Here is a 57,671-nt window from a genome sequence, read left to right as displayed (position 1 = left end):
CCTTCCACGCTCTTGACATCAAGAGTAAACATAATTCCTGTATTTTCATTGTTAATGTTGCCCATAACAGTCTTAACAACTTCCTTTGCTATGACAAGCTTTTCGTCGTCAAGCACCATAAGTATAGTCTTGTTGAATGGTCTTTGTCCGTTAAGTATTTGTCTAAGTCCACCGAAAGCACTGATGTCTTTGTGCCAATCAGCTAGTGTTGAGGCCATACCTTGACTGTCAAGTATAGTACCTCCTGTGATTGATTTTTTGGAAAGTTCAAGTAATAATTCATCGAGCTTATCCATTTCATTTAAAATTACAACTAATAAATTCATAATATCCCTCCAAATTTTAATTATATCACTAACAATACTATAATTCAAGACTTTAAGTGCTATTTATCAACATTTGATCCAGTGATCCATAGTATTGAGTTTTTTGGTCTATTTAGCTTTTCATATGCTAATAGTGCTGCAGCGCTCGATGCCTCGACTATTTTTTCGTCAATCGCTTCTATATCTTTTTTTGCTCTTAATATGCTCTCGTCGTTAAAGCTGAAGAAGCCATCGACAAGTGAGTCAAGCATAGGAAAGACAAGCTTCGATGGTGCGCTGCATGCAAGACCATCGGCAATGGTTTTGCCTCCGAGACCTATGTCATTAACGGAAGCAGCCTCGCCATGAACAAAGCTATATAGCATACATGGGTACTCAACGGGCTCTACAAAGTATATACGGACGCTCTCTTTGAAAAAGCTTCGTAGGGCAAAGGCGATGCCACCAGGTGCGCCGCCCACGCCGCATGGCAAAAATACATGAAGGGGCTCGTCAATACTTATGTGCATGTCACTCGACATGACTTGTTCAGCCACTTCAAATATGGCCGCTGCATAGCCTAAGAAAAGCTTCTCACTCATTTCGTCGTCAACGAAGTAGCTCATTTTATTTTGCTCGGCGCTTAACCTGCCCATCTTGACTGCGTATGTGTAATCATGGTCATACTCGATGACTTCTGCGCCCGCTTCTCTAAGTAATTTCTTCTTCCAGTCCTTCGCGTCACGGCTCATATGAACCTTGGCTTTAAAGCCGAAGGCCTTAGCGCATAGGCCTATGGATAGACCTAAGTTGCCAGTTGAGCTCACTTCGATGGTATATGCCGCCATAATCTTTCTTATATCGTCAAGACTTAGCTCATCAAATTTATCTAGCATATTATTTTCCTTAAGAACGTCTTCGACCTTGACCATGACCTCGTTGAAGCCGCCTCTTGCCTTAACGCTATGAGCAACTTTTAGCTCTGAGTCAAGCTTTAGATAAAGCGTATCGCCGAGCTTTGACTTATATAAATCGCTTTTATAATAGCATGGCCCATCTATCTCTTCAAAGGCTTCCATGAAGAGAGGCGCAAAACGTTTGAAGCGCTTCTTTGCAAGAAAGGCGTCATACAAAGTAAAGCGCAAATCCATATTTTTATTTCTCTCTATGGGATAATATATCTCTTCTCTATTTTTAAGTTTATCAAGTATATCCACTTCTATCTCACTCCTTTTTTAGTCAAAAAAATAGACGACCTAAGCCGTCTATTACTATTAATTATTATCTACAATGTAATACTCTCTTGACCATTCTCTAACTGTCTTGTCTATGTCGATGGCATCGTAGTATCTGTCCTTACCCATGTAAGTGCCGTCAGCATACTTCATGCCCCAAGAGTTAGGGTCGTTTACTATATAATAAAGTCTTCCGTCAACCACTTTATATCCATTGACAATGATGAAGTGACCGCCGCCACCTGTGTAGTACTTGTTGAAGCGAGAATTGTTATCTGGATTGTAACGAAGTGTTGATGAATCGATACAGATGATGCAGATCTTGCCTTCTCTAAGCGGTGCCAATAAGCTATCTGGGTTCTTGTAGAACTTCATTTTGTGTTTAACACCAGAGTCATTTAAGAAGTCGCTTACGTCTGATGTAAACCACCAGCCACCATCATTAACACGAGTGTTTCTAGCAGTTTCAGCTGTGACAGCCTTGTCATATCCCTTTTGGAAATACAAGCTCATTACAGCGCAGCTTGGTCCGCAGTTATTATCAGCGTATTGACCTGTTTCTTTTTGGTCTATATACCAGTCGTAGTCCTTTTGATTAAGAACTTCTAATTCATTTTCGTCCTTTTCTGCAAAAACAAATTCGCCGTTTTCAGCCTTAAAGCTAAATACTTCTGCTAGATGTTCTAGTGGATAGAAAACTGTATCACTAACCTTTTTTACTCCCTCATCAAGTGCAATGACATCATCCTTATAATATATATGGAATTTAACGTCTTCCATCTTATCATAAGTTTCGCTGTCAAGTCTGACTGCTTCTATCGGCTTTTCTGTGCTATATAGCATGCCATCGTCAAGATAATAGAAGCCATCTTCGCTCTTCTTTGGCATAGGAACGCCGTCAACCATCTCATAAACATTACCCACTCTATGTGTAGTTGGATTAAGTAGCTCTAAGAATTGGTCGAAGATGACATATTCTTTGCCATCGATATCATAAGACGTTAATACGCCGTCTGTTCCTGCTGTTGTGTAATGATTATTTATAGTAAATTTAGCAGCATCCTTAGCTCCATCGCACGCAAATAAAAATAAGCTTGCTAGGACAAGTAATGCCACTGCGCTTAATATTTTCTTTTTCATAGTATCCTCCACTAGTCTGTTTCGTATTTTTTAGCTTGCTCTGCTAGATTTTGAAAGAACTGGCTCCTAGGAACTTCTCCCAAATTGATTTTTAGTCCCCTCTTCTTCATAGACTTAAGCTTATAAAGAAGAAGGTTTTCGTCAACCATCAGTCTTTGAGCGAGCTCCATATAGCTCATGCCTTCCTCTATAGTGTCCAAAACTTCGTCTTCGTCAATAAGTAGATGCGCCGCAAAGGTATTGGCCTGAGCTTCAATTATCGAAGACTCCTCCGACAAGCCAAAATCTGCCAGCTCCGCCTCACTTGCATAATCCTTGTGATAGAGGTAGTGACCTAGCTCATGTGCTAGCACTTGTGTAATCACGTTCTCATCCGCATGAGTATTGTAGATCACATAACTAACGCCGTCCAAAATCCTAAACATGCCTAGAAAAGCCGCACCTATGTTAATGGGTATGACTACTACGCCGAGGTTTTCAAGTATCTCGTAAGGATCATTAGTTCCTTGCTCTTCAATCAATGCAAGTGCATCATCTAAATATTTTTCGCTCACTAATTTTTACTTTCCTTATTATTAGTGCCTTGATATTTTGATTTGTAGTAAGCATCTGTGATAGCTTCAACTACAGCCTTTTTGTCTTCATCGCTAAGTGTTCCACCTGCGAATAGGCCTAGCATACCATTTACAAGCATATCATAGTTTTGGTCCTCAACTGGAACCTTGTAGTCGTCATCATCAACCAAAAGGTATGATGCGTCAACTCTAAATATGTTAGCCATTTGGTTATAAATTTTTCTACTACGAGGTCTCATACCATTTACTTCATATCTTGAAATAGTCTTAAGTGATAGACCTAGTTCTTCAGCAAGATCAGTTTGTGTCATGCCTTCCTTTTCTCTTAATCTTTTTAATTTCTCTGCGAAATCCATTTCTTCACCTTCCTATAATATTTTCTTTGTCATTCAAGTACCTTAATTATACACTATGGACATATATATGTCAAGAGATTTTTACAAGAGCTTCCTTAGCAAGTGCATCGGCCATCTCATTGTATTTGTCGCCAGTATGAGCTTCTACCTTATGGAAATGGACCTCGACTTTATCTTTTTTCTCATAAAAAAATTTTTTATATGCCTTAGTCGCGTCCTTATTAGTCTTCCAGTAGCCCATCGCCCAGCTGCGAATGCCTTCGTAATCGTAATAGATGTGGACCTCGTCGTAGCCCTCATCAATTGCGTAGTTAATAGCGAGCATAGACGCTTTTATCTCGCCGGCGACGTTACGAATCGCCAAATGATCCTTATCGTCATAAGCCACCCCAGCCTTATGAATTACCTCGCCGTCCTTTACGAAGATGGCTGCCGCCGAATATTTTTTTAAGATATTACTAAAGCTGCCATCGACATAAGCAAGAAGCTTGCCATCTAGCTCGTGACTTGTCTCGGGCTCGGCACCATCCATGTAATTTTCCGCCTCTTCCATAGTTTTAAATGATTTATAAATCGCGTTCTTAAAGCCGTGGACCTGCTCTTTCGCTTCGTCCCATGTCTCGAAGATGCCAGTTTTGCGGCCAGCCTTTACTGCGTAATACTTCTTCGCCATTATAATCTTTCTGCTAAGTACTTAGCAAAGTATGTGATGATTAAATTTGCTCCCGCTCTTTTGAATGATAGCATTGTCTCCATAATAATATCTTCTTTAACAAGGCCATTCGCAACGGCGTCATAAAGCATAGCGTACTCACCACTAACTGAGTAAGCAACTATAGGTAAATTAGTCTCTTCTGAAGCGAGCTTCATTATATCGCCGTATGCCATGGCTGGCTTAACTATAAGCATGTCGGCGCCTTCATCAACGTCTGAAAGTATCTCTCTAAGTGCTTCCTTTTTGTTTCTGTAATCCATTTGATATTGCTTTCTATCGCCAAAGCTTGGTGCGCTGCCAGCTGCGTCTCTGAATGGGCCGTAGTAGTTTGAAGCGAATTTCGATGCGTAGCTCATGATTGATACGTTTATGTAGCCTGCTTCGTCAAGTGCTTCTCTAATCTTTGCCACACGTCCGTCCATCATATCAGATGGAGCGACTATATCGACTCCTGCTTCTGCCATTGACACGGCAATTTTTTGTAAATAGGAAACGGTTTCGTCGTTATCGACATAGTCCCCGTGAAGTATGCCGCAGTGGCCGTGATCAGTGTACTCGCACATGCAGACGTCACCTATAACGATAAAGTCCTTATCTATCTCTTTGATCTTTCTAATCGCTCTTTGAACGACTCCGTCCTTTGCATAAGCGCCTGAGCCGCACGCGTCCTTATGATCAGGCACGCCAAATAAAATCACTGATAGTATGCCTAAGTCCTTTAACTCTTTAATTACTTCGTCAAGCCTATCGACAGTGTATTGCTTTTGTCCTTTTAGGCTCTTTATCTCTTCGACGCTATTTACCCCATCTTTCACGAAGAGTGGATAGATTAAATCTTCCTTTCTAAGTGATGTTTCAGCAAATACTTCTCTGATATTTGCGTTTAATCTAAGTCTTCTCATTCTATTCTTCATAATTAATCTCCTCTTTTACTAAATCTATCATACCTTCTGAGTCATGCACCTTGGCCTCTTTGTAGACTTTATAGCCTAATGCCTCTATGCTCTTTGTAGTGTATGGCCCTATTGAATATATCCTTGCCTTTGACATTAGCTCTGGATAATATTTATTAAAGCTAATGGCCTCCGATGACGAGAAGAAGAATATGTCGTAAACCCTATCTTCTAAATACATCTTCTCATAGGCTTCGTCGCTGTTTTTGTATATTTCAAAGGCGTCCACATCGTAATCATTAAGAGCCGCTCTTATATTGCCCTTTGCCTTGTCTGAGTGCGGGTAAAGCACTTTAGCGCCCTTCTCGAACTTCGATGTGATATTCTTAATCAATTCATCTGATGTATATTTTTCCGAAACGTAGTCCGCCTTAAAACCATAAGTCTCTATGTCTTTCATAGTCTTTTGACCGATTGAGGCTATCTTAATATTGGCAAATCTTCTAAAGTCTATACCAAGCTCAAGTGCTCTCTTAAAGAAAAATTCTACTGCGTTTCGGCTTGTTAATATTAAATACTTATAGTCCTCGATATTTTTTAGTGCCTCATCAAAGCCATGGTCATGGATGGGCGTGTACTTAATTGTCTCAAGCTCAAGGAACTCGGCCTTATTATCGATTAGAAAATCTTTAAAGTCTTGATTGAATTCTTTTTTTCTAAGCAAAATAAAAAATCTATCCTTAAGAGGCCTATCGCCGAAGAAGTCAATATCATCAGAATATTGAACTACGTCACCAATTACAAAAACCGATGGGTTTTTGATATCGTTAGTAATTTTGCATTCGTAAGCGTCCTTAAGTTTTGTAGTGAAGGACCTTTGATCTGATCTAGTCGCCTTATATATGAAGGCTGCCTTTGTATCTGGATCTTTTCCTGCCGCGATAAGTTTATTAGCTATAGTCTCGATATTGCTCATAGCCATTAGAAAAATCAGGGTCCCTTCCATATGAGCAAGGTTCTCCCAATCAAGCTCGGCTGGGCCATCCATAGTGTGTCCGGTAAATACGTGGAAGCTCCTTGACGTTTCTCTGTGAGTCGTTGGTATGCCAGCGTAGATAAGGCCGCCAATCGATGAGGAGATGCCAGGAACTATCTCTGATTTAATTCCATGCTCCTTTAAGTAAAGCGCTTCTTCAGAACCGCGGCCAAAGACAAGCGGATCGCCGCCCTTTAGCCTAACTGTGATCTTGCCCTCTTCGCTCGCGCACTTAAACAGCAGTTCATTGATTGCTTCTTGCTTCCAAGAGGACTTCATCCCCTCTTTGCCCACGTAAAAAATCTTCGCATCTGCCTTTTTTTCGTTAAGTAAATTGTAATTGATGAGCCTGTCATAAATTATATAGTCGGCCTTTTGTATCAGCCTCAAGCCTTTGACAGTAATTAGGCCCTCATCACCAGGGCCCGCTCCTACTAAATATACTTTAGACATCTATATCTCCTTTAATCACTTCAGTGTTTTTCTTTACATCAGCTAAGTAATTTTCTTTATCCGTATCAAAATCTATAAATCTATATCTCTTTAAGTCATCCGAGGCCATAAAGGCTTTGACGTGCGCCTTATCTCCCTCGCTTACTACATGAATGCCGAGTGGCTTGTTACACGAAGCGCCTGACTCATCTAAAAATGCTCGTTCTATGCCGACCTCGAAATCAGTTTTTTCATCTTGTATTGACTTAAGCATTTCCTTAAGCTCATGATTTTCTTTATTCACTTCAAGTGCTATGACCCCTTGACATGGCGATGGTAAAAACGCTTCTTCGTCCAAATCTATGATGCGTCCACGAAGCCCATCAGCTAAATCAAGTCTATCTATGGCCGCTCTTGATAATATTATGGCATCAAAGCCCTCTGTATCGAGCTTTGCTATCCTTGACTCGATATTGCCACGTATCTCGGCAATCTCATAATATTTTTCGTCCATAGCGAGTAAAAACTTTCTACGAAGCGAGCCAGTTGCGACTCTCATGCCATTTTCAAGCTCAGTCTTGCCCCTATGTTTTTCATTTAGAACGACTATATCATTTCGTCTCGCCCTCTCGCCAAAGAAGATGATTTCAAGGCCATCTTCAATCTCAGACGTCATGTCCTTTAAAGAGTGAACAGCGATATCGATCCTGCCGTCCTTAAGAGCCTCTTCAATCGCTCTAACGAAGACGCCTTTGCCGCCCATTTGACTGATCGATGTCTTCTTGTCGATGTCGCCAAGCGTGTTTATGCCGACCACTTCGTAATCAATATCATAAAATTCTTTAAGTTTACTAAAAACAAGTTCGACTTGCTTCAGCGCAAGCCTACTCGTCCTCGTTCCTACCTTTATCTTCAAAGTCTTCAAACTCCTTTATATAGCGTAAAATTTCTTCCTTAGTATAAGTCTTTATCTTTTTTATTTCATCCTGTTTATGGTAATGGATGTAGTACGATCTAAGTCTAAAAGCCAAATCCAAATATTCATCATCATAAGCTTCATATTTTTTTAAATCATCCATGATGGTCTTGTTTAAGTCAGGAAGCCTTCCTCCTGTAGATATGGAGATGTCGATGCCACCAATCTTTTTCATGTTTATGGAGATAAAATCCGATTCATCGCTTTTGTCACATCTATTAAATAAGATGCCAAGCTCTTTCGCATCAGCCTCGGCTCTTGCATTGACCTCTTCGTCATCACTTGCTATGTATAGTAAAAAAGCTCCTTCTATGTACTCTTTTTTGTATTTATCCTTAATTAGCTTTGTATTTTTGTCTTCGAAACCATCTACAAAGTCCTTAGCAACGACAGTTACTAAGGCACCTTCACTTATTAATGTATTAAACTTTCTTAAAGCGACAGACCCGCCACCAATAATGGTAACAGGTCTATCCTTTATATTAAGAGCTATGCTTAGCATAAGTCTTTAACTCCTCTATCATTTGATCATTGTTCTCAAAAAAGTCCACTCCCAATGCATTAGCAGCTCTAACGCATAGAGGTAGCTCTTGATTAGCGCGTTTGATGACATCCTCGTCTTTGAAGATCTCATACTTAGTGCCTTCTTTGATAAGTTTAGCATCCTTAATTACATAGATGTAGTCCGCCATTTCATAACAGAATTCCATATCGTGAGTAGATATAATTAAAGATGAGTCCTTGGAAATATTTCTAATAGTATTTTTTAATATACCTATAGAGACAGGGTCAAGACCGGCGGTTGGCTCATCCATAAGGATGTACTTTGCTCCTAAAGCTATGGCAGAGGCTATAGCTACCCTCTTTTTTTGTCCGTAGCTTAAGAAGTGAACCGGCATATCTTTTAGCTCGTAGGCATTGGCACTCTTTAAAGCTCTCTCAACCCTTTCCTTGACAGTGTCTTCATCATAACCAAGGTTTCTAAGCGTAAAAGCAGTGTCGTCAAAAACGTCCGAGTAAAAGATTTGATTGTCAGGATCTTGAAATACCATAGTCACATTCGTTCTGTACTTAATCAAGCTCTTCTTATCGTAGCGAAGTTCTTCGCCATCAGCAAGTATCTCGCCCTTGTCCTTCTTTAAAAGCCCCAAAATGTTTTTGAATAAAGTAGTTTTTCCTGCACCATTTTCTCCAATAACCATAGTTATAGCGCCGTTTTCAGTGCTTAAACTAATTCCATCCAAAACTTTTTTGCCGCTTTCATAAGTATATTCTAAATTCTTTACCTCTAACATTCTATCACCTTACTGGAAATTCTCCGTCATATAATTTAATATTGAGAGCATTAGTCATCTCTTCGTTTCTTTTTAGTATGCCTAGCATCATATTCTCTATAAATACTTTTACAGATTTAAGCGCTTGTTTATTGTTTATAAAGCCAAATTTAATCTCAAGAGCATTGATATTCACTTGTGCTTCCTCTATCATAATGAAGATAAAGCGGTAAATTAACATGAATAGCTCAATAAAAACATTTGGTAAGTGCATAAGCTTAAAAACTTTTATGATGTCGACCATGGGCGTTGTAACGCTCAAAAAGATTACAGATGATGTTGCAGCTAAGGCCCTCATAAAGACTTGCAAAAATAGTTTTTCCTGTCCCTTAATAATGCCAAAATATCCGCCAAATATAGGTACGTAGTAAGAGTAATTATTTTCCTTAGAAAAACCTATTACTAAAAATATCGTTCCTAATAAAATGAATATCACAGGCACTTTGATAAAAGACATAACATTTCTAAGCCTAAATTTTGCAAATGTAAGCTCAATAAAAATTATCGTTATAAATATAGCGAGATTCACATATATATTATCTAAACCTATTGCTAAAACAAGTAAGGCCATAGCAAATAAAAACTTGTACATAGCCTTGACATGCCTTAAGCCGTTCGTGTAGGCAAATTGATCAATGAGTAGCAATCTGTTTTAGCTCCTTTATTTGCTTTCTTTTTTGCCAGCAGCGCCTTTCCAGTTACCAATGATGTAGCCTATAGCTCCAGCACCGATAGCTGCTTGTAGTCCGAACAATAAGGACTCGATTTCTCCCGAAGGTGGTTCCCATAGTGATTCGAACCAAGGTTCATATCCTGGATTTAATGTTTCTATCTCTTCACTTGCCATACCGTCAGCTCCACCATATTCACCTTGAACAAAGACTAGCGGAATAACTACTATTAGTATTGCTAAAATAATTAGCATCCAATTAGTTTTCTTAGATTCTTTCATTTTTAAGTACCCCCTCACCTTTGTATCTAACCATAAGGTTAACAACTACAACAGTCAATAAGCCTTCAACTATAGCGATAGGGATTTGAGTAACAGCAAATATCGATAAGAACTTAGCTAGAGCTGCACCAAAGCCTATGCCTTCGTTATAAACTATAGCAAGTTGAGTCGCAGTGATAACGTAAGTGAATAAGTCACCAAGAGTTGCTGCTAAAAATACTGCCACGCTTCTGTTTTTGTTTTTCAATAGTTGATAGATGGCAAAAGCTAAAAATGGTCCAGCTATAGCCATAGAGAAAGTATTAGCACCTAAAGTAGTTAGGCCACCGTGAGCTAATAACAATGCTTGGAATAGTAAAACAATTAAACCTAAAACAGATGTTTGAAGCGGTCCAAATAGTATAGCACCTAGACCAGTACCTGTTGGGTGTGAACAACTACCTACTACTGAAGGGATCTTCATAGCAGATAATACGAAGATAAAGCCACCTGCAAGTGCAAGTAGAACCTTCTTTTCGTTTGAATCAGAGCCTTTAGCAATTTTTCTAATACCAAGTATGATAAATGGTAGTGATATTAGTCCCCAGATTATGCACCACTCTTTAGGAAGGTAACCTTCCATGATGTGCATTGCGTAAGCGTCTGCGGATAATAAAATTAGCGAAAGACCCATGAGAATGAAATTTTTCTTCCTCATAAATTATTCCTCCTTTTATTTTCCTACGCAAAGACTCCTTTTAAAAATCAGATTGATTTAGAAAAGAACCTCTCTTTGCCGAAGGTATTTCTTGATAGAGTAAGGTTTTCCGGCTAGCGCTTTAAGCCCTTGTAAACGCCTTCCCATTATTAAACGAATAACAGTGACATAAGTGTTTACTCAGTATGCGCCCACGGCAGCGGCGACTGCGTTTTTTTAAACTTCCCTTAAACAATATCAATATAATTATAACACTAGATAAATTAAATTGCAAGGCAATAAGAACATATAAAACAATTTATAAGTATAGAATATTGCCTTTTATAAAAAAAAGAAAGAGTGGCAACGCGCCACCCCTTCTTCGTACGAATCAATATTTACTTCTTTCTACTAACTGTTCCAGCGTAAGTAACTAAAGTATCTTTACTTCCGTCCGGATAAGTTATCACAGATGTTCTTGCAACTCTAAGTGTTCCAGCGTAAAACTCATCTTCATAATAGTATGTCGTATTGAAATAAGCTCCAAAAGGAACTGCTACAGATACTATTACATCCTTTGTTTCACCGCTTGGCATAGGTCCCATTACTTGATAACTAAGTCCTCTCTTTTGATTACTTATAGAGTTAACTAGGACATCATAGTTGGCACCGTCATGGTGATTCCTCATGCTTGACGCATTAGCTGGACTAATAGCTGCGCTTAGTAGAAGCAAAACAGTCATGACAATGGCTAGTGATTTCTTCATGCTTTCACCCCCCTTTGTATAGACAGTAATTACTATCTTTACTATAGTATATCAGATATATGGTATAGAAATAGTAACAAAAGAGTAACAAAGGAGTAACAAAAGAGTAACAATTAGTATGAGGCATAAAAAATCTGCCACCATATCAGTGACAGATAATAATCTATTGAACTTTTTCTTTTGCATGTTCCAAACCTTGTTTATACAGCATCAAAACGTGTTCGTCATCAAGTGAGTATATCAGCGCCTTGCCATCTCTCTCGTACTTAACTAGGCCAAGGTTTCTTAATATCCTTAGGTGGTGACTAACAAGTGGCTGTGTCATGTTTAGTGCGTATGAAAGGTCTGTAACGCACATCTCGCTTAGGCTTAGCGCGTGTATGATTTGTATTCTTGAAGGCTCGCTAAGCGCTTTCATGATGTCTGCAAGTTTCTCAACTATCTTATAATCGATGACATCGTTTTTTATCGCGTCTAAATCTTCTTGACTTAATACTTTATTTTCCATAATCTCCCTCCAAGTCTCTCGTTATGCTTACAAAGTCATCAAAGCTCAGCTCCTCTGCCCTTGCATTTTCACCTTTGCCAATGGCCTTTAGTGCAGCCACTGTATCCTTTTTATCTATACCCACTTCGCTGTTAAATAAAGCGTTCGCAAGTGTTTTTCTTCTCTTCATAAAAGCTGCTCTAATTATCTTTAAGAATAGCTCTTCGTTTGCTAAATCTTTTTTCTTCTTTTCTATATATAGTACTGCTGAATCAACTTTTGGCTTTGGGTAGAAGCAGTCCTTTGACACGTTAAATGCAATGCGCGCATCACCATAAGCTCTTGTGAATACTGAAATGCTGCCGTAGTCCTTTGATTTTTCATCGGCGACTATCCTTTGAGCGACTTCTTTTTGTACCATAACCGTGATTGAATCTATCTCGAGTTTTGACTCAAGTAAGAATGTTAATATGGGTGTCGTCACATAATACGGAAGATTGGCGCATACTTTGAACGGACCGCCTGTCAAAGCCTTGATCTCCTCTTCAGTGGCGTCTATAAAATCTTTGTAAATGACCTCGACATTCTCATGCGGGCCGAGTGTTTCCTTGTGTATCTCTCTAAGTGATTCATCAAGTTCAAAGGCTATGACTTTTTTCGCGTGTTTTGCGAGCTCTTCGGTCAAAGTGCCTATGCCGGGACCTATCTCCATAACGATAGTGTCCTTTGTGATGCCGCTTTCCTCAGCTATCTTTCTAATTATATTGCCGTCGATCAAAAAGTTTTGTCCAAGCGCTTTTTTAAATTTAAAGCCAAAGCTTTCTTGCAGCTCTTTGAGTCTTGCTATGCTATATAAACCTTTTTCAGTCAATTTTCTTCATAGCCTCCTCAAAATCTTCTCTCGAAATTTGATAATTGTTTAGTGCGTCGAGCATCTTTTTTGCGTTTGAATTAGATATTTTTAGTATGCTCGCAAGTTTTTCGCGTCTCTCCTTAGAGCCATCTGCGCCTAATAGACCTGTCTCATACAAATCTTTCGTTGTATATAATACAGTCCTCTCCTCTGTCGAGGCTCTTGCATTCATCAGCGCATCGATAATTGCCTCCTTCGAAGCATTTTCAACGCCTATATCATCTTTCTTAATCGCATCTGATTGCTTTAGATAAGCGTTTTTACAGCCCTTAACATTTTCATTTATGGTGCGTCTAATCATCTTGCCAGCGTAATCAGGGTCAGTAAATACAATTACTCCCCTCGTCTTAACAGCTTTTCTCAGCTCATCGAAGAGCGTCTTTTTTATTTTATAGCCATGTGTCGCGACGATGTCGGCATCTATAGCATTTTTTATCTGAGCGATGTCGTCCATTCCCTCGACAACTATGAGTTCTTTAATCATTTTTCACTCCAAAAAATTCAAATGCGTTCTTCTTTGTGGCTTCAAGCACTTCGTCTACGCTAATATTTTTAATCTCAGCAAGTTTTTCTGCGACCAAAATGACTTTTCTCGGGTCATTTCTCTTGCCTCTGAAAGGCACTGGCGTCATATATGGTGAGTCTGTCTCTATAAGCAAATCTTCTAGAGCGACCTCCCTTGCTACGTCTACTGTGTTTTTCGCGTTTTTAAAAGTTAGTGCTCCTCCTAAAGCTAGTTTGTATCCTAATTTTAAGAACTTTCTCGCCATCTCTATGGATCCTGTATAGCAGTGGATCAGAACTTTCATATCCTTAGCGTATTTCTCAAGTATTTCATAAGTCTCTTCCATAGCTTCACGCGTGTGAATAACGATGGGCACATCCATTTCTCTAGCTAAATCTATCTGGTCAATAAAGACTTTTCTTTGCACATCTCTTGGTGAAAAATCATAGTGATAGTCAAGACCAATCTCGCCTATCGCCATTACCTTATCCTTTTTTAATAGCTCTTTCAGTGCCTCGCGCGTCTCGGCTGTGTAATCCTTTGCCTCATGCGGATGCACACCTACAACTGCGTAGACGTGATCGTATTTTTTTGCAAGTTCATAGCTCGAGTAGCTCGTTTTAAGGTCTGAAGCTATATTGAAGAAATAGTTTCCGCCAGATAAAATATCGGCTATGACTTCGTCTCTATCCTCATCAAAGGCCTCATCATCAAGATGGGCGTGTGAATCAACGAATATCATTACGCGATCACTGAGCCTGATGGCATATCTTCAAGCGATGTCACTAGCGACAAGTCATCGCCGTTTTCACAAGCAAGTATCATACCTTGAGACTCAACGCCTCTAAGCTTTCTAGGCTTTAAATTGCATACAACGACAACCTTCTTGCCTATGATGTCCTCTGGCTTGTACCACTTTTTGATGCCGCTAACAATAGTTCTTGTCTCGTCACCTATTTTAATAGTGTTAATCAAAAGTTTATCAGCTTCAGGATGTTCTTTTGAATCAATTACTTCGCCTAATCTTAGATCAAGCTTAGCAAAATCATCAAATTCTATAGCTGGCTTAGTGTCAAGCTCCTCTGCCTTTGCCTTGCCATCTTTTTCTTCTCTTGACTTAATTAAATTTGCGTTTTCTGTAAGTAGTCTTTCTACTTCTTTTTCAACGTCAAGTCTTGGGAATAGTGTATCTATCTTCTTTACAGTGTATTTGTCTATTTTGCCAAATTCATCGCACTCTTCATATTTCATTTCTTCACTTAAGCCAAGCGCTTCTCTGATCTTCTTAGCAGTATCAGGGATGAATGGGCTTAGTAAAACAGATGAAATTCTTAATGCTTCAAGTAAATTATATATGATAGTTTCAAGTCTTTCCTTGTGTTCATCATCGTTAAGGGTCCAAGGGCATGTTTCGTCGATGTACTTATTGGACCTTCTGATTAGCTTAAAGACTTCGTCAATGGCTACCGATAGGTTAAGGTGTTCCATCTTTTCATCAAGAACAGCTTTTCTTGTTAAAGCCACATCAATTAAATCTTTATCGATTGAATCAGTAGATGTCTTTTTATTAACAGGGCCGCCAAAGTACTTTTCTGCCATGGCAATAGTTCTTGAAACCAAGTTACCAAGGTCATTTGCAAGGTCAGAGTTAACCCTTTCCATAAACTTTTTGCTTTGAAAGTTACCATCGCTACCGAAGTTAAACTCTCTTAAAACGTAGTACTTAAGAGCATCTCTGCCATATAGCTTAACTATTGGCTCAGGGTAGATGACATTGCCTTTACTCTTACTCATCTTGTCGCTTTCAAAAAGTATCCAGCCATGGCCAAAGACTTTCTTTGGTAATGGTAGAGCTAATGCCATTAACAAAGCTGGCCAAATAATTACGTGGAAACGCAAAATGTCCTTACCAACTAAGTGAATATCAGCTGGCCAAAGCTTTTCAAATTTTTCATCGTCTTGTAAATATCCTGCCGCGTCAATGTATGACGACAAAGCGTCTATCCATACGTAAACAACGTGTTTTGGATCGAATGGCACTTGAACGCCCCAGTCGAAGGATGTTCTTGAAACGCATAGGTCTTGAAGGCCGTCCTTAAAGAAGTTATTGATCATCTCAGTCTTTTTAGACTCAGGCTCAATAAATTCTGGATGCTCTTCGTAATATTTTAAAAGTCTGTCCTTATAATTACTTAATCTGAAGAAATACGCTTCTTCATGAGCAGGATGCACTTCTCTGCCGCAGTCAGGGCACTTGCCATCGACAAGTTGAGACTCAGTCCAGAACGACTCACATGGAGTGCAGTAAAGACCTTCATACTCGCCCTTGTAGATGTCGCCTTGCTCGTAAAGCCTTGTAAATATCTTCTTAACCATCTCATCGTGAGACTTATCCGAAGTTCTTATATACTTATCATATCTAATGTCAAGTAAGTCCCATAGCTTATATATTTCTTTGTTAATATTAGTAACGAATTCCAATGGAGTAACGCCAGCCTTTTCAGCGTTCTTTTGGATTTTCTCGCCGTGTTCGTCGGAGCCAGTAACAAAATATACATCCATGCCTTGAAGCTCTTTGTACCTCTTAAGCATGTCCGCAACTATAGTCGTATACGTGTTTCCTATGTGTAAGTAACCACTTGGATAATAAATTGGTGTACTTAAATAATATTTTTCCATCTTATCAACTCCTCTTCCCATAATTATAGCATAAAGAGACAAAAAAATCAAAGACCGTTTATATATAGTCTTTGATTAATTTTAAATAAAACGCCCTCCCACAAAAGAAGGAGAAAAAAGTTTGCGGGAGGGATAATATAATATAATCTTACTGCATCCATCGTATCACTTTGCAAATGAATTGTCAAGTCATTTAGTTAAAGTAATTGAATTTTTTGCAAAATAAATGGATGTCATTAACTGGCATCCATAAGCATGATTATTAAATTAATTAAGCGGCTTTATCGCGAGTATCTTGCCACGCTTGATGAACTCGTCAAGACCTTCGTGGCCCCACTTGTTTAGGTACTCCTCTGTCAAGTCCTCTTCTACTATAGTGTACGGCATAAAACCGACCTTCTCTAAAATCTTATTCAGAGCCTCTGAAGTGATCGAGCCTCCGACTCATGTCGCGTGAAAGATGGGATCGGCTAGTATATCATCAGGCAGCTTTTTTATCTGAATGATGTCACTTATCGAAACGCGTCCGCCCGGCTTAAGCACGCGAAATATCTCTCTGTAGACCTTTTCCTTGTCTTCAAGTAGATTGATTACGCAGTTTGATATAACAACGTCAAAGGTATTGTCAGGCAAATTGATCTCATCAATATCCGAGACTAAAAATTCTGCATTGTCAAAGCCTCTCTTGTCGCGAATGAAGTTTGCGCGCTCGACCATCTCAGGCAATCTATCAATGCCCAAAGCCTTGCCCGTGCCGTGCATCTCCCTCGCCGCTTTGAAGACATCGACCCCTTTTCCGCAGCCAAGGTCAAGTAGCCACTCGCCATCTTTTAGCTTAGCATTTTGAATGGGATTGCCACAGCCAAGACCCAAGTCGCCGCCAAGCTCTATGTCCTCGTCCGTGTAGCCGAGTGAATAGGCAACCGCCCTTTGCTTTTCCTCGTCCGAAACCTGATTGTCCTCGGCTATCCTTTTATAAAATTCATCAACAAATTCTTTTGTATTAATCTTAGTCATTTAATCACCATAGTTTATATACCCATGGCGTTTACGATTCAAAACTCATCATACTAAGCAAAATCGTTCCCACAAACAAGGCTCCTCCAAAGACGGCGTATAAAGGCATAGCGCTTAAGACTCCCAAAGATGCAAGTCCCGCGAAGCAATATGCGTATATGGCGAACCAAAATATTGTCAGTGCCGGGTCGTCTAATTTTATCTTTATTTCTTTTCTCCTCAAAACGATTTCCCTAATCAGCCTAATAAATATATATAGCCACAAAACTACAAAGGCGACGAAGGAAAACCATTCGTCTGTTACCTCATTTAGCTTAAGCGATATAAAGCTTAAAACGCCAACTGTTGCGACTGACATAAAACCTATGATTATGGCGGCAATCACGTTTTTGATTATGGATTTTTCATTGCGGCGCCAATATTTTTCTGAATAATAAATTATCGATGGTGTTTCAAACATATAGCCGAGGAAGTTCACCCAGATGACCGACATGAAGGTATGATGGTCGATGACTAGGTTAATGGGTCTTCCGTCCCATACCCAAAAGCCGCCTGATAGCCTTATCGCGGCTACATCTAGTAGGAGGTCCATCGACACAACGAAAAAGCCTGATAACAGCGCCGTCATTATTGGGCTGAGCTTAAATTTCTTGGCAAGTCTATAAGCACAGACGGCCACTGCGCCCCACATCAGTCCGCCGAAGAAGGGGAATTGATATGGCTCTATGCCTATCATTATGTAATAGAGGTTCGAGTAGTGATAGATGTCTGTTAGGCGCACCGCAAGCAGCTCAAGCGAAAAACCCGCTATAGCCGCTGATATAAACATGTATAGCTCGTTCCACGCCTTCTTCTTAATCACGTCAAACAAAAATATTGCCACGATTATGTAACAAATTATTTCAAACGCATTGATCCAATTCATAACTAACTCCTTTATTTGTTCTATAAATATATTATATCACAAATTTGCATATAAAAATGGGGAGCATTTCATGCATATAATTAATGCTTTTGCTCCCCATGAATATTTATAAATTGTTCTTATGAAGCCTCATGTGCTCTCTGCTCGTCAAAAAGTCGTTGTGGCCTTGGCTGTCTTCATTCAAAAAGTGATTGTGCTCATGCTCATGTGTAAAAACGTGTGTATGCATGTATCCATCGTGCGTATGCCTAATGGTATGCGTATGCAAGTGCGTGTGTTTAATTAAGCAAGTGTCAATAATTACAAAAATGGTTCCGGCTATCATAAAGATAAGCCCGATGAAGTATGAAGTGCTTAGCGCCTCTCCATTGACAAGGAAAGACAAAAACGTTCCGATAAATGGAGCGATGGCGTAATAGGCACTGGTTTTTGCCGCACCCAAATCTCTTTGACTGCGCACATACAAGAATATACTTAGTCCATAAGCAACATAGCCAAGCAAAAGTGCATAAGCAATGTAGCGAGTCTCAGGAAATTTCTCACCTATGATTATGGAGATGATTAAAGAAGCAACTCCCGAGCAAAGTCCTTTTATAGTAACGATTTCATAAGTAGATTTGCTTGAAATTTTTCGCGTGCAATTATTTTCAAAGCCCCAAGACATTGTTGCCAGTATGACAAATAAAGATCCATACGAGAATCTAAATGAGCCTTCGCCCTCGAACGATAGAATTATGCTCGATAAAGTAATAAGTGCGATGGCTATCCATAAATTTTTCGAAACATCCTCTTTAAAAATCGCTAGAGCGATGATAGTTGTCGCGACTATTTCAAAATTGCCTAGTAGTGACGCGTTCGCTGACGAGCCGATGGATATGCCGATCATCAAAAGTATTGGCGCAATAACATCTAAGACCACCATGAGTATAGTGTATGGCAAATCTTTTTTTGTCAGTCTCATGGACTTGTCCTCGTTTTTGTAGTGAAATAAATACATGATGCCAACGCCGATGCCTGCTCCGAGATAAAGGAAAGCCGCCATATACGTTGGAGGAACCTTGTTTAATAGCAGTTTTGAGAATGGCGTGTTAAGCGCATAAAAGCTCGCCGCGAGTATAGCGCAAATTATTGCAGTGATTTTATTTTTTTTATTCATATGAATCTACTCCTATCTGTTTTATACCTATATTATATCACAAAATTGCATATAAAAATGGGAGCATTTGCATCAAAATTTCAATGCATTTGCTCCCCATAAGTTTTTTCATTTTGTTTTATTTATTAAAATAGTTTATTTGCCCCGAACTAATTTTGCTGGAAAAATGTGATGATTACGCGAAATGGAGCTTTGAGGCAAGCTTGGCCGTAAGTTTAATCAAAGCTATGTTCGCTACGCTCCATACCTTTGTAAACTCTGGCATAAGGCATGCATGCCAATCGAACTTCGTTTCACTCGTTCTCTTGGTGCATGGACTTAACTGTACAAGCAAGTACTCGAGCATTGCCGAAAAGCAAACAAGTTCCAGTCGCTATTTGAAGAACCTCGTACTAAGTGTACGAGAACCTTGGTGCTCCGCATGGGCGCGAAATTTATTCTAATCTTTTCCATGACTTCTCTTTCATAAAAGCACTAATAATTTTAACATCTTCCCCTTCATAGTAATCTACAAGAAGCTTTTTAAACTCTTCTACTTCATTCTCTGGTATTACCAAGAAGCCTCCTGCGTGAGCGATTAAGTAGTGATTAGCAAAAATTATTGCGCTCCTTTTGTTGCCATCAAGAAATATTTGCTTCTTCATTGTATATAGACATAGTTTTATAGCTGTATCTATGGCTGGAGCATCTTCTGAAATGATGCTATTTATATCATCTTTAACATCTGCTTCCATAGGTATTGGTGGTAAATAGCTTGATCCGCCTATCTCAACTGGCAATGATCTCATGCGTCCGCCATCTATATAGAAGCCCTCGTTAACTAAGTTTGCTATCTGTGAAAGCAAATAGTAATCGCTTTTGCAAGTGATGACATCCTTATCAAGTATAAATTCCCAGGCGTGCTTTAAGTTCAAAATCTTTTGCACGTCACTTGCTTTAACGCCGCTTACCTTGCCATTGTCAATAATTTCTTCGGTTTGAGGAAATGTTGTTCCAACGCCTTCGAGAACTGCTTGATCATATATATTTGTCTTCATATTAGCTCGAGCAAAATCAATATTCATCAGAACATTGCTTGATAAACTAGCTTCTTCGTAGCCAAGGCTAGCGAGCTCCTTATCTAGCGCTCGTAATTCTTTTCTTATCTCGCGTGCTTCTCTTGCATTGCTAAGCAAAATATTATAAAGTTCGTCGCTATATACACCAACGTAGGATGATTTTTGTTTGCCAAGCTCTCTTTTTCTCACATAAAGATATTTTTTATCGCCACGAGTCTTTACTTCTGGCGTTCCGTCATAAGGAAGAAGCTTTAGCCTTGCGTTAAGGTCCGCTCGCCTCCTAATAAGCTCTTGAATGTCTTCATATTTTGGACTCATATTGCACCTCCTATCTCTTGTAATAATTATATCACTATTTTTATCAATAAGCAAGAAAAATGGGGAGCATTTCATGCATATTTTGTATGCATTTGCTCCCCATAAGTTTTTTCATTTTGTTTTATTAATTAAAATAGTTTATTTGCTCCGAACTAATTTTGCCGGAAAAATGTGATGATTACGCGAAATGGAGCTTTGAGGCAAGCGGAGCGTATTAGTTATACTCGAGCATTGCCGAACAAGCGAATGAGCGTAAGGGCGCATTTTAACGCAAAATTTATTCTTCGTCTTCGAAATCGCCTTTTTCTTGTATAAGCTCTCTCGCTGCAATTCCCGGTTTAGTCAATTGGAATGGATTAAAGATCTCGTCTATTTCTTTTTGATCAAGGATATTGTCTCTTAGTATGATTGAAGTAACTGATTCGCCTGTCTTAAGCGCTTCCTTAGCGATGGCTGCAGACTTCTTGTAGCCGATATGCGGTACAAGCGCTGTAACCATACCTACAGAGTTATCAAGTAGTGCCTTGCATCTTTCCTTGTCAGCAACGATGCCTTCAACGCAGTTCACTCTTAGTGTTTCGCAAGCGTTTCCAAGTGTTTCGATTGATTCAAAAAGCTTGTAGAACATAACTGGTTCGAACGCGTTTAGCTCAAGTTGACCAGCTTCAGCCGCCATAGTGATGCACATGTCATTACCTATGATTGAGAAAGCAACTTGGCTAGCCACTTCTGGTATAACTGGGTTAACCTTTCCTGGCATTATGGATGAGCCATTTTGTCTAGCTGGCAGAATGATTTCGCCAAAACCAGTTCTTGGTCCAGAGCTCATAAGTCTTAAGTCGTTACTCATCTTTGACAGTGTTATAGCGCAAGTCTTGATAGTTGCTGATAGGAATGCCACTCCGTCAAGGTTTTGAGTGCCGTCAATCATATCGTCCGCTTGTTTAAGTGATAGTCCTGTCACTCTCGCAAGAGTCTCAGTAATATTTACATAGTAGTTAACATCAACGTTTATTCCTGTGCCGATGGCAGTTGAGCCCATGTTAATAACCTTAAGCACGTCTCTCGCCTTTTTAATTCTTCTAACGTCACGGCGTAGAGCGCTTTGATATGCGTGGAATTCTTGTCCAAGTCTGATAGGTACTGCGTCTTGTAATTGTGTTCTACCCATCTTGATAACGTCGTCAAACTCAATCGATTTCTTTTCAAGAGCATTGATTAGGTCCATCAATTGGTCTATAGTCTTGTTAACAAGCTTAACAGCAGCTATCTTACCAGCTGTTGGATAAACGTCGTTAGTTGATTGACACATATTTACGTCGTCATTTGGGTGAACGTGGTCGTATGTACCTAAGTCGCCGCCCATAATCTCATTAGCAAGGTTCGCGATAACCTCGTTAGCGTTCATGTTAGCTGTAGTTCCCGCACCGCCTTGAATTGCATCGCAGATAAACTCATCGTGATACTTTCCTTCGATAATCATATCACAAGCCTTGGCAATGGCCTCTTCCTTTTCCTTAGACATAAGGCGTGATTGTTGGTTAGTGATAGCGCAAGCCTTTTTGATTTCAGCAAGAGCAACAATCATCTCAGGATGAATATGTCTGCCAGTTATATGAAAGTTTTCCTTACCTCTTAGACTTTGAACGCCATAATAAGCGTCTACTGGTACTTCCTTCTCACCAATAGAGTCCGCTTCTATTCTTTTTTTGATTTCTTCCATGACTTACCTCCCGATTTTTAATTACATCATCATTCTAACACATAATCGAAAAGCTTGCAAGTACTTAAGTCTAGGATGATGGCGTAGAGCTTTTAATGTAGTAAAGTATTTGCAAGCTAAGTGAATAGATAATTCATTGTGACTCAAATCACAGTCCTTATATGAGTAAATATGAAATAAATAATTTAATATTTTCAAAAAAATTAATATAATTTTCTTGCTAATGGTCTTGCCACGATTATGGTCTTGCCACGATAATAGTCTTGCCACGATAATAGTTTTACCACGATAATAGTTTTACCACGATAATGGCTCTGCCATGATAATAGTTTTGCTCACTTAATTGCCCAGCATACGATAAGTAAAATCACTTCATCAATCGCTCGTCATACGATAAGCAATTTTGCCTTATCAATCGCTCGTCATATCATAAGAAAAGCTCCTTGCACTAAGCAAAGAGCTTTGATATTTTTATTTCTTATTCATCGGAAAGGCTTTGATACAGCTTAATATATTCATCTGCAGTATTTTTCCAACTATTGTCAACCCTCATCGCATTTTTCAAAATCCTATTGAACTCATCCTCATCTTGATAATACAATTTTAACGCTCTATTAAGCGCCTCATACATTTCCTTCTGATCAATGTTTTCAAAGGCAAAGCCATTAGCGTGCTCCTTGTCATCGTTATAAGCAATGACTGTGTCCTTAAGTCCGCCAACCTTCCTTACTAAAGGCAGCGAGCCGTAGCGCATAGCAATCATCTGAGCTGATCCACAAGGCTCAAGCTCCGACGGCATCAGTAGTATGTCCGATGCTGCGTATAATCTTCTCGCTTCATTCTCATTATAATATATCCTTGCCGCCATCTTGTCTGGGTACTTTTCTTCGAGCTCTCTAAACTTTTCTTCGAAGCTCTTAAAGCCAGTTCCCATAATGATGAAGTTGCAGTCGAGCTTCACCATCTCTTCTATAGCGCCAATCACGAGCTTAATGCCCTTCGAGCGCTTCATACGGCTAATCATAATGACTAGAGGCTTTTCAGCATCTTTCTTAAGTCCATAATAATTTTGAACTTCTTCCTTATTATATCTCTTGATCTTAAAGCCATTAACATCGTAATTTTTAAATAAAGCATTGTCCGTCATCGGATTGTATTTTTCATTATCTATACCATTGACAATGCCGTGAAACTTGTAGCTATACTCCTTAAAAACTTCTTCGAGCCCTTCTCCGAAATGCGGATCCATTAACTCGTCTCTAAAGGACTTACTAATGGTAGTCACTATATCTGATGAGACAATACCTGCCTTAAGCATATTGATTGAGTCGATGAACTCATAATTTTGATCCTTTAGTACATCGAGGTCTGTATCGACTATGCCAGCGATGATATTTTGATTGAAAACGCCTTGGTACTTGAGGTTATGAACGGTGAAAACGGTTTTGATGCCTCTGTAATAGCTGTCGCTCTTCCTATATTGCTTTAGTAAAACCGGCACAAGACCTGTGTGCCAGTCGTTCGCGTGAATGATGTCTGGCTTAATCCTATACATTTGGATAAATTCCAAAACGGCCTTGCTAAAAAAGATGTAGCGCTTGGCGTCATCGAACTCGCCGTAGATCCTGTCTCTGTCGAAGTAGTCTTCATTCGCTATGAAGATGTATTTAACGCCATCCTCTTCGTATTTGAAGACGCTCGCGTATATAATGCCGTCGCCCATCATGACCCCGTAGGATGACATGAACTCGACCTTCTCTTGATATTCACTTTTAATCGGCTTGTGCAGTGGGATGAAGACGTAGACGTCGTTACCCTCTTTGGCGACCTCCTTTGGTAGGCACCTCATGGTCTCTGCAAGTCCCCTTGTTTTGACGAAGGGACTCACTTCTGCTGCTAAAAAAAATATTCTCATCTTTATTCCTTCTCTATATATTCATTTTGTCCGAATGGATTTGTTCTCTTACTTATATATCCATCTTCAACTAAACGATCAAGTATGTCCTTAAACTCTTCTGCGCTCATGGTGCCGACCGATCTTTCAAGTCTCGCTGCTTCACGAGTAATATTAAAATCGCTTATAGGCAAAGTATCTTTTATCTCGTCAAAGACCGCCAGCATCCTATCTTCTGTCTCGCCCTTTAGCTCCAAGAATGGATTTACCTTGTCTATGGCCTTGGTGTCGGCAAAACGAAATCTTGTGAATATGGTTCTACCGAAAGATGCTTCGGAGATGAAGGCATCGCCCGTAGTTAAGTAAGGGAGCCTCTTTGCGTCGTCTGAGCTAATGTCTGTCTCCTCTTTTATGGTCTTGATGTCTGACTCTCTAACCGTTCTTAAAATAAATTTCGTATTGAGCTGAGCCGTGATAGTGTCATCAAGTAGTGTAATTCTTTGTGTCGCCAAGATTAAGAAGACACCATACTTTCTTCCTTCTTGAGCAACTTCCTTAAGAATAGGTTTTGACGCGCTCTCAAAGGCCTTTGGAGCAAAATTGTGTGCTTCGTCTGTGATTATGATAAATGGTGGGAAGTAGTCCTCATCGTTTGTGCCAAGTAATTTCGCGTCCATATAGGCTCTTCTCTTATAATAAAATTTCTTTAGTATATATGATGAATAAACTTCTAATAATCTAGTCGATCCCTTTAATGAGATAAGCTTGCCACTTCTAAGCGCTGCCTCTAAAGCTTCTGAATCGCTGCTAAAAACATTATCTTGAACAAGTCTTCTAAATCTCCAGCTAATACCCTTTAGGCTCGATGCATTTAATTTTCTGCCATAAGTCTTTTGGTAGCCAAGTAATCTTCTTATCCTATCGGCCTCAGCTGCATCGCCATTTAGCTCAGCTGTTTGCATATCCATATTGAGAGCATCCTCAGTCCTATCAAGGGCTTCAAGTATTTCACTTAGCCTTAGTCTAAATGCGTCGACGCTCTCGCCACGCTTAAAGACTTCATCAACTGAAGTATCCATCGCGTCAGTCATTGCGCCAGCTGCGTTTAATAAATTTTTGAACTCGCCTACGTTTAGGTCCTTAAAGTCAACGCCGACGTCCTTACCGAGTAAAAAGCTTTGATATAGACTGCTATAATCAGCTGCTTCGTCATATGTCTTTAGCTTAAAATCCATCTCGTAGTGAGGGTCCAAAACTATAGTCGGTATCCTCTTTTTCATTAGCTCTTCGATTATGACTCTTAAGGCAAAGGATTTACCCGAACCAGAGCCGCCGAAGACGCCTATGTGTGGGTACTGACTGAACTCGCTCACATTGAAGATGTAAGGAAGGTCCTTTTGATTTTTTCTCTCGCCATTCTCAAAAGTATATACAATATTTTTTAGCTCTTCGTCCGCATTTTTGTAAAGGTCGTCTGTGTTCTTGATAACGCCAAGGACCAAGCCATCTTTAGGCGACGACTTGATGATGAGGCTCTTGATCTCGTCAAACTCAGGCACTCTAACAGCCGAGCCCGCCATGATTGGGTACATCGCTTCCTCTAAAAGCCTTAGCTTAGCTAAGTAGACGACTTCATTGTTCACATCGTAACCCAATGCCAATAAAGAATCAATCACGCTTTGATCAACAAAATCATTTTCCTTTTCAAAGGGCATAAAGCGATTGAAGGTGTTCGCTTCAACAACTTCGCCAATATAGTTCTTAACCTCGTCTTCAACGAGCAAAAACTCATTTATTCTAAAATTTCTCTCATTCGAGGCCAAATAAACCTCGCTAGTGCCTGTTAATCCTAAGACCTTCATCTAAAATTCCTCACTTCGTTAAAATATCTATCGTAAACGTCCTTGTCAAGCTCCTTGACTAGAACCCTCTGTTTAAGTTCGTCCGTAATCTTGACCTTCTTGTCAACTATATCCAAGATTATAGGTATGCCTCTCGAATCCTTTGGCGTCAATTTGATTATGGTTTTGAGCACATCCTTCATAAAATCTTTTTGCTCAGTCGATATATCTACGCCGATGGCATAGGGCTTGGTCGATGTGCGTGCAAAAGCACTTGTTATGCCTTCTTCAGCCTTATTGTTAATCTCGTCATTGATAAGCATAGCCTCTTTGTAATCAAGTAGCGAGAAAAGTATCTCTCTATCGTAAGCCTTTAAGTCCAGCTCTTTACCAAGTATTGATGTCTTTATTTCTTCTATGACCCCAGCTAAAATTATTCCGCGCTCGATGCAGATCTTTTTCAGCTCTTCAAAATCTTCCTTACAGCTGATGATGTAGCGAATAAAGCCGCCGTCCATAAATATCATCTTAGGCGTTTCTTTCTCTAAAGCCTCGATAACGACGCGTACCTCGAGCCTCGCCATCTCTTTTTTTACGTACATTTCTGACTCGAAAGAAAATTCGTCCTCCTCTTGCACTTGCCCTTGCATTGGCGAGTAAAGACTGCTCTTCCTGTGCTCAAAGCCGCCCTTTGTCGATATCACAAGTGCATCTATCACGCTTATGTAGTGCGGATAAAGAGAGCCTATCCTGCCCAGTGAGCCGTCCACAGCCCAGAGACCGCCTTCATCAGCGAGTTTTTCTAGGTCAATATCATCATCTATCATGTACTTTTCGGCAAGGCCAGAATAAATTTCCTTCTTAAGACCCTCTCTGCCCCTCTTATCTATATCCATGGACTTTTCTTTTATTAAATTGTTGAGGTCCCTCATCTTTATGATTAAATCTTCGTACATCTTAGTCTTCCTTTATCTCAAGCAGTGCCTTATAGGCGTCATTCTTCTTAAAGCCAAGCTCCTTTAATTTATTAGTGGCGTCCTTCATGCTTAGACCTTCGTCAATAAGTGCTCTTGCCGCTTCGTTTATGTCAATGGCTTCGCCACCATCACCACTATCAAGGCCCGAAATCGTGATAACAAACTCGCCACGCGGCTCATTCTCAGTAAAGTGGGCTATGGCCTCGCTAATGTGCATATATAAATTCTCTTCAAAAACTTTTGTTAGCTCGCGGCTAATGAAAATCATTCTGTCACCATAAACCTCAAGCGCTGTATTTAAAAAAGCGATGAGCCTATGAGGCGCTTCGTAGTAAATAAGCGGCATAGCGTATGATTTATAGCCTTCCATAAACTTTTTGCGCTTCGCATCCTTTTGAGGCGCAAAGCCAATGAAGGCGAAGTGACTAAGGTCAAGGCCGCTCGCCATGAGCGATGTGACAAAGGCTGTCGCGCCAGGTATGGCTGTAACAGTGTAGCCAGCCTCTCTCGCAGCACGCGCCGCAATCACGCCCGGGTCGGAGATGCCAGGCGAGCCCGCATCTGAGACTATGGCAACGCTCTTGCCTTCACTCAAAAGTTCGAGTATATATGATGACTTATCCGTCTCGTTAAATTTGTGATAAGCAAAGAGCGGCTTTTTTATCTCATAGTGCTTTAGTAAGACGCCCGTGTGCCTTGTGTCCTCGCAAGCAATGTAGTCAACAGACTTTAAGACGTTTAGTGCACGCAAAGTGATGTCCTCGTAGTTACCTATGGGCGTTGCGACTATATATAAAGTGCCTTTATTTGTCTCCATAGTAAATCTCCTTTACTTCCTCAGTGTAAGTGCCGTCGGCATTGTAAACTACTAGCTCATTCATATAATCAAAGCCCATCTTCTCAGACTTTTCTAACTCTAAAAGTATCATGTTCGCCTTTTTCTCTGCGAATGGCTTTACTGCTCTTAATCTTCTTAGGTTAATGCCATGATTTTTGAAGCTCAAGATGATGTCAACAAGCCTAGCCGGTCTATGAACCATGTAGATTTTGCTATATGGCTTAAGTAAATAGCTCGCGGCCCACGCTATATCGTCCAAATTTAGCAAGAGCTCCTGCCTTTTGTAATCGCCCGAGGCAATATTGTCCTTTGGATTTAGATAAGGCGGATTAACAGTAAGGCTATCGAAAGCATTTTTCTTGAAGTGTTTTTCTACTTCTCTTATATCCATTTCCATAGCCGTAAGTCTTTCATCAAGCTTATTTATGCTTATGGACTTCTTAAATAATTCTATCGCCTTATGATCAATATCGGCTCCGACAATACTCGCATCACTATATAAATAGGCTAGCCTTAAAGCGACTATGCCATTGCCAGTGCAAAGATCTATGTGATTCTTCTTAGCCTTAGCAAAGTCAGATAAAAGGACTGCGTCTATCCCAAAAGAAAAATCGTCCTTGTCCTGATATATGTAAAAATTTGTGCCCGATACTTGATCCATATAACCCTCCTTATAAGTATTATATCATTTATTCTGAGTAAAAACAAACAATTTTGGGTATATAATTAGCGGTGATAAGATGCTTAAATATTTATTCTACGGCATAAACGTAATTTGCTTCTTGGCCTTTGCCATTGACAAATTCAAGGCGGCTAGTGGCAATTACAAGCACAGAACGCCTGAGAAGGTACTCTTGGGCCTCGCAGCCATAGGCGGCGCGCCACTAGGTGTGGTCTCTATGCTAATCTTTAGACATAAGACGCAAAAGATTAAGTTTCTAACTATAATGCCGACGCTAGCTGTGATTTGGCTATATCTTTACAAAAGCTTTATAATGTGATACTAATCACTTGACAAATGAATATTTATAAATTATAATGAAAATACAAGGGAGGGATAATGAATGGCATACAAAATTTCAGCAGAATGTATAGCATGCGGACAATGTTTACCAGAATGTCCAGTTGACGCTATATCAGAAGGCGATATCTACATAATTGACGAAGACAAATGCATCGACTGCGGTCAATGCAACAGCGTTTGTCCAGTAGATGCTCCACAACCAAACTAGACATAAGAGCATTGGACTAAGGCTTCACGCGCGTGAGGCCTTTTTATTTTGCCAAAATCGATTCGCGTGCAAAACGATTTTGCAAATATTTCTCTATGATATCTCTTATACAAAGCAAAAAGGCAAAACATCAAAGTTTTGCCTTGTAATTTATAATTATCTTCTATTTTCTATTACGAACTTATATGTCTTACCCTCTTCGACCTTAAGTACCCTAAGCTGTCTTTCTTTAAGTGGTATTACATATATATCCTTTGGGAATTTAATCATACTTGCTTCAACCTTCTTATCGTCAACTGATAAATATATCTTGGCCTTGATTGCCTTAGTAAAGTCAATAACTCCTTGACCAAGCTCTATGTATAAACCATTTGATGACTCAGATCTCATAACTTTTAATTCTAATTCTTTCATCTTGCACTTCCTTTCTAGTTTGTCCTCATTTAATATTATAACCTAAACTTAGTAAAAATACAAGCTCTTAAGAAAATTTTTTAGCCCTGTCAATTGGCAAGGCTAAATTATTCATTTCTACTTAGTAAAATCGTCGATTATGCTCTTGACAGCAAGCTTTGTGTCTTTGTGATATAAAAGACCATTGACGTGAGGCCAATTATCATTTGCTTCGTTTTTCTTTGCTTTTTCGTATTCTTCCTTATTAACTATGGCAATGGTATTCTTTGGCTCATTAGGAACGTCTTCTATAAATAAAGACTCGTCCTTTGGATAACCGGGTGCATTATCAAGGTCTAGTTCGAAGTCCTTTAAGCCTTCCTCTTCAGCCTTTTTGTATAAGTCTTTCATGATGTAGTCGTACCTTTCATTAATGCCCGGACCAGCTACTTTTTGAGCCAGCTCTTTGTCTCCGTCAGCCATCTTGACAAGCGAATCAAAGTAGCCTTCGCCATCTTCTGCATTCATCCTTTCTTTAAGCTCGTAGTCACCGCCGTTTTTTTCATATATAAGCTTAAGCGGCATTAGCATACCAGCAGTATTTTCAAAAACCTGATCTTTGTAGATATATCCAAGCTCTGCATAACTTACTAGTAGTGATAGCTTGTCCCCATCTTCTACTGCCTTGTATATACTTACGTCTTGAACAATTAAGTCCCCTTCTACAAGTTCCGAAATGCCCTTAGTCCTCTTAACAAGTTCAGCATATTCAGCGTTTTTCTTATCTTCTTCACTCATTTCTTCTTCACCATTGTCACGGCTCTCAGTCTTTTCTTCTTGAGCAGCCTTTTCTTTTGGCTCATCTGTTTTATTTTTATTGCATCCTGCAAGTAGCACAGCCACCGCCATTAGCATAGATATTATTAAAATTAATTTCTTTTTCATTTTAAGACTCCTTTGCCTTGATATTTACACCAAGATAATATTGGTGCAAGCTCGATATGATATTTTCTTCGCCATAGCGTGTGTAAAGGCCCTTGAATTTTTTGTTATATATAAATAGGCCGACTATGGACTTAAGCTTCTTCACAACTGGCTTACCGTCCTCGTCAAATAAAACGACGTCTCTCTTGTACGGCTCGATGTACTCTTGGTAGATGTAGCCAGTGTCAGCGTATTTATTAAGGATCGCGGCGAAGTCCTTCTTCGAGTGGTCCTTGCCGACGAAAACGCCCTTAGATGCGTTGTTATCAACCGGTTTGATGATGTACTTGTCCTTGTTATTTAGCACTTCGTCTGCAGTTTTTTTAGTCAGCATCGCTGTATATGGAATGTGTTTTTCAATAAATTCAAGCTCGTCCTTTGACAAGAAACGCTTTACACGGTCCTCGAATAGCTTGATGAATATCCTCTTGTCGTGCATAACTTGACTCTTGAAGGAGCCTATCATCACAAATTCATCATTTAGGTAGCCGTCGATAAAGTCTTGTATCTCGTCCCAATGCTCTACCGCTTCAAAAGTAACTAGCCTTCTATAGACAGCGTCTATCCTAAAGTCACCGGCGTATATGTGGCCGTCTTTGCGCTTGATATCTCTTGCGTCGCAGATGATTGTCTTGATACCCTTTTTCTCGAAAGCCCTCTTAAAGCGCTCGAATTCTTCACGCGAAGCGCTCTCCATAATGTCGACGATGGCAAGATTAAAATCTTCTTCACCAGTTGTTTGTGTATAAAGCTCCTTAAACTCATCTACCCACGAGTCAAATAATTCGTAGTAAGAAAATTCATAGCCGTAGCGCTTTTCCATCTCCTTCATCGCTTCAAGCTCTAGCATGAATGGAGCAACTTCGTTATCTTCGTTCATGGCTGAGGAGCCATCAGTATTTAGCTCGCAGAATTTGAATTCGCCCGAAGATTTATAAAAGATGTCGTAGCGACAAATTGGCACAAATGTCGATAGAAGCGGCTTGTGAATCAAGAGCCTCTTCATCTTGTCATCAAAATCAAAGCTATTTCTAAAAGATGATATGGCGACATAAGCCTTAGTCACCTTGTCCGAGATCCTCATCATCATCTCAGAGATGTACTCAAATGTCTCTTCGTCCTCTTCCGATACGAAGAATGGCTGGTAAATGGCAGGAACCGGCTCGCCTTTGTACTTGGCAGTCGAATTTGCCACATTATCTAATAGTTTTTTATAATCTTCATAATATTTCTCAGGGTCTTCTTTAACTATGTCAATGTATCTTTTGCCAATGGTATTATAATCCATATTTTTCAAAATTTACCTCCCTTATCGATTTACCTGAATCTATCACTTCTTCTAGCGCGTTTAAGTAATGCGCTTCATCACCCAAAGATGCTTTTGCTAGCGTAATAAGCTTACTTGCTATATCTAAAAAGCTTCTGTCCTTTAATTTGCCTCTTATACCGTCCTCCTTAAAGGAGTCAAGCGCCTTAAGAGCATCTTCATAAGTGACATCCTTTATCATTTCATAGACAGCATCCAAATTTTGATAGCTTGTCGCCTTGATTAGTGCGACTAAGCCAAGTAGGTACTCTATTTGAACCGAGTCCATCATCCTTATCTCGATATATTTTTTCGCGCGAGTATCCGGGAAGAACATGCTTAAAACGTGTTCAACGATGGTCTTGTCCGCATCGTCTATCCCGTCTATATCCTTAATCTTGGTATGTCCTGTGTAAATGTCCTCGCCGCCTTTTTGAATGAAGATGCAAGGCCTATTTACAATGTAGTCAGCATATGCCGCGTAAGAAAATTCATCGTCGAAAGCCTCTTTGATTATGCTGCAGCGCTCCTTGTCAGTGTTTTTCCAAATAGTCATTCTTAAGCCGTTTTCCTTATATGCCTCGCCCTCAAAAATGTTTGCGTTTTCGAAAATGGCGTAGAAAACCGGGCTCAGTGCGTTATATACTCTCATCTTGCGTCTAAAGTCCTCTTCGTCCTTGTAATCGATTGACGATTGAGAAGCCGCTGTGCCCTTCATCATATTGTGGCCCATAGTGCCCGCCTCAGTGAAGTACTTGTACATAAGATCGTAGCGCTCCTTAGGCAGTATCTTAATCTCATCAATCTTGGTCTTCACATGATAGCCCCTTTGCAAGATATGGTAGCCCCTCTTGTGAATGACTTCCTCTATCTCCTTCATGCGTCTAAAGTACTCATCTTCAAGCTCTTTTATATGCCATGCCTTTTTTATAGATAGCTCAAATTGACTGCCTGGCTCCAAACTGATGGCTGTCTCGCCCTTTGTCGCGCCAAGCAAAACGCCATCGATGTAGACAGCTTCGTAGCCGATTTTGATTAAGTCCTCAAGTATATCCTTGACGCCGCCATCGTCCCAATAAGTGACTGCCCTATCATTTTCATCCACTATAAAATTTTCTATCTCAAAGCCTATGGCGTAGTCCTTCTCAGGCTTCTCGCCACTTCGTATATAGTCAATAATCTTATCTCGTATCATTTACTCATCCCCTATATTCGTAAAATTCGGTATTATTCTTAGTCTATAGTCATATTCACTCGAAACATCTCTTTCAAAACGCTCTTTCATCGCCTCAGCAAGCGCTTCCTTGTCCTTGCCATGCATATCGTTAAGAACTATATCGAGTAGAACTATGTCCTTGCCGCAATTGCCATTCAGCACTCTAAAGTCATGTAGTGCAACAACATTCTTGTCATCTCTAACGCTCTCCCCAAGCTTCTTGTAAAGCTCAGTGCACTCGTCCTCTTCCATGTACGGATCGACGTGTATTATTATATTAATATTGTATTTTTCCTCAAGAGTCCTCTCCCAGCTGTCGATAACATTGTGCGCTTCCTCAATAGTTAAGTGAGCTGGCATCTCGACGTCAAGCGAGATATATACATTGTCAGGACCATAGTTATGGGCGTGAAAATCGTGTACGTTCTTAATCAGTGGTTCCGCCTCAAGGTCCTTGTAAATCTTCTCGATAAGCTCCTTGTCTGGCTCCTCGCCAAGTATCGGGCCAATGGTTTCTTTTATCATCTCGATACCATTCTTAATAATCATAAGTGAAACGAGTACGCCAAAGTAGCCGTCGATTTGAACGTCTGTGAACAGCGAGCTAATCATCGGTATGATGACAACCATAGTCGTGAAGACGTCGCCAAGCGAGTCAATGCTAGTCGCCTTCATCGCTTTAGAATCAATCATATTGCCCGCCTTTTTATTTAGTATGGTTATGAAAACCTTTACAAGTATTGAAAGAATCATGATGATAAAGCTAAATTTATCAAATTTAACCACATCTGGATGAAGTATCCTCATAACTGAGGACTTGATGAATTGAAGTCCGATAATGATTACGATGATGGATATAAGTAGGCCTGATATGTACTCAATCCTGCCGTGTCCGTATGGGTGCTCCCTGTCAGCGGGCTTCTCCGAAAGCTTAAAGCCAAGGAGAGTCACCACCGACGATATCGTGTCGAATATGTTATTTACCGCATCCGCCATGATGGCGATGGAGTGAACGAAGAGGCCAATCATGACCTTCGAAACGCTCAGTAAGATGTTAAATATGATCCCTGTGATCGAGACGAAGTAGCCTGTCTTCTTTCTAAATAGCGCATCACGCGTGTTTGTGTTTGGTCTATTTATAAAATAAATTAATTTTTCTATCATTTCTCTACCCTTCTATGAAAATATTTTCTAAACCGAATATTTGCTTGATTTTATTGTATTCTTCCTCTGCATGTGGATTTGCCTTGTCTTTAAAGGCCCTAATCATAAGATTTTTTGGCGTATGATCCATATCAATGAACTCAATAATTTCTGATTTGTATCCGTTCTTTTCTAAGTAAAGGCTTCTAAGTGAGTCAGTGACAATAGCTGCTTGAGTATGCCGTGCTTAAGAACGCCATTTAAATCATCAGAATGGATTTTCGGGAAGAGCTCCTTTTGGCAGCACGGAACCGATAGTATAAGTGCTGCATTTAGCTCTACCGCCTTCTTTAGAGCGATGTCAGTCGCTATATCACAGGCGTGCAGCGTAAGCATGATGTCGATGTCATCACTTTTGTCGTAGTCCTTAATGTCCTTGCACACAAAATTTATCTCCTCATAATGAAGAGCATCCTTAATCCTATTTAAATCATTAACAACGTCTTCCTTTAAGTCAAGACCTTCGATGTAAAAGTCCACTTTTCTGATATTTTTAAGGTAATAATAAACCGCAAAAGTGAGATATGCCTTGCCACAGCCAAAGTCTAGTATACGTATCTTTTTTGAAGTATCAATCTTGTCAAGCGCCTTGTCAAAAATCTCAAGGTACTTGTTGATCTGCTTGAACTTGTCAAAGTATTTATTATAGACCTTGCCGTCCTCGCTCATGACCTTGAGATAGATAAGGAAGTCGACCTTGTCACCCTCGTTAATTATGTAGTTTTTCTTATTGTCATGGCTAAGCGCCTTTGCCGATTTTCAGTCTTCGCGCTTATGGCCTTGATCTTGCCTTTATTGTTAAAGACTTGATAAGAGTCCGCGTCAATAGTTATAAAGAGCTGCTTGTACTCATTCATTAGGGCGACTAGCCTTGCCTTCGCCTCGCCCATGGCAATGTTCTCGTGAAAAGCCTTCCTGTCAATAAATTTTTCAATTTGTAAATGCACCTCGCCCTTCATGACTATGGTCTTGAGCTTCACCTTGGACCCGTCTTTGTTAATGGGGCCCGAGAAAGAGCCACGAAGCGCCTTATTATTATTTATCGCATCATCAATAATAGATTCAAAATTCATAAAATCACCTATGTATAATTACCCATTGCCATGATTATTAAAACAATATAATATGCTAAATTGTGTAAGCAATTGCTAATTAACTATATCTACGAGAAGTATATACGACTGGCAGATGGTATATCAAACTAAATCAATTTCTTAATTAAATATAAAGAATCCACTTTCAAAACTCAAAATTTATTCCGAAAGTGGACTATATTTAATAATACATTATAACGCTACATAATATGCTTAATTTTTCATTGACAGATAATTATCACTACTTATCAACCTAATAAAATCATTTATGTTTCTCTTTAACATATTTTTTATGCGCACAAATTAATGCTTCAAAAGCTACCATAAAAAATATGGGAAATATAATTATATTAAAAAGTAGCTCAGTAGTTTGGTATACATCCATGCCTATTAATTTTTCACTATTTATACAGTTTATATTAACAGATTCTACTTCTAACACCTTCCAAATAAATGAGTTTAGTCCTAACAATATTGATATTATAAATGCTACTATGGCATTAGATATAATTGCTACATCAGAATTACAAAGACAGCTTAAAAAAGCCCACACTATCGTAAAAACAAGCATAAGAATTAAATATGAAACAAAATAATTTTTTATCATAGGTAAAAATAATGTTATTAGTAAAATCCCTAATATAAATGTAGTAAAAAGTGATATTCCGATAAAGCCAGAAACAGTTGTTAAGTTTTCTTTTACAGTTATCAAAAAAAATAAAGTGTAAATTATCATGACACCTATTAAAAATATAATAATTTTAATATATGAATCTATAAAATTATTATATTTATAATCAAGAAACATAGCAACTAGAAGTATAGCAGCTAAAACCAATGCTAATAAAGTCAATTTGTTTTTTGCAGTTTTGTTATCAATAAGTTTTTCGTCGATTAAATCTCGTATTTTATCTATATAATTATACAATTGCTCTTCCTCCTTCATTTAATAAGAAAGGTATGTGAGATTTGCTCCCACATACCTTTTCATTATTGTTACTTGTTAAATAATATTTTATTCACTAATTTTTTCCGCAAAACTATTTAACTAGTACCCAGTCTTCTTCTATTCTTCCTTCAACTCTTCTCTTGAAACTATGAGAGTTTGTTGCCTCAACCATATCATTGTATCCCCAGAAGCTTGGTGCTAAGTCAATGAATCTCTTGATGCGTTCTGCGTTGATAGCGTTGATAGCTGATAGTTCATCATAATTTCTTTCGAAGATCTTGTTAAGAATTACGACTGCTTCACATCTAGTGATATATGCGTTTGGTCTGAATAGTCCGTCGGGGTAGCCAGCTATTCTACCAGCTTGGTATTCACTGCCTATTGGACGTTCAGCCCAGTGACCTACAACATCTGCAAATGGTGCAACGCCATAAGGCTTGTTGTCAATTGTAGATATCATTTGAGTGAATTCTGCTCTTGTAATAGGAGCGTTTGGTCTGAATCTTCCGTCAGGGTAGCCCTTCATGATTCCTCTTTCAACTGCCGCGTTGATGGCCTTGTTGTACCATGCACTTGGAGTGTCAGGGAAATTAGGTTTTGCTGCCGATGCATAAGCTTCAATACCAAGAAGTCTTGTTATTAGTGCAGCTGCTTCAGCTCTTGTGATATTGCCGTTAGGTCTTACAGTGCCGTCAGTGTAACCGAACATATATGCCTCGTGATTAAGAACCGGTCTTGTATCTTCAGGTTTTCTTACAGTATCGTCATCTCTGTCGTCTCTATCGTCTCTGTCATAAGGTCTTGGGTCTGGACGATGTGGACGATATGGTGGCCATGGTCTTGGATCTGGTTCTGGACCTGGTCCTGGTGTTGGTGGCCATGGTTCTGGTGGTGTTACAGATCCAATCTTTTCAAATACTGCAATATATGTTGCAGCTTCTCTCGCTGTTGGTACAAATCTTTCATCTGTAGATTTTGTAAATCCATCTGTACCTAACCACTTAACAAATCTATAGCCTGTCCTTGCAAAGGCTGTAGAGCCAGTTATCTTTCCACCTTCAGTTTCAACTGTCTCTGATTCGGGACTTACTGTTCCTTGATTTGTATCAGCTGAAATATATTTGATTACGAAGTAAGTTGGTTCTGGTTGTGGTTCAGGTGTAACTTCTTCTTTTTCAAATACAGCAATATATGTTGCATCTTTTCTTTCTGTTGGTACAAAGTTTGCTTCTGTAGATTTTGTGTTTCCATCTGTATCAATCCACTTAACAAATTTATTACCTGTTGTAGCTGTTGCTGTTGAACCTGTTATTGTTCCTCCAGTAATTGCTACTGTTTCTGATGCTGGACTTACTGTTCCTTTTGCTGCATCAGTAGAAACGTATTTGATTGTGAATTCTGTTGGTGCTGGTTCTGGTGTTACACTTGTATCTGCTTCAAATACTGCAATGTATGTTGCATCTTTTCTTTCTGTTGGTACAAAGTTTGCATCTGTAGATTTTGTATTTCCGTCTGTATCAATCCACTTGACAAATTTATTACCTGTTGTAGCTGTTGCTGTTGAACCTGTTATTGTTCCTCCAGTAATTGCTACTGTTTCTGTTGCAGGGCTTACTGTTCCCTTTGTTGTATCAGTAGAAACGTATTTGATTGTGAATTCTGTTGGTTCTGGATCTGGTGTTACACTTGTATCTGCTTCAAATACTGCAATATATGTTGCATCTTTTCTTTCTGTTGGTACAAAGTTTGCATCTGTAGATTTTGTGTTTCCATCTGTATCCATCCACTTAACAAACTTATTACCTGTTGTAGCTGTTGCTGTTGAGCCTGCAATTGTTCCGCCAGTAATAGCTACGGTTTCTGATGCTGGACTTACTGTACCTTTTTCAGTATCCATAGAAATATACTTAATTGTGAAAGTTGTTGGTGCTGGTTCTGGTGTTTCTGTTTCCTTCCATTGAGCTATTAATTTCTCATCTTTTGTAATCTCAATAACATCGCCAGGTTGTTTGATTTCATTTGTGCCATAAATCTTCCAGCCAGTAAAGTCATGATCAGCATAGTTAAAGCCATTTCCTAATATTGTATAATCAGTATTTTCAGCTACTTTTACAGGATTCATTGTGCCTGTTGCAGCATCTGCACCCTTATCATAAGTTACTGTATATTCTTTTTCTGGTGCTTTATAAGTGTTAGTTACAGTTAGATTATCATCACTGTAACTTGCTGTATAGTTTTCAGGAACAGTTGGTTCTACTGCGTAATAAGTGAAGTCTCTTCCGCTAGGGTCTTGTTTTGCAAGTTTTTCAAACTTTTTAGTTTCTTCAGCACCAGTATTGTCAGCTGCTGTAGTAAATTCGCCTACTTTTTGTTCGAATTCCTTATCGTTTAAGTCGTAGCCTTTTCTCCAAAGCTCAATTTTAACTTGAGATGTAGTTGATCCTTGAGGTACACCACTCCAAACTTTCTTAACAGTTACATCAATAATATTTTCATTTGGTTTTTGTGGATCAGTTGATTCTTTATTCTTATTAGTAACTGTGATAGAACCACTTGGACTATCCTTAGTTAAAGTTTCTTTAGCCTTTGAATATTCAGGTGTATAACCCTTAGAGTCAGTTTCTACAACTGTATAATCACCATAAGCTAGATTTTCTAAAGTCTTAGATTCATTTGCAGTTAATTCAAATGTTTCTTCATAGCCATAAGGACCAGTTACTATGAATGGGAACTTCAAAGCTTGTTTAGGTGCACGCCTCATACCATTTGTTTGCGCTTGAACTACTGGTTCATTTTCTAATTTCTTTGTGATAGTTAGTGTAGCAACCTTATCGGTATCTGGATTTGGTTGATCTGGATTTGTTGGGTCGCCCTTAAGCTTATTAGTTAAGTTTACAGTTCCCTTCTTATCAGTTATGGCTACTACGCCATCTCCTTCTAATATCCAGTTATCCTTTTCAGCTGCATTTGTAAATACTTCTTTTACAAAATAAGTGTATTCAACATTATTTGCATTGTATTTATCAACTCCGCTAAATGTTACGCTGTTGTTTGTTAATGCAATTGCTTGTTTAACTATTTCTTCAGCACCAGCTTGACCGACCTTTCTCCAAAGCTCAAATTTAACTTCCGGAGTAGTGAATGTTGGAGCACTTCCATCAGCATCTTGCCAAGTCTTTGTAGCTAAGATGTCAATAGATTCTTGACCAGGTGTTTTTGTCTTGTAGCTTGCTTTGAAAGTTTCAGTATTTACATAGCCAGTTGTTGGTACCAATGGTGACCAAGCATTAAACTCTTTGTTTGTGTCTTCTACTGTAGTTCCATTGTCATCTTTAACAGGAATTGCCTTAATATTTGCAATCTTATCTATTAGTTCTCGATCTGTATAAGGAGTTCCCTTTAAGACATCAATAGCCTTTGTTTGTTGACCATTTACATCGCCAATTTTACCATCTTTTGTTGCATCAAAAGTAAGTCTTACATGGTATTCATCTGGATCAACTGTTGGATCTGTTACGTCGATAATCTTTTCTAGTTTTTCATAAGTGGCTGTGTATTCATGTTTTGTTACATTACCTGCTTCAACTAAGGTGTCATTGTTTAAAACATCTGGTGTCCACTTAATGAACTTGTAGTCTTTTGCTACTGCTTTTAGACTATTGATTTTTGTTTGTAGATCATTATCGTTAAACTTAGTTCCTTTTAGTACGTCAAAGGCATATTTTGCATTTCCTTTTACTGTACCATTAACTGTATTACTTTCTTTGTCTGTTCCAACTGCGTTAAAGATAAATCTTACATAAGCATTGTCTGGATCTTCGTCTTCTGATCCTGGTGTAACGTCTATGATTTTATCTTTGTCTACATAGCTTGCTGTATATGTTGCTTCTGTAACTGCTGTATCATCGGCTGGTACTGCTGGTGTCCATGCATTAAATTTCTTTGTTTCATCTGTTGGTATTGCTTTAATGCTTCCAATTTTATCTTGTAGGTCTTTGTCGCTGTATTTTAATGTGTCTAATACATCGATTACTTTTGTTTGTTTACCATTGATCTTACCGTCTTTTGTTGCATCGAATGTTAATCTTACATAGCCTTCTTCTGCTGCCGGTGTTGTTGGGTCATCGATGATTTTATCTTTGTCAACGTATTGGGCTGTAAAGTCTTGTGTTTCAACTAAGCCTGTTGCTGGGACTTGTGGGTTCCATGCATTGAATTTCTTGTTTTCATCATTTGCTTTTGCTTTGCCTTCAATTTCTTTGACTTTGTTTTGAAGGTCTTTATCTGTATATGATGTTTCTTTCAATACGTCGATGGCAATTTCTTTGATGTCTTTATTTTCTGCATCTTTTCCAAATGTTCCTTCGCCAGATTTAAATGTAAGTCTTACATGGTACTCATCTGGATCAACTGTTGGATCTGTTACGTCGATAATCTTTTCTAGTTTTTCATAAGTGGCTGTGTATTCATGTTTTGTTACATTACCTGCTTCAACTAAGGTGTCATTGTTTAAAACATCTGGTGTCCACTTAATGAACTTGTAGTCTTTTGCTACTGCTTTTAGACTATTGATTTTTGTTTGTAGATCATTATCGTTAAACTTAGTTCCTTTTAGTACGTCAAAGGCATATTTTGCATTTCCTTTTACTGTACCATTAACTGTATTACTTTCTTTGTCTGTTCCAACTGCGTTAAAGATAAATCTTACATAAGCATTGTCTGGATCTTCGTCTTCTGATCCTGGTGTAACGTCTATGATTTTATCTTTGTCTACATAGCTTGCTGTATATGTTGCTTCTGTAACTGCTGTATCATCGGCTGGTACTGCTGGTGTCCATGCATTAAATTTCTTTGTTTCATCTGTTGGTATTGCTTTAATGCTTCCAATTTTATCTTGTAGGTCTTTGTCGCTGTATTTTAATGTGTCTAATACATCGATTACTTTTGTTTGTTTACCATTGATCTTACCGTCTTTTGTTGCATCGAATGTTAACCTTACATAACCTTCTTCTGCTGCCGGTGTTGTTGGATCTTCGATAATCTTATCTTTTTCTTTGTATTGGGCTGTGTGAGTTGTATCAGCATCATAGTTATTCTTAACTGCAGGAGACCATTCTGTGAATGTGTATCCGCTTTTTGGAGTAACCTTTGGTGCAGTTACTGTAACATCAGTATTTTTTAGTACCCATACCGTTGCTGTTTCTGTAGAAGCTATTGTTCCGTTAACACCCTTGTCAAATGTTACTTTTACATAAGCATCTTTATCTGTTTGTGGTTCTTCTTCAAGAACTTTCTTTAGATATTTTGCTGTGATAGTTGTTTCTTTAGCTGTGAAAGTATCTTTTACAGTTGTTAAAGCATTGTCTCCTGATGTTGTCTTGTCTGTGTCGTTTACCTTGTAAGTCCAAGCTACATGCTTCCAATCTTCATCAGCTTTAACTGTTGGAGCATTAACTGTAACTTCTTTTGCTGGATTTACCCAGTAAATAGTTGTTTCTGTATTAGCAATGATACCATGATCTCCAGCTACGAATTCTACCTTTACAAAATTGTCAGGTACATTTGGTTTATCTTCGCCAGGTTTTTGTGGAACAACATCGTCTCCGTTATACTTGTATATAGCAGTGTGTTTTGTATCTGTGCTATATGATGTTTGAACTGCAGGATCCCATTTTTCAAAAGCATATTTTTCTTTTACTTCAAGTTCTGGTGTAATGTCCTTAGTATCAATTGTTTCGTTCTTTAGTACCCAAACTTCTGCGTTGGAACCTGTTTTGATAGTTCCTTGAGCTGCTGGGTCAAAAGTAACTTTTACATAATCCTTATCTTTCGGATCTTCTGTTACAATTATCTTCTTGTATTGAGCCTTGTGTTCAGTGTCTTTACTGTAAGAATCTTTTACTGCTGGGTCAAATTTTATAAACTTCCAGCCAGCATTTGCTATAACTGTTGGTTCAGTTACTGTTACTGGAGTGCCTTTTAGTACCCATACAGATTTTTCAGTTTTATTTTCTGGTAACTTACCATTTGTTTCAGCCTTAAATGTTACTTTTACATAAGCATCTTTATCTGTTTGTGGTTCTTCTTCAAGAACTTTCTTTAGATATTTTGCTGTGATTGTTGTTTTTTCAGTAAATTTATCTGTTACTGATTCAAGTGTTTTAACTTCTTTTTCTGTTGTATCAGTAGCTTTTAACTTGTAAGTCCAAGCTACATGCTTCCATCCTTCATTAGCTGTAACCTTTGGTGCTGTTACTGTTACTTTAACTTTTGGATTTACCCAGTAAGTTACTGTTTCAGTATTAGCTATAGTTCCATTAGTTCCTTGTTCAAATACAACTTCTACAAAGTTATCCGGTACATCCGGTTTATCATTGCCCGGTTGTGGAACTACATTGTCTCCTGTGTACTTAAAGACTGCATTGTGAGTTTTGTTTTCACTATAAGAAGTTTGAACTGCTGGATCCCATTTTTCAAATGCATAATTTGCATTCGGTTCAACTGCAGGAGTTTTTATTTCTACAGTTTCATCTTTTAGTACCCAGAATTCTTTCTTTTCGCCGTCTTTAATCTTACCGTGAGTTTCGGCCTTAAAGTCAACTTTTACATACTTATCTGCATCTTCTGTCGGTTCTTTATCAAGAACTTTCTTTAGATACTTAGCTGTAATATCAGTTGCTGTAGCAAATGTTGCCTTTAATTCCTTGTCCCAACCAGTGTGTTTGTATTCAGGATCAGCCTTAACTGTTGGAGCTTTTTCTGTCAAGTCAACTTCAACTTCTGGATTTACCCAATAAATTGTTGTTTGATTTTGATCAATTGTTCCGTGGTCGCCTTGCTTGAATTGAACTTTTACATAGTCATTTGGAACTACAGGTTTGTCTTCACCAGGTCCTTGTGGAACAACATCTTTTGTAAAGTCATATTGAGCAACAAAAGTTTTGTCCTCAGTATATTTTGCCTTTGTAACAAATTTAGGACTCCAAGCGTCGTCGCCAGTCTTTTGCTTGTAATCACCTATACCTGTGACTGTTGGTGCAGTGATTTCTACTTCCTTTTTAGGATTAACGTAGAATTCTTTTGTATCAGTAGTTGTTCCCTTGCCATCCAAGTCAAACTTAACTGTTACATAGCCATCTGGTTTTTCTGGTGGATTGCTTGGGTCTGGTACAGGAATTACATCTTGTCCTGCTGTGTATTGGGCAGTGTAAGTTAAATCCTTTGTGATTTGTGTAGCTGTATCTAATGCTGCATTCTTATCATCTTTCCACTTAGGATCTGCTACTTTGTATCCTGTATTAGCTTTAACTGTTGGCTGAGTAATTTCAGCCATAGTTTTTGCAGGATTTAGTTTTGGATTTACATAGTAAACAACATTTTCATTCTTGCCATCAAGTGTACCATGTTCGCCTGGCTTGAAAGTAACTGTTACATAGCCTGTTGGCTTATCATCATCTGTATCTGGTGTATCGTCTTTGATAACGTCAGCAAGTTTATTGTAGTAAACTTTAATTACAGAGCTTGCAGGTAGGGCATAAGTGCCATCTTTAGGACTTACATCAACACGGTTGAATTCATAACCTACAAATTTTGGTGCTTTTTCTTTTGTAAATTCTTCAACAGTAACTTTTTTGCCTTGATTACCTTCTTTTTCTTCCGGATATTTAGCTGCTTCTTCAGCTCTGTATTTTTCATCAATTGATTTACCAGTTTTTACATCAATGTATTCAATAGTGGCCTTACCTTGAGCCTTTGTCGTATAGTTTGCATAGAAGGTTTCGTTAGCTTTAGATAATGTTTTATCATCTGCTACTTTTGTTCCGCCTGTCTTAGCTGTTTGCCATTCATTAAAAATAGCGTTATCTTTACTTGGATCACTTACTTTTTCTTTAGCGTCAGCAAAGCTTGCCTTATCTTTTAAAACATAAACATATTTAGTCTTTTCAGCTTCTGTTCCAAAATTACCGCCATTGGCATCAAAGGTAACTTTGATATAGTCTTGATCACTTGACTTATCATCTGTTGTTGCCTTTACCTTGTAGACAAATTTGATAGTTGCTGTTGCTGGATCTACATATTTTGCACCAGTTGCAGGATCAAGTTCAACCTTATTTATTGCATAGCCCTTAAATTGAGGGGCTTCGTCTGTAGTTGCAGTAACATCTTCGTTTAGGTCGCCAAGTTTTTCTGTCTTGTAGTCTTGACCGTCAATCTTAACACTTTGGTCAGCGTTTAATAAATTAGCGCCCTTATCGTCTACATATTCTATCTTAGCCTTGCCTTGAGTTTGTCCAAAGATAGCATAAAAGACTGGATTCTTTTCTGAGAAACCTTTAAAGCCTGCAGCTGTTAAAGCAGTCTTTAATGCGTCTGTAGTCGCATAATCTGGCTTAACTTCTGTTAAGGTTTGTTTGCCTTCACTATCTGTTTTGATTTCTTGTGGATTACGTGGTTCTTCTTTTCCTTCAACTAGCTTCCAACCTTTAAATGTCAAATTAACATTGTTCTTGTTAAGTTTAGGAGCAACTGGTGTTGCTGTTGGAAGAGTGAAAGTGTTTTCTGAGAAAGCACCCTTTAGATTAGAGTCAAACTTTTCACCATAGGCAATAGTTGAAGCTTGACCAATGTCTTGACCTTTTTCTCCGCCTTGAGTTGCACTTCCCACACCTGTGTTGAATTTAACTTCCAAGCCTTCCTTCAATTGGAAACGCCACATGTGGTCGTTATCACCAACTAAGTTGTAGAAATAAGGTGGGTACTTTGTTTCTGTCATTTGACCAATTCCATAGTCAAACTTCTTCTCTGTATAAGAAGGTATAGTTCCTTTCTTATTATTTAAAGGTTTTTCTATATTTTTACCATTTTCGAAGACGGTATATGATAAAAACTTACCATTCATTACTGGTTGTGAACCTAGAGACCAAAGAACACTTTTAATATCAAGTGATCCCTTTCTATCATATACTATATCTTCTATTAATTTACCGTCTTTATCCTTTTCATCAACATAAGCTTTAGGTGGTTTATTACAAATAGTGCCATACTTTCCATTTTCTTTAAAAACTTCAAAAGTTTCTGCTTGATTCTTACCTGTAATTAATTTACCTTTGATTGTTGGTTGTAAAGCCTCTGTTGTTTTATCCCACTCTGCTGTATAGGTGGGTGATGTTAATCTAGATACCGCTAAAAATACCAGATTAAAAGTATTTGTAGAATTATTTAATTTTCCTGATTTGGGCTTTTGGTTAACAAAATATATAATGTTTTGATCTAGCTTAACAGGAAAAGTAACTACTAGGCCAGTAAGTTTCTCATCTCCTTTTTCATAATCATCTGTTGTAATAAATTGGTAAGTGGTATCTTTGTCTGGATCCATATCTTCTGTTGTTGTTGCAGCAGTTGCAATATTTTCTGTTTTTGCAATAACAATATTTTTACCATTAACATTTTTCGATAATTTTGCTACATATTCTTTTCCATCAGGGGGATAAGCATTATTATAATCATACCAAAGAACTCCTGCACCCCAGTTAATTAAATGTCCTGCTCCGCCCTCTGTTGGGACACTGTCCGTAATACTCATAGGCCTCATGGCATATGGGTCTTCTACGATTTCCACTGAGTTTGCTGGCAAGGTAACTTTAATATAATCTTGACCATCTATCCTTTCAAACTCGTAGTCTAGTTCTACTAACTCCTCACTATCCGGCCCAACCTCTTGAGCGATAGCTGGTACTGGAAGAGCTGTAACTAGCATAAGAAAGGCAAGAAGCAAACTTATAAATTTATTCTTCATTTTCTTTCCTCCAATAAATGGGATAAAAGAGGGGAGTCCCCCCCCTCTTATCCTATTTTACAGTCATACTTATTTCATTAGGTAGGTATCCATCCTTAGAAGCTACGATTCTATAATTTTCACCTGTTATCATCTCTTTTCCAATAATAACAGTTGCATTACCTAAACCATCTGTTTTACTTCTAACAACTTCTACGCCATCTTTATAAACTACAATTGTTGCCTCATCTGGATTTGTAGAAAGAGAAATTCCTGTCTCTTTACTATAAATATTTTCAACTGACAACTTAATTTGTTCTAATTGTTTTGGAATTTCAACAATTTTAACTTCTGTTGGATCAGATTCTTTATTTGTTTCACTGTCTTTTACAGTTACCTTAACAGGATCTTCACCAGGTTTAACCTTTGTAGGATCAACTGGAATTTCAAGATTACCTTCGTCATTAACTGGTACTTCTTTATCGTCCCCGTTTTCATCTGGTGTTGTCCACTTATCTGGGTCTGTAGGATCTTTAGTTACTTCAACTTTTGTTCCATCTGGAAGTTCAACTATAAGCTTGTCGCCATCTGTTGGTGGGGTAACGACTACCTTGTCGTCGCCTTCCTTGATTGGACCAACTTCTGGTTTTTCAGGTTTATTCTTTTCAACTGTAATCTTTGTTTCAACAGTATCTTCTGATCCATCTGGATAAGTTACCTTGATCTTAACATCTTTATCACCAGGTGTATTTGTATCTGGCACTGTTGTATTTCCTTGATCATCAACAAATTCGTACTTAGTATCCTTTGGTAAATCTTCTTTATTCTTAATTGAATCTGCTGGATCAGGTGTATCACCTTGGTTTACAGTTTGTTCTTGTGGTACAGGTTGATACTTGTTGCTATCCTTTTCAGTAGCTCCAACTACTATTGTTGTAGCTCTTGTTGGATAGTCAGTTATATCTACCTTGTTACCAGCTACTGTAAATGTTAATGGTTCTTGGTATTTTGTCTCATCAATAGTAACTACAGTTTCTTTTGCTGTATCACCATTAGCAACTTTTATCATTTTGATAATGTCACTGTATCTAGTTGGTTTACCAGATTTAACATCATAAGTTGTAATACCATTTAGTTCGCTGATTCCGTCACCTTTTTGAAGAGTTATTCTTACATAGCCTGCTGGTGGATTTGGTTTTTCATCAGGATTTGGTACTGGAATGATGTCGTCTGTGATGTCTTGAACAGCTTTTGCTTCTAGAGTAATTGGTGTATTACCGGAAACTCTTTCTGTAATCTTAACTGCATCAGTTCCCTTGTACCAAGTCAAGTCTTTGTATCCTTCTAGAGGAACTGCTTGAACCTTAGCATATACATCTTCTAATAAAACTGTTCCGTTAGCTTTTACATCATAGGATGTTGGTGCGTTTTGTGAAGTAAATTTAACTGATTTATCGTCCTTTGTTAGATTTACTCTTACATATCCTTCAGGTGTTGTTGTAGTTCCTTCTTCGCCAGGTTTTACTGGGATAATAGGGTCTGAGTGAACTGCTTTTGCTGTTAAAGTAAATGCTGTTTTTTCAGTCAATTTATCAGTAAGTGTAATAGCTCTGTCGTTCTTGTACCATTTCATATCTGCAAAACCTTGTTTAGCTTGAGCTTTAACTTGGTCACAAAGGTCTGAGTATCTTAGGCTGCCGTCTGCTTTTACATCGTAAGTTGTAACAGCATTAGCTGCGAATGTTACTGTGTCGTCGTGGCTTAAAGTGACTCTAACATATCCTTCTGATGGATTTGGATTTTCACCAGGATTTGGTACTGGAATGATGTCTTTAGCATTAACTGCTTTTGCATTTAATGTAAGTACAGTTTTAACAACTTCTGTTCCTGTAACAGCAGTGTCACCTTGATACCAAGTTAGGTTCTTGTAACCATTTTTAGCTGTTGCGTTTACTTTTGCTGTTACATCTGCGTATCTAACGCTGCCATCAGCTTTTACATCATAAGCTGTTTCAACGCCTGCTTTGAAGTCTACTGATTTATCATCCTTAGTTAATTTAACTCTTACATAGCCATCGCGAGCTGGTTTGCTTTCATCTTCCGGTTTAACTGGGATGATGGAATCTTTGTTTTCAGCCTTGGCATTTAAAGTAAGTTCTTTTGTAATGACTTCTGCGCCTGTAACAGCTTTTTCGGCTTCGTACCATTTCAAGTTAGTATAACCGTCTTTTGCTGTTGCGTTTACTTTTGCTGTTACATCTGCGTATCTTACGCTGCCGTTTGCATTGACATCATAGGTTGTAACAACGTTCGCCTTGAAATCTACTGAATTTTCATCTCTTGTTAAAGTTACCATTACATATCCATCTGGTGTCTTGTGATTTGGATCAGTTGGATCTGGAACTTCGATAATGTCTTTTCCGTTCACTGCCTTGGCATTTAGAGTCATGGCTTCAGTTACTCTAGCAAGTAGAGATACTTCGTTGTTATCTTTGTACCACTTAAGGTCTTTGTAGCCGTCTTTTGCTTTTGCTTCAACATTAGCTACGACTTGTGAATATAGTATAGTGTCGTCAGCCTTTACATCGTAAGATGTTGAAACGCCTGCTTTAAAGTCTACTGAGTTTTCATCTTTTGTTAATGTGACTCTGACATAGCCTTCTGGAGTTTTTGTTTCATCTTCTTTACCAGGTTCTACTGGGATGATGTCTTTGTCAGGTACAACTGTAATTGTTGTAGGTCCGACTACTTCGCTCGATCCGTCTGGATAAGTTACTTTAACATTTGGTTTTTGTTCGCCAGGTTTACTTGTATCTGGTGTTGTTGGATCTCCTGTTGTAGGATCAACAAATTCGTACTTTGTTCCTTCTGGAAGTTTATCTTTGTTAGAGATAGAATCTTCTGCCTTAGGTGTATCACCTTGTTTTACAATTTGATCTTGAACCTTTGGTTCATAAGCTTCGCTATCTTTAAGTTTTGCGAAAGCTGTAAGTGTAGTTTTTTCAAGAACTGTGCCAAGATTATCTACTTCAATGTCATTGTTCTTCCAAGTGATAGGTGTTGTGTACTTATCATTTGGTTGAGGAGATATTGCTTGTCTAAGCACTTCACCAAACTTAATGTTGGCAGAAACTTTTACATCATAAGTTTCTTTGAATTCTTTTACTGACGTTTTGTCATTTACTAATGTTACTCTTACAAAGCCTGTTGGTACAGGTGTGTTATCTAGATCTTCAACCTTAACGATATTATCTTTTGGAACGACATCCATCTTAGCTGGAACGATTTCTGTTGATTTGTCTGGGAAAATAACCTTGATCTTTAGATCTTGTTTGCCAAGTTTATTAGTATCAGGTGTTACTGGATTTCCTTGGTCATCAACAAATTCATAGCCAGTTCCAATAGGCATTTCGTCTTTATTTGAAATAAAGTCTTTTGCTTCTATTGTTGAGCCTTGAGTAACTTTCAAATCTTGTCCCTTAGGATTGTACTTACTTGCATCTGTTTGAGTAGCCTTTGGTGTAATTTCTAATACTTTTGTATTTTGATCTACATCGTCTTTGACTAATCTGTCAACTGTAATTGCATCTTGGCTTTGTCCTAGGTGCCAGTTGATTGGTTTTCTGTAATCTTTTGCAGGATTTACAGTAGTTCTAGTCCATAGACTTGAATACTTAACAGTTGGAAGAGCTGATTCTCTAATGTCACAAGCTCTTGTAACGTTTTTGCCATAAGCTACTGATGCATCATCCATGAACTTAACACGAATGTATCCTTTAGGAATTGGTGTTGTATCAGGATCTGTTACATCGATAATATCTTCTGCTGGAACGATATTGATCTTTGTATCAACTGTTTCGCTTGATCCGTCTGGATATTTTACCTTAACCGTAACAGGTTTTTCACCGATAGTGCTTGTATCAGGTGTTGTTGGGTTGCCGTTCTTATCAACAAATTCGTATTTTGTTCCTTCTGGCAATTTGTCTTTGTTGCCGATAGAGTTTTCAGCCTTAGGTGTTTCATCCTTCTTAACATCTTGGATTACGCCTTCAGGATTGTATTTGCCAGCATCTTTTTGAGTTGCAGAAACTTTAATTTCTGTATTTACTCCTGGATAGGATGATAAGACAATGTCTGCATCTCCAATCTTAAATATTAGAGGCTTTCTGTAGTCATTTTCAAGTGTAAAGGATGTCTTGGATCCTTGTTCTTTTGTGACTTCTTCGATGATGTCTGCATATCTTACAGAACCATCTGCCTTAATATCATAAGTTGTTACACCGTTGATTTCACTTACGCCGGTGTCTTTAACTAATGTTACCCTTACATAACCAGCTGGTGGATTTGGATTATCGCCAGGATTTGGTACTGGGATAATGTTCTTTTCGTTGACTGCTTTGGCTGTCAATACAAGTCCATCTGAAGCCTTGTCAATGATTTCTGTGCCTTTTACAGCCGCCTTGTCTTTGTACCATTTCAAATCCTTGTAACCGTCTTTTGCTTGGGCGCCGGCCTTTGCATAGACATCTGCATATCTTACTGTGCCATTGGCATTTACATCAAATGTAGTTACTGTATTTGTAAATGTTACTGTGTCATCATGGGCAAGTGTAACTCGTACATAGCCTTCTGGTGTTTTTGTATCATCCGGATTTGGTACATCAATGATGTCCTTATCATTCACTGCCTTTGCATAAAGAGTTACATTTTCTGTAATCACTTTTGCGTTGTCAGCTAAAGTTAACTTGTCTTGATCTTTTTCATACCATGTCAAGTCTTTGTAACCTTGTAGTGCTTCAGCTCTTACTACATTAGTTACATCTGCGTAACGAACCTTGGATGCGACTTTTACATCGTAAGAATGTTTTGCTTCTGTATTTAAGAATCTTACAGATTTTTCATCTTTTTCAATAGTAACGCGTACATAGCCTTCTTCTGGCTCTTTTGTTTCGTCATCTACTGGGATGATGTCTCTGTCTTCTTTATAGGCTGCGAATACTGATGCGTCAGCATTAAATTTCTTTCCTTCTGATGGGAAAGCTTCTGTGCCATCTTTGTCAAGATACCATGCTGTAAATGCTTTTCCATCTGGTGCCTTTAAGCCTTTTTCAGCTACGGCAAAATCATTTGTTGTTAGGGTGTAATCTTTCTTTACGTGGAACGCTGATTTGGTTCCCTTAACAAATGTTCCGCCATTAGGATTTAAAGTAATGGTTACATACTTTTCATCATCTGGCTTATCTGGTTTGTTTGGATCATCTGGATCAAATGGAATGATATTGCCATCTGCTTTGTAAGAAGCGTAGATAGTTGCATTTTCATTAAATGCTTTTTCTACATAAACTGTCTTGCCTTCTTGATCTTCAGTCCACTTATCAAATGCCTTATCAATAGGTGCTTGTAAGTGTAATTTTGCTTCTTCAAAGTCCTCTACTTTAAGAACACGGTCCTTCTTTACATGGAAAGCTGATTTCGTTCCTGGTAAGAATGTACCGCCATTGGCATCCAAAGTAACGGTTACATACTTATCCTTGTCTGGATTATCTGGTTTGTTTGGATCGTCTGGGTCGAATGGGATAATATCTGAATCAACTATGACAGTATCTTCTGCTATATCTGATTCTACTCCATTTACGACTACAGAGGCGCCAATTACTGTTCCAGGTTTATATGCCTTTCCGTCTGGGTCTTTAAGGTCAATACTATAATTACCATCGTCGCCTACTAAAACAGTTCCAATCAACTTATAGTCTTTTGTCACTTCTCCGTCAGGATTTGACTTAGAAGTCACTTCATAAAGATTAACAGTTTTTCCTGGATAAGCTGACGTTCCTTTAACTGTCGTCTTACCAGCTTCTTTATTTCTAGCTTCAATAGTTGGTGCGCTTGGTTTTTCAAAGCGGTCAACTGTTTTTGTTGCACTAGCTGGGTTGATAAATTTATCTACAGCTGTTAGCTTGATTTTGTCATTTGGTTTTAAATCTGAGCCAAGATCAAAGACTAATTCGTCTCCATTTTCTAAGTTGATATTTACTTTATCACCGTCCGGCTTTTCAAGTATCCATGTGCCAGATACATCAACGCTCTTTGTCAAGCTGTAGTCATTACCAGCAACATTTATATACATTTTTTCTGTGTCAGTTATGTCAACTTTTGACAAGGTGATAGTTTTTTCTCCAGGTTTGACTGTTATTACAGGTACGTCTGGAGCTTCAACATCCATAGCTACTTCTATGGCATCTGATTCAATCTTATCTACTTCCGTTTGAGTCAAATATAATTTATGATCTGAAATGTTTTTACCAACATTTTCAGGTATATCAATTATAAATTTGCCTGTGTGATTTTCTGGTACTTCAGCTACAACTTGTGCTGCCAATGCGCTGGTTGCTGGATCATACAAGTATACCTTAATGCTTGCGCCAGGTTTTACATCTTCTACTTCAATTTGGTGAATGATGTTTGTATAATCAGCATTTACTTTGTTTTTAATTTGCTTTGCCTTATTGGCATCGATAGCGTCAGACTTTGGACGATCTGTTACTGTAATAATCCAGTCTGTCTTGGTGCCTTCGTTACCAAATCTGTCTGTAGCTGTTAATTTTACAGTATTGGATTCTGTAGTAGTGTCTGTCTTTCCAAAAAGCTTCCACTCTTTCCCTAGATCAGCATTTTCCTTTTGCTTTAAGTTTAGTCCATTTGGAAGAGTTTCTACTTTTTCCATCTTTGCATCTTCATCTGTAGTAACGGCAGCAGAAAGATTGATTTCTTCGCGCCTATATACAGTGATGTTGTCTGCAGTGATAACCGGACCGGCTAAGTCTACTTTCAATGGTTCTGTAGATCTAGAATCCTTAAATGTGTCTTGGTGTCCGTGAACGCCTACTAGGTCGCCATCCTGAATATTTTCAGCTGGAACTTTGAAGTAGTAGTATCCGTTACTTTCTGTAGCTGTTACATTCTTTCCATCTGCGTCTTTGTAGGCTTCGTTAGCGACTAAGTCGCCTTCTTTTGCCTTTCCATCATGGATTAATGTTAATACAGCGCCGTCCTTGAATTGTCCAAGGTCATCTGTTGGTTTTAAGGCACGGATGACTACATAGTCTTTTCCATCAATAGTTTTCTTACGAACTTGTTCCAAACCGTTTAGAGTTGGGGTTACAGGTTCATCTTCAACTGTTTGTTGTGACCACTTAGATACTAAAGTAGGATTACTTCCAAAATATCTTGCTCTCACAACTTGCCCTGTCTTTAAAGCCTTGTAGCTCAATTTAGGGAATCGTTCCAAATTAAATTTCAAAACCCAAGTTTCATACTTAGTTCCTGAATTAGCTACTTCAAAAGTATATTCATTCTTGTATCTAGAATCTCCTGTATAGTCTTCCCATCCATTTCCTTGTGCATTTAATTGGACTCTCTTACAAGTTCCATCATCATTTTTCATGAAAATGACTGGTTCTGGTTCAGAAGGTAGGTCAAATTCAACAACTTTGACATCTGGATCTGTAGTAGGAAGTAGGTGTACTTCTTCTGCCTTATCAAAAATCTTCCTAAAGTTTGGATAGGCAAGGTTTGTTTCTACATTATATAGGGTTGTAGAATACTCAGGTTTTGTGCCAACCGTTGATTTATTCGTTTGTTTTTCTTCGATTTCTTGTCCATTTTCTTTAAGAATACGGACTGTCGCTCCTGAGAATGCGTCTACACCTGTTCCATCTATAGAATTTAATTCAACATTTTGGACTTTGGAGATATTTTTGTTATCCCAAGATCCAAACTCATCTAAGTTTTCTCCAACATCCGTCCAAATGTTGTTCCACTTTTGATTGAAGTTTGCAAAGGCTTGTTCACCAGTTGCCTTATCCTTAAATTCTACAACGATGTAAGAAAGTCTCTTACCGTAAGCATTGTAGGCTGGAAGTTTCCAAGATGCTTGACTTGTATCTGTTTTTAATTCTTTTAAACTGTCTTCTACTATATAGTAGTTTGCAGCACCTGTAACTGTAGGATTATTTGCTTCTGTTACAGCTGTTCTGTAAAGAAGTCCTACATGTACGTTACGTTTCAAAGAAGCATCTTCTGCCGGTGGATCAATTTCGCTTTCGACACCTTGGTCATCTTTTACTTTAATCTTTCCACCATGAGCAAGTGCTTGAAGAATATCTTTAACATTGGCATTATCATACTTTTTATCCTTAGTGTTATACCATTTTTTAGTTACTGTCATGTCAAAGTATGGTTTCCAAGCTGCATATAGATGAATTTCATCATTAGCATTTGCAGTAATCTTTTCAAATAGTTTTCCTGCAGAAGCTTGACCAATTAAAGATCCAGATGTAGCTACCTTGGATAAATAATAGTCTCTAGCCTTTCCTTGACCTTCAACGGCAAGCATACCCATGTTAGAGAATAAACTTTCGATTTGGGTACTAGCATTATCTGCTTGTGTTGACCAACCGACTAGAGTGTACTTTTGTCCAGCCGCATCTGTTCTCAAGCCAAAGATACCTTTTTCTGTAACGTTTTGTGATTTATCATCAGTTTCATAAGCGTTCGGAAGGATTGCCTTAGTTGAGAAAGATCCATTAGCGATAAAGCCATATTGGTCTTGCATCTTTGGAAGATCTTTAATGTCTGTAAGCTTAGGAAGTGGTTCTCCGTGGTTGATTTCAATAATTTTCTTCATATCTGTTCCATCGTTAGCATGAAGAACAATCTTTATGGTTTTCGATTCTTCTTCCCAAACTGGATAAACAGCATAGGACTTATTGATTGGAGAATCTTTTGTAAACTTATAGGCCTTTGTATCCTTCCATTGGTTAATGTTATCTAAAGTTGTTACTTTATCATTTCCATCTTCTTGGGCTGTGTAGTCTTGTGCTGAAATTTCTTTTGTTGCCCAACCTTTAAAGATATAACCTTTTTTAACTGGAGCTTCTGGCATCTTGTCGCCAAGTCCAGTTTCTTTATAGCCTTCTTGTCCTCTGAATAGAGTACTAGCTGGTACTTCGACTACTTTATCAATTCTCTTGTCTGGATTTTGAGGATCCGCTTCATAATCTTTAAAGTAAATTCGACTTTTTACCTTCTTGACAGTAGGTGCAGATTTGAAGTGATTTTCATATTGATAAATAGTTTCAAAGGTTAGCTTGTCGTCCTTTTCCATGTCTTTAAAGACATCGCCGAAAGTTCCTGGTGTTAAAGAAAAACTACCGTCTGCATTGACAAGTTGTGTGAAATCATTGGTTACCTTTAACTTATCTGGGTCATTTTCTTCCTTATAATTCTTGGCTTCTATGAATACATTTTGGTTTGTATTGTTATAGGATGTTTGACCAGTGATTTTGTTGGCATCATCATAGATTTCATCAACTTGTGGTGACTTTGTAATAGCTTTTGCATAAGCTGGTGTACCAAAAGATTCAGAATTCTTTAATACAGCACCTTGATATTCATCGTTTCCTTTTGCTACAAAGAAGGATTCAACTATCACATCATCTGGTGATTTGAAGTTTTCTCTAAACTTTTGAGGATTGATGTAGTAGGTAATATGGTTTCCTAAAGCCCCATGAGATGTACTCAAGGCATAGTAACGACCACGCTTATCCCTTATATTTGTCGTTCTCACTTGACCGTATAAATCGTCTGCAGTTGTTACGGCCGAAATAGATGACCATGGATGATTGTATTCCCAATCTTGGTCGGGTCTTTGGAGTCTCAATCCAGCTAAGTTGCCGTTTTGATCTTGATCAAAGCCATCTTGATTGCCCTTTTTCTTACCGACTGTAAAGTCATTGGCAAATAAAGATATACCTTGGTCATCTCCCCAGTTTAAGTCACCACGTTTATACACGTGATTAAATTTAGCAACTACATTATGACCTCCTACCCATCTTGGTTCTAGGGAATCAAGTAGGGCTTTCGGGATAAGTTGTACAAAATGTACCTTGGAATCCCTTAAATCGTACATGTTTTCATAAAGGTAGTTTACATGAAGTTCGCCATTTTCCCAGTCCACATAAATTTCTGTGTGGACATTTTTCATTGCGTCTTGTTGAGAATTTGAATACGTCGGTTCTTTAATTTCCACTCCATAAGGGAAGTTTAAAGATCCTGTGTGTATTACATAGTCTGGATATTTAAAAATATTTACTTCATCATTGGGAATACCATAGACATAGTTTCTAAAATAAACACCGCTCCTGTTACTTGGCTTGGCCCCAATACGATATTCAATCAGGTAATTCGCACCGGGGATTAAGGTTTTAACAGAGTCGTCTTTTGTATAAAGACGAAGTGTGGCCTCATGTCTTTGCCAGTTTTGCGAACTCTTGGTGAATATACTTAATAGTGGTATGGTGACAGACTTGCCATCTGTATTATACGGATCTTCCCATCCTTGTTTTCTTTGATTAAAATAGAAATTTCTTTGATAGCCATTGCTATCTTTTTCTCCAAGAATATAAGATTTGTCTAAATCAAGGTTGCCAAAAAGAATATCATCAAAGTGAATAATCATATTGGACCAATATCCATTATCAGTCTTAAGATTTTCATATGTCACTTTGCCGTCGTCTTCAAAGCGTCCAACTTGTGAGATTAGAATTTCAATGTACTCTTTACCTTGATCATCTCGTGCGGTCTTTAGGTACTTGAAATTCGTTGAGCCCGTACCTAGGTCAGATATACCACTATACATACTTATAAGCGGTATATTTCCAAGTGGCCAGTCTGAACTTTTTGATTCATTTTGACCAGCTTGATATGTGCCAGTTCCAGGTAATGACCCCGTACCTGTGTCTTGCGCAGATACATTTAGCGGCATCATGGTTACTATCATTAAAAATGCCATGATTAACGCAAATGTCCTTCGCAAATAATTTGCTTTTTGCATAATACTCTCCTTTCTATCGTTATAATAAGCTTGCAAGTATAATTATGAGATACTAGTTTTTAAGATAATACCTCTGGGCCTTATACGCGCTTAGTTTATAATCAAAAACTCATCACTCCCAGTAGTGTTAAAGCCTTTGAATATACTAAGTGTAGTATATAATAATTTTGTCGATGCAAGTTATTATATATTTAGAATTAGTAATGATTGTGTATTGATAAAAGATTCAATCATTACTTATGATGTTTTCATTTTACCTCCTCCTTTTATTACTCCTTCGTATTTTGCTAATGTATAAGCATTCGCAATTGTAAACTGTATTATAGCATGGTAAATAAGGTACAACGTAAGATTGATAAGTAAATAATGCCTAAGACGTTTAGATTTTGCTAGTAATTACAGTTTAATTTTAGCTGCTTAACTGGGTTAGTAGCGATTTAAGATAAGCAATGTGTACATTTTAGACAAGGTGCTTCGCGTTTATATAAAAAAATAACGAGCTGTGTCAGTACTCGTTATGTAGTAGGTATATGTATATATAATAAGAAGACAAACTAATGTATATTATATGCATATACGGGGTCTAAAAATATGAAGCCTAAGCTTGCATGACACATTTTTAATTTAAATTATCTTATATAAATATTAGCACATTTTAGTCTATATGTCAATATATATAAAATAATTCTTAAAACAAAATCTAGTATTTGTCTGATTTTTAGCCATTAGGCCGTCAAAAAAAAAAAAAAAAAACAGACAGTATGTGTCTATCGTATATAATTGCTTCGTATCCATTAAATAAATTAAATATTTATATATAACGCTACTATGCTAAAAGGCATGTGAGATATTTCCAACATGCCTTTTAGCTAAATTGAATTGTTTTATTTGAATTATTTAAG

43 protein-coding genes and 1 riboswitch (1 of these 44 running past the window's edge) are annotated in these 57,671 nt (G+C 38.3%); of the genes, 2 read left to right on the top strand and 41 right to left on the bottom strand.

Features of this window, described 5'->3' with window-relative positions; translation table 11 throughout:
* From Q0E71_RS00520 to Q0E71_RS00375, 30 genes are all read right to left on the bottom strand, one after another.
* Positions 1-326, bottom strand: partial view of a hypothetical protein gene (locus tag Q0E71_RS00520; RefSeq protein ID WP_294794448.1) — the 5' portion only. It extends 13 nt beyond the left edge of the window; the window shows 326 of its 339 coding nt (coding positions 1-326); the start codon lies at positions 324-326; its stop codon lies beyond the left edge, outside the window.
* Positions 327-385: 59 nt separating this feature from the next.
* Positions 386-1,522: a D-serine ammonia-lyase gene (locus tag Q0E71_RS00515; protein WP_294794441.1), complete on the bottom strand. Its 1,137-nt coding sequence runs from the start codon at positions 1,520-1,522 to the stop codon at positions 386-388.
* Positions 1,523-1,579: 57 nt separating this feature from the next.
* Positions 1,580-2,680 carry a hypothetical protein gene (locus Q0E71_RS00510; protein ID WP_294794434.1) on the bottom strand — a complete coding sequence of 367 codons (1,101 nt, stop codon included), beginning with the start codon at positions 2,678-2,680 and terminating at the stop codon, positions 1,580-1,582.
* Between the two features lie 11 nt (positions 2,681-2,691).
* On the bottom strand, positions 2,692-3,234 hold the full coding sequence (locus tag Q0E71_RS00505) for an ImmA/IrrE family metallo-endopeptidase (RefSeq protein WP_294794427.1): 543 nt from the start codon (positions 3,232-3,234) through the stop codon (positions 2,692-2,694).
* The gene (locus tag Q0E71_RS00500; RefSeq protein ID WP_294794419.1) at positions 3,234-3,611 is read right to left on the bottom strand and encodes a helix-turn-helix domain-containing protein; all 378 of its coding nucleotides are present in this window, start codon (positions 3,609-3,611) and stop codon (positions 3,234-3,236) included. The genes Q0E71_RS00505 and Q0E71_RS00500 overlap by 1 nt, the downstream gene beginning before the upstream one ends.
* A gap of 70 nt (positions 3,612-3,681) precedes the next feature.
* Complete coding sequence (locus tag Q0E71_RS00495; RefSeq protein WP_294794412.1) at positions 3,682-4,284, bottom strand: ribonuclease H family protein; 603 nt, start codon at positions 4,282-4,284, stop codon at positions 3,682-3,684.
* Positions 4,284-5,240 carry a porphobilinogen synthase gene (hemB, locus tag Q0E71_RS00490; protein ID WP_294794406.1) on the bottom strand — a complete coding sequence of 319 codons (957 nt, stop codon included), beginning with the start codon at positions 5,238-5,240 and terminating at the stop codon, positions 4,284-4,286. The genes Q0E71_RS00495 and hemB overlap by 1 nt, the downstream gene beginning before the upstream one ends.
* The gene (gene cobA / locus Q0E71_RS00485; protein WP_294794399.1) at positions 5,230-6,708 is read right to left on the bottom strand and encodes a uroporphyrinogen-III C-methyltransferase; all 1,479 of its coding nucleotides are present in this window, start codon (positions 6,706-6,708) and stop codon (positions 5,230-5,232) included. The genes hemB and cobA overlap by 11 nt, the downstream gene beginning before the upstream one ends.
* Positions 6,701-7,603: a hydroxymethylbilane synthase gene (gene hemC / locus Q0E71_RS00480; RefSeq protein WP_294794391.1), complete on the bottom strand. Its 903-nt coding sequence runs from the start codon at positions 7,601-7,603 to the stop codon at positions 6,701-6,703. The genes cobA and hemC overlap by 8 nt, the downstream gene beginning before the upstream one ends.
* Complete coding sequence (locus Q0E71_RS00475; protein WP_294794385.1) at positions 7,572-8,165, bottom strand: bifunctional precorrin-2 dehydrogenase/sirohydrochlorin ferrochelatase; 594 nt, start codon at positions 8,163-8,165, stop codon at positions 7,572-7,574. Before Q0E71_RS00475 ends, hemC begins: the two co-directional genes overlap by 32 nt.
* Positions 8,146-8,958 (bottom strand): energy-coupling factor ABC transporter ATP-binding protein, encoded by an 813-nt coding sequence (locus tag Q0E71_RS00470; protein ID WP_294794378.1) that lies wholly within the window; start codon positions 8,956-8,958, stop codon positions 8,146-8,148. Before Q0E71_RS00470 ends, Q0E71_RS00475 begins: the two co-directional genes overlap by 20 nt.
* Positions 8,959-8,962: 4 nt before the next feature.
* Positions 8,963-9,643: a CbiQ family ECF transporter T component gene (locus tag Q0E71_RS00465; protein WP_294794371.1), complete on the bottom strand. Its 681-nt coding sequence runs from the start codon at positions 9,641-9,643 to the stop codon at positions 8,963-8,965.
* Positions 9,644-9,658: 15 nt separating this feature from the next.
* Positions 9,659-9,949, bottom strand: coding sequence for an energy-coupling factor ABC transporter substrate-binding protein (locus tag Q0E71_RS00460; RefSeq protein ID WP_294794363.1), 291 nt, complete (start codon positions 9,947-9,949; stop codon positions 9,659-9,661).
* The gene (locus Q0E71_RS00455) at positions 9,936-10,646 is read right to left on the bottom strand and encodes an energy-coupling factor ABC transporter permease (RefSeq protein WP_294794356.1); all 711 of its coding nucleotides are present in this window, start codon (positions 10,644-10,646) and stop codon (positions 9,936-9,938) included. Before Q0E71_RS00455 ends, Q0E71_RS00460 begins: the two co-directional genes overlap by 14 nt.
* Positions 10,647-10,726: 80 nt before the next feature.
* Positions 10,727-10,918, bottom strand: a riboswitch (cobalamin riboswitch).
* Between the two features lie 105 nt (positions 10,919-11,023).
* Positions 11,024-11,392, bottom strand: coding sequence for a hypothetical protein (locus Q0E71_RS00450; RefSeq protein ID WP_294794348.1), 369 nt, complete (start codon positions 11,390-11,392; stop codon positions 11,024-11,026).
* A gap of 163 nt (positions 11,393-11,555) precedes the next feature.
* The gene (locus Q0E71_RS00445) at positions 11,556-11,900 is read right to left on the bottom strand and encodes a metalloregulator ArsR/SmtB family transcription factor (RefSeq protein ID WP_294794341.1); all 345 of its coding nucleotides are present in this window, start codon (positions 11,898-11,900) and stop codon (positions 11,556-11,558) included.
* Positions 11,890-12,750, bottom strand: coding sequence for a 16S rRNA (adenine(1518)-N(6)/adenine(1519)-N(6))-dimethyltransferase RsmA (gene rsmA / locus Q0E71_RS00440; RefSeq protein WP_294794324.1), 861 nt, complete (start codon positions 12,748-12,750; stop codon positions 11,890-11,892). Before rsmA ends, Q0E71_RS00445 begins: the two co-directional genes overlap by 11 nt.
* Positions 12,743-13,276, bottom strand: coding sequence for a ribonuclease M5 (gene rnmV / locus Q0E71_RS00435; RefSeq protein ID WP_294794317.1), 534 nt, complete (start codon positions 13,274-13,276; stop codon positions 12,743-12,745). Before rnmV ends, rsmA begins: the two co-directional genes overlap by 8 nt.
* Positions 13,269-14,039: a TatD family hydrolase gene (locus tag Q0E71_RS00430; RefSeq protein WP_294794301.1), complete on the bottom strand. Its 771-nt coding sequence runs from the start codon at positions 14,037-14,039 to the stop codon at positions 13,269-13,271. The genes rnmV and Q0E71_RS00430 overlap by 8 nt, the downstream gene beginning before the upstream one ends.
* A complete protein-coding gene (metG, locus tag Q0E71_RS00425; protein ID WP_294794295.1) occupies positions 14,039-15,976 on the bottom strand; it encodes a methionine--tRNA ligase in 1,938 nt (645 codons plus the stop codon). Before metG ends, Q0E71_RS00430 begins: the two co-directional genes overlap by 1 nt.
* Positions 15,977-16,420: 444 nt before the next feature.
* On the bottom strand, positions 16,421-16,993 hold the full coding sequence (locus Q0E71_RS00420; RefSeq protein ID WP_294794280.1) for a methyltransferase domain-containing protein: 573 nt from the start codon (positions 16,991-16,993) through the stop codon (positions 16,421-16,423).
* Between the two features lie 31 nt (positions 16,994-17,024).
* A complete protein-coding gene (locus tag Q0E71_RS00415; RefSeq protein WP_294794274.1) occupies positions 17,025-17,918 on the bottom strand; it encodes a carotenoid biosynthesis protein in 894 nt (297 codons plus the stop codon).
* A 106-nt stretch (positions 17,919-18,024) separates the two neighbouring features.
* Complete coding sequence (locus Q0E71_RS00410; protein WP_294794265.1) at positions 18,025-19,074, bottom strand: DMT family transporter; 1,050 nt, start codon at positions 19,072-19,074, stop codon at positions 18,025-18,027.
* A 434-nt stretch (positions 19,075-19,508) separates the two neighbouring features.
* Positions 19,509-20,450, bottom strand: a complete 942-nt coding sequence (locus tag Q0E71_RS00405; RefSeq protein WP_294794257.1) for a Fic family protein — start codon at positions 20,448-20,450, stop codon at positions 19,509-19,511.
* Positions 20,451-20,727: 277 nt separating this feature from the next.
* The gene (locus Q0E71_RS00400; RefSeq protein ID WP_294794250.1) at positions 20,728-22,173 is read right to left on the bottom strand and encodes an aspartate ammonia-lyase; all 1,446 of its coding nucleotides are present in this window, start codon (positions 22,171-22,173) and stop codon (positions 20,728-20,730) included.
* 478 nt (positions 22,174-22,651) lie between these two features.
* On the bottom strand, positions 22,652-24,088 hold the full coding sequence (locus Q0E71_RS00395; protein ID WP_294794243.1) for a glycogen synthase: 1,437 nt from the start codon (positions 24,086-24,088) through the stop codon (positions 22,652-22,654).
* A gap of 2 nt (positions 24,089-24,090) precedes the next feature.
* Entirely contained in the window at positions 24,091-25,929 is a 1,839-nt protein-coding gene (locus tag Q0E71_RS00390; RefSeq protein WP_294794237.1) for an ATP-binding protein, read from the bottom strand.
* Complete coding sequence (locus Q0E71_RS00385; RefSeq protein WP_294794231.1) at positions 25,926-26,864, bottom strand: DNA double-strand break repair nuclease NurA; 939 nt, start codon at positions 26,862-26,864, stop codon at positions 25,926-25,928. The genes Q0E71_RS00390 and Q0E71_RS00385 overlap by 4 nt, the downstream gene beginning before the upstream one ends.
* A gap of 1 nt (position 26,865) precedes the next feature.
* On the bottom strand, positions 26,866-27,702 hold the full coding sequence (gene rsmI / locus Q0E71_RS00380; protein ID WP_294794224.1) for a 16S rRNA (cytidine(1402)-2'-O)-methyltransferase: 837 nt from the start codon (positions 27,700-27,702) through the stop codon (positions 26,866-26,868).
* On the bottom strand, positions 27,689-28,384 hold the full coding sequence (locus Q0E71_RS00375) for a tRNA1(Val) (adenine(37)-N6)-methyltransferase (protein ID WP_294794216.1): 696 nt from the start codon (positions 28,382-28,384) through the stop codon (positions 27,689-27,691). Before Q0E71_RS00375 ends, rsmI begins: the two co-directional genes overlap by 14 nt.
* 79 nt (positions 28,385-28,463) lie before the next feature.
* On the opposite strand from Q0E71_RS00375, the gene Q0E71_RS00370 reads away from it, so the two are divergent.
* Positions 28,464-28,724 (top strand): DUF1294 domain-containing protein, encoded by a 261-nt coding sequence (locus Q0E71_RS00370; RefSeq protein WP_294794210.1) that lies wholly within the window; start codon positions 28,464-28,466, stop codon positions 28,722-28,724.
* A 63-nt stretch (positions 28,725-28,787) separates the two neighbouring features.
* Positions 28,788-28,955 (top strand): 4Fe-4S binding protein, encoded by a 168-nt coding sequence (locus Q0E71_RS00365; RefSeq protein WP_294794203.1) that lies wholly within the window; start codon positions 28,788-28,790, stop codon positions 28,953-28,955.
* 156 nt (positions 28,956-29,111) lie between these two features.
* On the opposite strand, the gene Q0E71_RS00360 is transcribed toward Q0E71_RS00365, so the two are convergent.
* The 11 genes from Q0E71_RS00360 to Q0E71_RS00310 all read right to left on the bottom strand — a co-directional run bounded on the left by Q0E71_RS00360 (position 29,112) and on the right by Q0E71_RS00310 (position 56,769).
* The gene (locus tag Q0E71_RS00360) at positions 29,112-29,369 is read right to left on the bottom strand and encodes a hypothetical protein (protein ID WP_294794197.1); all 258 of its coding nucleotides are present in this window, start codon (positions 29,367-29,369) and stop codon (positions 29,112-29,114) included.
* Positions 29,370-29,486: 117 nt separating this feature from the next.
* Positions 29,487-30,293: a hypothetical protein gene (locus Q0E71_RS00355; protein ID WP_294794190.1), complete on the bottom strand. Its 807-nt coding sequence runs from the start codon at positions 30,291-30,293 to the stop codon at positions 29,487-29,489.
* Between the two features lies 1 nt (position 30,294).
* On the bottom strand, positions 30,295-31,629 hold the full coding sequence (locus Q0E71_RS00350; RefSeq protein WP_367116789.1) for a hypothetical protein: 1,335 nt from the start codon (positions 31,627-31,629) through the stop codon (positions 30,295-30,297).
* Positions 31,610-32,833, bottom strand: coding sequence for a glutamate-cysteine ligase family protein (locus Q0E71_RS00345; RefSeq protein ID WP_294794184.1), 1,224 nt, complete (start codon positions 32,831-32,833; stop codon positions 31,610-31,612). The genes Q0E71_RS00350 and Q0E71_RS00345 overlap by 20 nt, the downstream gene beginning before the upstream one ends.
* Positions 32,834-34,018, bottom strand: a complete 1,185-nt coding sequence (locus Q0E71_RS00340; RefSeq protein ID WP_294794178.1) for a cation diffusion facilitator family transporter — start codon at positions 34,016-34,018, stop codon at positions 32,834-32,836.
* Between the two features lie 4 nt (positions 34,019-34,022).
* Positions 34,023-34,148 (bottom strand): hypothetical protein, encoded by a 126-nt coding sequence (locus tag Q0E71_RS00335; RefSeq protein WP_294794163.1) that lies wholly within the window; start codon positions 34,146-34,148, stop codon positions 34,023-34,025.
* A 41-nt stretch (positions 34,149-34,189) separates the two neighbouring features.
* Positions 34,190-34,726 (bottom strand): SAM-dependent methyltransferase, encoded by a 537-nt coding sequence (locus Q0E71_RS00330; RefSeq protein WP_294794160.1) that lies wholly within the window; start codon positions 34,724-34,726, stop codon positions 34,190-34,192.
* A gap of 44 nt (positions 34,727-34,770) precedes the next feature.
* Entirely contained in the window at positions 34,771-35,130 is a 360-nt protein-coding gene (locus tag Q0E71_RS00325) for a hypothetical protein (protein ID WP_294794151.1), read from the bottom strand.
* A gap of 283 nt (positions 35,131-35,413) precedes the next feature.
* On the bottom strand, positions 35,414-36,079 hold the full coding sequence (locus Q0E71_RS00320) for a hypothetical protein (protein ID WP_294794145.1): 666 nt from the start codon (positions 36,077-36,079) through the stop codon (positions 35,414-35,416).
* Positions 36,080-36,191: 112 nt separating this feature from the next.
* Positions 36,192-45,896, bottom strand: a complete 9,705-nt coding sequence (locus Q0E71_RS00315; RefSeq protein WP_294794139.1) for an S-layer homology domain-containing protein — start codon at positions 45,894-45,896, stop codon at positions 36,192-36,194.
* Between the two features lie 52 nt (positions 45,897-45,948).
* Positions 45,949-56,769 carry a Rib/alpha-like domain-containing protein gene (locus tag Q0E71_RS00310; protein ID WP_294794132.1) on the bottom strand — a complete coding sequence of 3,607 codons (10,821 nt, stop codon included), beginning with the start codon at positions 56,767-56,769 and terminating at the stop codon, positions 45,949-45,951.
* Positions 56,770-57,671: the final 902 nt, after the last annotated feature.

It is taken from the genome of uncultured Fenollaria sp., assembly GCF_934202865.1.
Classification (GTDB): domain Bacteria; phylum Bacillota; class Clostridia; order Tissierellales; family Peptoniphilaceae; genus Fenollaria.
Note: the sequence above shows the minus strand (reverse complement) of the source record. Positions and strands in the feature narration are given on the sequence as shown.

Bases quoted from the DNA above. Each gene is read 5' to 3' on its own strand.
- Q0E71_RS00385 (WP_294794231.1), bottom strand. From the start codon at position 26,864: ATGTACGAAGATTTAATCATAAAGATGAGGGACCTCAACAATTTAATA.
- Q0E71_RS00355 (WP_294794190.1), bottom strand. From the start codon at position 30,293: ATGAAAAAGAAATTAATTTTAATAATATCTATGCTAATGGCGGTGGCT.
- Q0E71_RS00495 (WP_294794412.1), bottom strand. From the start codon at position 4,284: ATGGCGAAGAAGTATTACGCAGTAAAGGCTGGCCGCAAAACTGGCATC.
- Q0E71_RS00420 (WP_294794280.1), bottom strand. From the start codon at position 16,993: ATGACTAAGATTAATACAAAAGAATTTGTTGATGAATTTTATAAAAGG.
- rnmV (WP_294794317.1), bottom strand. From the start codon at position 13,276: ATGATTAAAGAACTCATAGTTGTCGAGGGAATGGACGACATCGCTCAG.
- Q0E71_RS00455 (WP_294794356.1), bottom strand. From the start codon at position 10,646: ATGAGGAAGAAAAATTTCATTCTCATGGGTCTTTCGCTAATTTTATTA.
- Q0E71_RS00315 (WP_294794139.1), bottom strand. From the start codon at position 45,896: ATGAAGAATAAATTTATAAGTTTGCTTCTTGCCTTTCTTATGCTAGTT.
- Q0E71_RS00400 (WP_294794250.1), bottom strand. From the start codon at position 22,173: ATGGAAGAAATCAAAAAAAGAATAGAAGCGGACTCTATTGGTGAGAAG.
- Q0E71_RS00510 (WP_294794434.1), bottom strand. From the start codon at position 2,680: ATGAAAAAGAAAATATTAAGCGCAGTGGCATTACTTGTCCTAGCAAGC.
- rsmI (WP_294794224.1), bottom strand. From the start codon at position 27,702: ATGGAGACAAATAAAGGCACTTTATATATAGTCGCAACGCCCATAGGT.
- Q0E71_RS00330 (WP_294794160.1), bottom strand. From the start codon at position 34,726: ATGAGCGAGGACGGCAAGGTCTATAATAAATACTTTGACAAGTTCAAG.
- Q0E71_RS00450 (WP_294794348.1), bottom strand. From the start codon at position 11,392: ATGAAGAAATCACTAGCCATTGTCATGACTGTTTTGCTTCTACTAAGC.
- Q0E71_RS00410 (WP_294794265.1), bottom strand. From the start codon at position 19,074: ATGAATAAAAAAAATAAAATCACTGCAATAATTTGCGCTATACTCGCG.
- Q0E71_RS00375 (WP_294794216.1), bottom strand. From the start codon at position 28,384: ATGGATCAAGTATCGGGCACAAATTTTTACATATATCAGGACAAGGAC.
- Q0E71_RS00370 (WP_294794210.1), top strand. From the start codon at position 28,464: ATGCTTAAATATTTATTCTACGGCATAAACGTAATTTGCTTCTTGGCC.
- Q0E71_RS00475 (WP_294794385.1), bottom strand. From the start codon at position 8,165: ATGCTAAGCATAGCTCTTAATATAAAGGATAGACCTGTTACCATTATT.
- Q0E71_RS00460 (WP_294794363.1), bottom strand. From the start codon at position 9,949: ATGAAAGAATCTAAGAAAACTAATTGGATGCTAATTATTTTAGCAATA.
- Q0E71_RS00325 (WP_294794151.1), bottom strand. From the start codon at position 35,130: ATGAATTTTGAATCTATTATTGATGATGCGATAAATAATAATAAGGCG.
- Q0E71_RS00335 (WP_294794163.1), bottom strand. From the start codon at position 34,148: ATGGATCATACGCCAAAAAATCTTATGATTAGGGCCTTTAAAGACAAG.
- Q0E71_RS00470 (WP_294794378.1), bottom strand. From the start codon at position 8,958: ATGTTAGAGGTAAAGAATTTAGAATATACTTATGAAAGCGGCAAAAAA.
- Q0E71_RS00395 (WP_294794243.1), bottom strand. From the start codon at position 24,088: ATGAGAATATTTTTTTTAGCAGCAGAAGTGAGTCCCTTCGTCAAAACA.
- Q0E71_RS00445 (WP_294794341.1), bottom strand. From the start codon at position 11,900: ATGGAAAATAAAGTATTAAGTCAAGAAGATTTAGACGCGATAAAAAAC.
- Q0E71_RS00415 (WP_294794274.1), bottom strand. From the start codon at position 17,918: ATGAATTGGATCAATGCGTTTGAAATAATTTGTTACATAATCGTGGCA.
- Q0E71_RS00340 (WP_294794178.1), bottom strand. From the start codon at position 34,018: ATGATAGAAAAATTAATTTATTTTATAAATAGACCAAACACAAACACG.
- Q0E71_RS00345 (WP_294794184.1), bottom strand. From the start codon at position 32,833: ATGATACGAGATAAGATTATTGACTATATACGAAGTGGCGAGAAGCCT.
- Q0E71_RS00310 (WP_294794132.1), bottom strand. From the start codon at position 56,769: ATGCAAAAAGCAAATTATTTGCGAAGGACATTTGCGTTAATCATGGCA.
- metG (WP_294794295.1), bottom strand. From the start codon at position 15,976: ATGGAAAAATATTATTTAAGTACACCAATTTATTATCCAAGTGGTTAC.
- Q0E71_RS00430 (WP_294794301.1), bottom strand. From the start codon at position 14,039: ATGATATTCGTTGATTCACACGCCCATCTTGATGATGAGGCCTTTGAT.
- Q0E71_RS00390 (WP_294794237.1), bottom strand. From the start codon at position 25,929: ATGAAGGTCTTAGGATTAACAGGCACTAGCGAGGTTTATTTGGCCTCG.
- Q0E71_RS00360 (WP_294794197.1), bottom strand. From the start codon at position 29,369: ATGAAAGAATTAGAATTAAAAGTTATGAGATCTGAGTCATCAAATGGT.
- Q0E71_RS00500 (WP_294794419.1), bottom strand. From the start codon at position 3,611: ATGGATTTCGCAGAGAAATTAAAAAGATTAAGAGAAAAGGAAGGCATG.
- hemB (WP_294794406.1), bottom strand. From the start codon at position 5,240: ATGAAGAATAGAATGAGAAGACTTAGATTAAACGCAAATATCAGAGAA.
- Q0E71_RS00365 (WP_294794203.1), top strand. From the start codon at position 28,788: ATGGCATACAAAATTTCAGCAGAATGTATAGCATGCGGACAATGTTTA.
- cobA (WP_294794399.1), bottom strand. From the start codon at position 6,708: ATGTCTAAAGTATATTTAGTAGGAGCGGGCCCTGGTGATGAGGGCCTA.
- Q0E71_RS00405 (WP_294794257.1), bottom strand. From the start codon at position 20,450: ATGAGTCCAAAATATGAAGACATTCAAGAGCTTATTAGGAGGCGAGCG.